39 protein-coding genes, 4 tRNA genes and 1 pseudogene (2 of these 44 cut by a window edge) are annotated in these 57,671 nt (G+C 48.4%); 11 read left to right on the forward strand and 33 right to left on the reverse strand.

The window, feature by feature from the left end:
• From nusG to ACXIT9_RS04465, 8 genes and pseudogenes are all read right to left on the reverse strand, one after another.
• Positions 1–280, reverse strand: the 5' portion of a protein-coding gene (gene nusG, locus ACXIT9_RS04430; protein WP_458055030.1) for a transcription termination/antitermination protein NusG. It extends 278 nt beyond the left edge of the window; only the first 280 of its 558 coding nucleotides appear in the window; its start codon is at positions 278–280; its stop codon lies beyond the left edge, outside the window.
• An 18-nt stretch (positions 281–298) separates the two neighbouring features.
• The gene (gene secE / locus ACXIT9_RS04435; RefSeq protein WP_009053164.1) at positions 299–487 is read right to left on the reverse strand and encodes a preprotein translocase subunit SecE; all 189 of its coding nucleotides are present in this window, start codon (positions 485–487) and stop codon (positions 299–301) included.
• Between the two features lie 14 nt (positions 488–501).
• Positions 502–572, reverse strand: a tRNA-Trp gene (locus tag ACXIT9_RS04440).
• 112 nt (positions 573–684) lie between these two features.
• Positions 685–1,872: pseudogene (gene tuf / locus ACXIT9_RS04445) on the reverse strand (elongation factor Tu).
• Positions 1,873–1,931: 59 nt separating this feature from the next.
• A tRNA-Thr gene (locus tag ACXIT9_RS04450) sits at positions 1,932–2,003 on the reverse strand.
• 32 nt (positions 2,004–2,035) lie between these two features.
• Positions 2,036–2,108 (reverse strand) — tRNA-Gly (locus tag ACXIT9_RS04455).
• Positions 2,109–2,173: 65 nt separating this feature from the next.
• Positions 2,174–2,256: transfer RNA gene (locus ACXIT9_RS04460), tRNA-Tyr, on the reverse strand.
• A gap of 173 nt (positions 2,257–2,429) precedes the next feature.
• The gene (locus tag ACXIT9_RS04465; protein ID WP_458055031.1) at positions 2,430–5,024 is read right to left on the reverse strand and encodes a M1 family metallopeptidase; all 2,595 of its coding nucleotides are present in this window, start codon (positions 5,022–5,024) and stop codon (positions 2,430–2,432) included.
• 46 nt (positions 5,025–5,070) lie between these two features.
• On the opposite strand from ACXIT9_RS04465, the gene ACXIT9_RS04470 reads away from it, so the two are divergent.
• The 3 genes from ACXIT9_RS04470 (at position 5,071) to frr (ending at position 6,945) form a co-directional block, all read left to right on the forward strand.
• On the forward strand, positions 5,071–5,565 hold the full coding sequence (locus ACXIT9_RS04470; protein WP_458055032.1) for an acetyl-CoA carboxylase biotin carboxyl carrier protein subunit: 495 nt from the start codon (positions 5,071–5,073) through the stop codon (positions 5,563–5,565).
• A gap of 97 nt (positions 5,566–5,662) precedes the next feature.
• A complete protein-coding gene (gene pyrH, locus ACXIT9_RS04475; RefSeq protein WP_458055033.1) occupies positions 5,663–6,376 on the forward strand; it encodes a UMP kinase in 714 nt (237 codons plus the stop codon).
• Between the two features lie 8 nt (positions 6,377–6,384).
• The gene (gene frr / locus ACXIT9_RS04480) at positions 6,385–6,945 is read left to right on the forward strand and encodes a ribosome recycling factor (RefSeq protein ID WP_458055034.1); all 561 of its coding nucleotides are present in this window, start codon (positions 6,385–6,387) and stop codon (positions 6,943–6,945) included.
• Between the two features lie 170 nt (positions 6,946–7,115).
• On the opposite strand, the gene rsmG is transcribed toward frr, so the two are convergent.
• The 8 genes from rsmG to ACXIT9_RS04520 form a co-directional block, all read right to left on the reverse strand.
• Positions 7,116–7,748 carry a 16S rRNA (guanine(527)-N(7))-methyltransferase RsmG gene (rsmG, locus tag ACXIT9_RS04485; RefSeq protein ID WP_458055035.1) on the reverse strand — a complete coding sequence of 211 codons (633 nt, stop codon included), beginning with the start codon at positions 7,746–7,748 and terminating at the stop codon, positions 7,116–7,118.
• A 112-nt stretch (positions 7,749–7,860) separates the two neighbouring features.
• Complete coding sequence (locus ACXIT9_RS04490) at positions 7,861–9,303, reverse strand: vanadium-dependent haloperoxidase (RefSeq protein ID WP_458055036.1); 1,443 nt, start codon at positions 9,301–9,303, stop codon at positions 7,861–7,863.
• A 94-nt stretch (positions 9,304–9,397) separates the two neighbouring features.
• Positions 9,398–12,796: a VCBS repeat-containing protein gene (locus tag ACXIT9_RS04495; RefSeq protein WP_458055640.1), complete on the reverse strand. Its 3,399-nt coding sequence runs from the start codon at positions 12,794–12,796 to the stop codon at positions 9,398–9,400.
• The gene (locus ACXIT9_RS04500; protein WP_458055037.1) at positions 12,796–16,125 is read right to left on the reverse strand and encodes a CRTAC1 family protein; all 3,330 of its coding nucleotides are present in this window, start codon (positions 16,123–16,125) and stop codon (positions 12,796–12,798) included. Before ACXIT9_RS04500 ends, ACXIT9_RS04495 begins: the two co-directional genes overlap by 1 nt.
• Entirely contained in the window at positions 16,122–16,724 is a 603-nt protein-coding gene (locus ACXIT9_RS04505; RefSeq protein WP_458055038.1) for a hypothetical protein, read from the reverse strand. The genes ACXIT9_RS04500 and ACXIT9_RS04505 overlap by 4 nt, the downstream gene beginning before the upstream one ends.
• 4 nt (positions 16,725–16,728) lie before the next feature.
• Positions 16,729–20,022, reverse strand: a complete 3,294-nt coding sequence (locus ACXIT9_RS04510) for a VCBS repeat-containing protein (protein WP_458055039.1) — start codon at positions 20,020–20,022, stop codon at positions 16,729–16,731.
• A 91-nt stretch (positions 20,023–20,113) separates the two neighbouring features.
• Positions 20,114–21,610 (reverse strand): RagB/SusD family nutrient uptake outer membrane protein, encoded by a 1,497-nt coding sequence (locus tag ACXIT9_RS04515; protein WP_458055040.1) that lies wholly within the window; start codon positions 21,608–21,610, stop codon positions 20,114–20,116.
• 17 nt (positions 21,611–21,627) lie between these two features.
• Entirely contained in the window at positions 21,628–24,606 is a 2,979-nt protein-coding gene (locus ACXIT9_RS04520; RefSeq protein ID WP_458055041.1) for a SusC/RagA family TonB-linked outer membrane protein, read from the reverse strand.
• 493 nt (positions 24,607–25,099) lie between these two features.
• Between ACXIT9_RS04520 and ACXIT9_RS04525 the strand changes: the two genes are divergently transcribed.
• The 3 genes from ACXIT9_RS04525 (at position 25,100) to trxA (ending at position 32,726) form a co-directional block, all read left to right on the forward strand.
• Complete coding sequence (locus ACXIT9_RS04525; protein ID WP_458055042.1) at positions 25,100–27,784, forward strand: DUF5686 and carboxypeptidase regulatory-like domain-containing protein; 2,685 nt, start codon at positions 25,100–25,102, stop codon at positions 27,782–27,784.
• 206 nt (positions 27,785–27,990) lie between these two features.
• Positions 27,991–32,280 carry a DNA polymerase III subunit alpha gene (gene dnaE / locus ACXIT9_RS04530; protein WP_458055043.1) on the forward strand — a complete coding sequence of 1,430 codons (4,290 nt, stop codon included), beginning with the start codon at positions 27,991–27,993 and terminating at the stop codon, positions 32,278–32,280.
• A gap of 125 nt (positions 32,281–32,405) precedes the next feature.
• Positions 32,406–32,726: a thioredoxin gene (gene trxA / locus ACXIT9_RS04535; RefSeq protein ID WP_458055044.1), complete on the forward strand. Its 321-nt coding sequence runs from the start codon at positions 32,406–32,408 to the stop codon at positions 32,724–32,726.
• Positions 32,727–32,827: 101 nt separating this feature from the next.
• Here the strand turns inward: trxA and ACXIT9_RS04540 are convergent, their stop codons facing one another.
• The 8 genes from ACXIT9_RS04540 to cmk form a co-directional block, all read right to left on the reverse strand.
• Complete coding sequence (locus ACXIT9_RS04540) at positions 32,828–33,391, reverse strand: DUF502 domain-containing protein (protein WP_458055045.1); 564 nt, start codon at positions 33,389–33,391, stop codon at positions 32,828–32,830.
• 115 nt (positions 33,392–33,506) lie between these two features.
• On the reverse strand, positions 33,507–34,118 hold the full coding sequence (gene nqrE, locus ACXIT9_RS04545) for an NADH:ubiquinone reductase (Na(+)-transporting) subunit E (protein ID WP_458055046.1): 612 nt from the start codon (positions 34,116–34,118) through the stop codon (positions 33,507–33,509).
• Between the two features lie 14 nt (positions 34,119–34,132).
• Positions 34,133–34,816: an NADH:ubiquinone reductase (Na(+)-transporting) subunit D gene (locus ACXIT9_RS04550; RefSeq protein ID WP_040669706.1), complete on the reverse strand. Its 684-nt coding sequence runs from the start codon at positions 34,814–34,816 to the stop codon at positions 34,133–34,135.
• Positions 34,817–34,844: 28 nt separating this feature from the next.
• Entirely contained in the window at positions 34,845–35,618 is a 774-nt protein-coding gene (gene nqrC, locus ACXIT9_RS04555) for an NADH:ubiquinone reductase (Na(+)-transporting) subunit C (protein ID WP_458055047.1), read from the reverse strand.
• Complete coding sequence (locus ACXIT9_RS04560; RefSeq protein ID WP_458055048.1) at positions 35,605–36,819, reverse strand: NADH:ubiquinone reductase (Na(+)-transporting) subunit B; 1,215 nt, start codon at positions 36,817–36,819, stop codon at positions 35,605–35,607. Before ACXIT9_RS04560 ends, nqrC begins: the two co-directional genes overlap by 14 nt.
• Positions 36,820–36,823: 4 nt before the next feature.
• The gene (locus tag ACXIT9_RS04565; protein WP_458055049.1) at positions 36,824–38,188 is read right to left on the reverse strand and encodes a Na(+)-translocating NADH-quinone reductase subunit A; all 1,365 of its coding nucleotides are present in this window, start codon (positions 38,186–38,188) and stop codon (positions 36,824–36,826) included.
• A 140-nt stretch (positions 38,189–38,328) separates the two neighbouring features.
• On the reverse strand, positions 38,329–39,225 hold the full coding sequence (locus tag ACXIT9_RS04570; protein ID WP_458055050.1) for a 4-hydroxy-3-methylbut-2-enyl diphosphate reductase: 897 nt from the start codon (positions 39,223–39,225) through the stop codon (positions 38,329–38,331).
• A 2-nt stretch (positions 39,226–39,227) separates the two neighbouring features.
• Complete coding sequence (cmk, locus tag ACXIT9_RS04575) at positions 39,228–39,917, reverse strand: (d)CMP kinase (protein WP_458055051.1); 690 nt, start codon at positions 39,915–39,917, stop codon at positions 39,228–39,230.
• Between the two features lie 152 nt (positions 39,918–40,069).
• Between cmk and ade the strand changes: the two genes are divergently transcribed.
• Positions 40,070–41,704, forward strand: coding sequence for an adenine deaminase (ade, locus tag ACXIT9_RS04580; RefSeq protein WP_458055052.1), 1,635 nt, complete (start codon positions 40,070–40,072; stop codon positions 41,702–41,704).
• Positions 41,705–41,942: 238 nt separating this feature from the next.
• Positions 41,943–43,085, forward strand: a complete 1,143-nt coding sequence (locus ACXIT9_RS04585; RefSeq protein WP_458055053.1) for an acyl-CoA dehydrogenase family protein — start codon at positions 41,943–41,945, stop codon at positions 43,083–43,085.
• Between the two features lie 152 nt (positions 43,086–43,237).
• Here the strand turns inward: ACXIT9_RS04585 and ACXIT9_RS04590 are convergent, their stop codons facing one another.
• Genes ACXIT9_RS04590 through ACXIT9_RS04600 form a run of 3 tightly spaced genes read right to left on the reverse strand, consistent with a single transcriptional unit; the run spans position 43,238 to position 47,088 of the window.
• On the reverse strand, positions 43,238–43,984 hold the full coding sequence (locus ACXIT9_RS04590) for an MIP/aquaporin family protein (protein WP_458055054.1): 747 nt from the start codon (positions 43,982–43,984) through the stop codon (positions 43,238–43,240).
• Complete coding sequence (glpK, locus tag ACXIT9_RS04595; RefSeq protein WP_458055055.1) at positions 43,984–45,474, reverse strand: glycerol kinase GlpK; 1,491 nt, start codon at positions 45,472–45,474, stop codon at positions 43,984–43,986. Before glpK ends, ACXIT9_RS04590 begins: the two co-directional genes overlap by 1 nt.
• Before the next feature lie 42 nt (positions 45,475–45,516).
• Positions 45,517–47,088, reverse strand: a complete 1,572-nt coding sequence (locus tag ACXIT9_RS04600; RefSeq protein ID WP_458055056.1) for a glycerol-3-phosphate dehydrogenase/oxidase — start codon at positions 47,086–47,088, stop codon at positions 45,517–45,519.
• A 170-nt stretch (positions 47,089–47,258) separates the two neighbouring features.
• On the opposite strand from ACXIT9_RS04600, the gene ACXIT9_RS04605 reads away from it, so the two are divergent.
• On the forward strand, positions 47,259–48,023 hold the full coding sequence (locus tag ACXIT9_RS04605) for a DeoR/GlpR family DNA-binding transcription regulator (RefSeq protein WP_458055057.1): 765 nt from the start codon (positions 47,259–47,261) through the stop codon (positions 48,021–48,023).
• Positions 48,024–48,217: 194 nt separating this feature from the next.
• Here the strand turns inward: ACXIT9_RS04605 and ACXIT9_RS04610 are convergent, their stop codons facing one another.
• The 4 genes from ACXIT9_RS04610 to ACXIT9_RS04625 form a co-directional block, all read right to left on the reverse strand.
• Complete coding sequence (locus ACXIT9_RS04610; protein WP_458055058.1) at positions 48,218–48,748, reverse strand: SixA phosphatase family protein; 531 nt, start codon at positions 48,746–48,748, stop codon at positions 48,218–48,220.
• A 13-nt stretch (positions 48,749–48,761) separates the two neighbouring features.
• Positions 48,762–49,496 carry an RluA family pseudouridine synthase gene (locus ACXIT9_RS04615; protein WP_458055059.1) on the reverse strand — a complete coding sequence of 245 codons (735 nt, stop codon included), beginning with the start codon at positions 49,494–49,496 and terminating at the stop codon, positions 48,762–48,764.
• 38 nt (positions 49,497–49,534) lie between these two features.
• Positions 49,535–51,118: a peptide chain release factor 3 gene (locus ACXIT9_RS04620; RefSeq protein WP_458055060.1), complete on the reverse strand. Its 1,584-nt coding sequence runs from the start codon at positions 51,116–51,118 to the stop codon at positions 49,535–49,537.
• Between the two features lie 72 nt (positions 51,119–51,190).
• The gene (locus tag ACXIT9_RS04625; RefSeq protein ID WP_458055061.1) at positions 51,191–52,420 is read right to left on the reverse strand and encodes a sensor histidine kinase; all 1,230 of its coding nucleotides are present in this window, start codon (positions 52,418–52,420) and stop codon (positions 51,191–51,193) included.
• Positions 52,421–52,563: 143 nt separating this feature from the next.
• Between ACXIT9_RS04625 and ACXIT9_RS04630 the strand changes: the two genes are divergently transcribed.
• Together ACXIT9_RS04630 and katG are read left to right on the forward strand one after the other, a co-directional pair.
• The gene (locus ACXIT9_RS04630) at positions 52,564–53,034 is read left to right on the forward strand and encodes a Dps family protein (RefSeq protein ID WP_458055062.1); all 471 of its coding nucleotides are present in this window, start codon (positions 52,564–52,566) and stop codon (positions 53,032–53,034) included.
• A 111-nt stretch (positions 53,035–53,145) separates the two neighbouring features.
• Positions 53,146–55,323, forward strand: coding sequence for a catalase/peroxidase HPI (gene katG / locus ACXIT9_RS04635; protein ID WP_458055063.1), 2,178 nt, complete (start codon positions 53,146–53,148; stop codon positions 55,321–55,323).
• 186 nt (positions 55,324–55,509) lie between these two features.
• On the opposite strand, the gene ACXIT9_RS04640 is transcribed toward katG, so the two are convergent.
• Positions 55,510–56,826 carry an ABC transporter permease gene (locus ACXIT9_RS04640; protein ID WP_458055064.1) on the reverse strand — a complete coding sequence of 439 codons (1,317 nt, stop codon included), beginning with the start codon at positions 56,824–56,826 and terminating at the stop codon, positions 55,510–55,512.
• Positions 56,816–57,671, reverse strand: the 3' portion of a protein-coding gene (locus tag ACXIT9_RS04645) for an ABC transporter ATP-binding protein (protein WP_458055065.1). 44 nt of this gene lie beyond the right edge of the window; 856 of the gene's 900 nt are visible here — the last part of the coding sequence; its start codon lies beyond the right edge, outside the window; its stop codon occupies positions 56,816–56,818. The genes ACXIT9_RS04640 and ACXIT9_RS04645 overlap by 11 nt, the downstream gene beginning before the upstream one ends.

The raw sequence follows: 57,671 nt of genomic DNA on the forward strand, positions 1-57,671 counted from the left end.
TCGACCCTAAGAATCCGATAACTCCCGGTATGCTTGTAATTACGTGATTTGCCTCACCGTGACTGAGATCCGCATGAACTAAAACATAGCCCGGAAAAAAGTTTCTCTCCCGAACTCGTTTTTTATCGTTTCGCATCTCATAAACCTTCTCAGTAGGTACCAAAACCTCGGGAATAAAGTCCTCTAGCTTCTGGCGAGCAATTTCATTATCTAAGTAAGACTTAGCTTTCTTCTCTTGCCCGGCTACCACCCTGAGCACGTACCACTTATGTTCAGCCATCCGTAATGTTATCTCTGATTAAAATAAATCGTAAAACCACGACATCACATTCTCGAAGCCTAAATCCATCACACCGATGAGCAGGGCAAAAATCAAAGACGCTACCAGTACCAATACCGCACTGTTCTGAAGAAATGCATAATCAGGCCAAGTGACCTTATTCTTCATCTCGTCTATGGATTCGATTACAAAACTTTTGATATTCATGATACGAAATTTTGCACGGGCAGAGAGATTCGAACTCCCATCAACGGTTTTGGAGACCGCTATTCTACCATTGAACTATGCCCGTGGATAAATTTTATTTCTATGGGACTGCAAAAGTACACCGAAAAGAAATAAGAAACAAATGCGATCCTAAAAAGTTTTAGGATCGCATCGTTATTTTATAAATAGACCAGATATTAGTCTAAGATCTCAGTTACCTGACCAGCACCTACAGTTCTACCACCCTCACGGATAGCGAAACGCAGACCCTTCTCAAGAGCAACAGCATTAATTAGGGTCACCTCAATCGTGATGTTATCACCAGGCATAACCATTTCAACACCCTCAGGAAGCTTAATCTCACCCGTAACATCAGTTGTTCTTAAGTAGAACTGCGGACGGTATCTGTTGAAGAATGGCGTGTGACGACCACCTTCTTCTTTCTAAAGAACGTACACCTCAGCATTGAAGTGTGCATGTGGCTTCACAGAACCTGGCTTACAGATAATCATACCACGCTTGATCTGAGACTTCTCAATACCTCTAAGAAGTAGACCTACGTTATCACCAGCCTCACCTCTGTCAAGGATCTTACGGAACATCTCCACACCAGTTACTGTAGACTTTAAGCCTTCAGCACCCATACCGATAATATCTACTGGCTCACCAGAGTTAATTACACCTCTTTCAATTCTACCCGTAGCTACAGTACCACGACCTGTGATCGAGAATACATCTTCTACCGGCATCAAGAAATCTTTATCGATTAGACGCTCAGGAAGTGGAATGTGGTTATCTACCGCATCCATTAATTCCATAATTTTCTCTTCCCACTTGTCATCACCGTTCAAGCCACCAAGTGCCGAACCAGCAATTACAGGAATGTTATCTCCGTCGAACTCATAGAAAGAAAGAAGTTCTCTAACTTCCATCTCTACTAGCTCTAAAAGCTCAGGATCATCCACCATGTCCACCTTGTTCAAGAAAACCACTAGCGCAGGTACACCTACCTGACGCGCTAAAAGGATGTGCTCTCTTGTTTGAGGCATAGGACCATCTGTAGCCGCTACCACAAGAATAGCGCCGTCCATCTGGGCAGCACCCGTAACCATGTTCTTCACATAATCCGCGTGACCAGGACAGTCTACGTGCGCGTAGTGTCTTGCTTCAGTTTGGTACTCTACGTGAGACGTGTTAATCGTGATACCTCTTTCTTTTTCTTCTGGAGCATTGTCGATAGAAGAGAAATCTCTTAATTCAGAAAGACCCTTCTTAGCCAATACTGTAGTAATGGCAGCAGTCAAAGTAGTCTTACCATGGTCTACGTGACCAATCGTACCAATGTTTACGTGTGGTTTGGAACGGTCAAAGGTTGCTTTTGCCATGCGTGAAAATCCCCTGTTTTAGTTAATGATAGTTTTTTTTTGTTTACTTACAATGTTAGAGCCAACGACGGGATTTGAACCCGTGACCCCTTCCTTACCAAGGAAGTACTCTACCCCTGAGCTACGTCGGCTAATCACATTACCCTTTGCTATAAAAGCAATGAGCGGGAGACGAGGCTCGAACCCGCGACCTGCAGCTTGGAAGGCTGCCGCTCTACCAACTGAGCTACTCCCGCTTTTGCGACCCTAAGGCCGATACTCAAATGCTTTGCAATATTAATAAAAATATTCGAATTCTACGTGGGGGAAACAGGATTCGAACCTGTGAAGACATAAGTCAACGGATTTACAGTCCGTCCCAGTTGGCCGCTTTGGTATTCCCCCTATTGTCTTGACTAAAACGCGTTTGTTTTATTGATGTCTTAACGGATGGCAAAATTAGAGGCTTTTTCGAAAGTATCAAAATATTGCACAAAAAAAATTGTGAAATCTCTAAAGTACTTTGACTATCAAGAGCTTAAATTTTAGCCCCTCCCCTGCCACCTTTCGCCACAACCCTAAGCATCCTCAAACATCCCTAAAAAGAAAGCCATGTACTGACGCGCCACCGGATCTTCCTCCGACTCGAAAATCTTCTTTAAGGCCCCCATCACCTCTTCATCGTCTACGAATCCAAATAAACTCTGAAAGGCCGTTAAACGAATATAATTTGCCTGATGGGTCCCCGCTAAGGCCAGTAAACGCTCCTTTGCCGACGCCTGCTCCTGCTCAGTCCCTAGCCCTTTAGCGAAATACTCCCCCACATAGCCGATGATGTAATACAAGTTTTGACCCGAAAAGCGGGAAAGGTGCGCTAAAAACCAAGCGCCCTGATCCTCAGCTGATGTCTCGATGTAATAGCCCGCCACCGCCGTGACCATTCGGATGTTCGTTTCTTCACGATAACGCTGCGCCAAAGTCGATCTATCCGCTGTTTCATCTTCTAACAAGGCCGTTAAGGCCGCCGCCGCTACATAATAGCTCTCCTCATCTAACCAGTCCTCTAGCTCCAAGCGGTAAGCTTCTAATTGGGCTCTGCCCAAAAGCTCTATCGCCGCAGCTCGCACCGTATTTCGCTCATCTCCTGCTGCCAGTTCCGCTACACGCTGAGAAAGCGCTGGAGCTAAAGCTAACAGATCCGGCTCCTGGTACAGCGCCCCCAAAGCTTTCTCCCGAATTCCCCAAAAAGGGTCTTCTAAAGCCTCTACCATCACGCGCAGCCGAAGTCCTTCCTCTCCTCGCTGCATGAGGGTATCGAAAGCAGCATGCCGCGCTACACCATAATGGCTCTGTCGAAACTGGGTCTCATAATGCGCTAGCGGCAGCATAGCACTTTTTTCCGCTAATAAGACGTGGCGCTCATCCACATAAATAGCCTCCACACCCGGGCCATTCTCTAAGGCTACCTGAAAAAAGCCCTCCTGAAGCTCTACTTGCCGGCTCTCGCGTACACCCTCTCGGTACCAGCTCACCTCTAAAGGAAGTCGATAAAGCGGGGTACTCCCCAAGTCTTGGACCTGTTCCACCTGTAATAAAACGTTATCGGGATCCGAATCATCTAAGGTTATCCGCAGCTCCGGATGGCCGCTGGCAAAAAACCATTGATCGAAAAACCAACTCAAATCCCGGCCCGTCACCTCACGAAAAGCCAGACGCAGCTGATCCGCTTCCACCGCTCCATAAGCATGCGCCTTTAAATAATGCTGTAGGGAAGCGAAAAATGCCTCATCCCCAAGGTAATCGCGCAGCATGTGCAAAATCCGCCCACCTTTCGCATAGGAATGGCTATCGAACATGTCCTCAGGATCCGCATAGTGATAGCGAATCAGATCCTTTTGGCCCCCGGCCGCCTCGTCCAAATACTGCTCCATCTCTGCAATGTGATGCAGGTCCGCATCATCCTGGCCCTCTTTATACGCGTACCAGAGGTATTCCGAATAGTTCGCAAAGGCCTCATTTAAGGTCAAATTCGCCCAAGAAGCCGTTGTGACATAATTGCCAAACCACTGATGAAAAAGCTCATGGGCGATAATACCGTCCCACTCACTGTCGATGGCCTCCCGCGCGGTCAGGTTCAGCGCCTCCATAAATACCGAAATCGTCGTATTTTCCATAGCGCCAGACACGAAATCGCGCACCACCACCTGATCATAGCGCTCCCAAGGAAAGGGATGATCGAGAAGATCAGAAAAAAACTGGATCATCTCCGGAGTGCGGCCAAACACGATAGGGGCGCCTTCGGCAAAGGCCGGCTCCACGTAATAGTTCACCTGCTTGCCCTGCCATTCATCCTGAATTTCCACGAAGTCGCCGATCACCACCGCTGCCAGGTAAGGCGCATGAGGCTGCTCCATCCGCCAGCGGTCCACTTGAAGGCCATCCTCGGATTTTTGCTCCACGAGACGGCCGTTACTCAGACTACGCATGCCCATAGGGTAGCGCAGCGTGAAGTCTTGGGTTGTTTTCTGCACGGGGCTGTCGAAAGTAGGGAACCACTTGCTGTTATGCTCGGTCTCTCCCTGCGTCCAGGCTTGGCGCGGCTTATCCGGGTCCTCTCCGCGGGGATTTATAAAATAAAAGCCTTTGGTATCGGTGATGGCCCGGCTTCCGCCACCCGCATTTCGGTTCGGATTAGCCGTGTAGCGCACATGCAGCTGCAGGGTGTCGGTACGGGTGTAGGCCTGCGGCAAAGAGAGGTGCAGGCGCCGCTCGTCATAGCGATATGGGAGAGGGAGCAGGCTATCCCCGCGAAGTAAATTGACAGCATGCAGGTCGAAGTCTTTCGCATCCAGTGTGACCTCCGTCTGTGGAAAAAAATAGGGCCGCAGCGTTAGTACAGCATCGCCATGCACCTGCTCTTGCTCGAAGTCGATCCGTAAATCCAGCTGGGTATGCAGGAGCGCCATTTCCAGCGTCTGGATGCCCCTGTAATTTTGAAGTCGATCTTCGGCATCACGCAGCCGCTCCCTGCGTGTCTGCTGCGCTGCCAGGTCCCTTTGCGCTAGCGCTAAAACCTCCTGATCAGTCACTGGACGCGCTGCTTTTTCGCCAGACTTACAGGCGGCGAAGGAAAGAAAAACCAACAAATATGTAAAGCGAGTATAGATTTTCATGAAGTCGAAAAGAATCATTAGTATATTTAACGCAAAAAACAACCAAATGTACACAGTAAAATTAGATAAGACTAGCCACCAGACTGAAATTACCGCCGAGGGCCTACAGGTAGATGGCACTCTCCTGCAGTGGGACATCACCAAATCCGGTGAGCACCACTACCATGTGCTTTGGAACGGTAAATCCTTTACATTCGAGCTTTTAAACCTAGATATAGAAGCGAAAACCCTACGCCTGAAACTTAATGGCGAGGTGGCGGAAGTATCTGTAAAGGATAAATTTGACCTCCTGCTCGAGAAGCTGGGCATGGGTGCCGGCGCTGACGCGCAAATGAAAGAAATTAAGGCCCCGATGCCGGGATTGATTTTTGATATCAAGGTACAGGCGGGAGATGAAGTGCAAAAGGGCGATCCGGTACTCATCTTGGAGGCCATGAAAATGGAAAATGTGTTGAAGTCCCCCGGATCGGGTAAGGTGAAGGCTGTTTTAATTAAAAAAGGCCAAAGCGTAGAGAAAAATCAGGTGCTGCTCCAATTTTAAGAAAAAAAAGCCCCGTTTCTGCCAGGTAAAATCTATATTTGCCCAATTTATAGATTTTAAATTCTGATCGAAAAACACTTTCAAGGAGATCCTAATCATGAAGTACAAGCGGATATTACTCAAATTAAGCGGAGAATCATTAATGGGCGATAAAAACTACGGGATAGACCCTGTACGCCTACAGCAGTATGCTGAGGAGATTAAAAAGGTACGGGATCTGGGAGTAGAGATCGCGATCGTTATCGGCGGGGGTAATATTTTTCGCGGAGTGCAGGCCGAAAATACGGGTATCGACCGGGTGCAGGGTGATTACATGGGGATGCTGGCTACGCTTATAAATGCCATGGCCCTGCAGAGTGCTTTAGAGCAAAACGGGATGTTTACGCGCCTCATGTCAGGGATAAAAGTGGAAAGTGTCTGCGAGCCCTTTATCCGTCGGCGCGCCATACGTCACCTAGAGAAAAAACGCATCGTGATCTTCGGTGCAGGTATCGGTAACCCTTACTTCACCACAGACTCGACCGCTAGCTTAAGGGCGGTGGAAATCGAAGCAGACGTGGTGCTGAAGGGCACAAGAGTAGATGGTGTCTACACCGCGGATCCGGAAAAAGACAAGACCGCCACCCGCTATGCGACCTTGTCCTTTACCGAAGCCTACGAAAAAAATCTTAACATAATGGATATGACAGCGTTTACGCTTTGTCATGAAAATAATCTACCGATCATCGTCTTCGACATGAATAAGTCCGGTAACTTGGAAGCCCTAGTGAACGGCGAGGAAGTAGGTACTTTAATTACGTCTAATATTTAAGCGATTTTATGGAAGAGATACAACTGCATCTGGATGAAGCCAAGGAAATGATGCAAAAAGCGGTGGAACACACCAAGTCAGAGCTTGTAAAAATCCGTGCCGGGAAGGCCATGCCCAACCTATTAGATGGGGTGATGGTCATGTACTATGGTGCTCCTACTCCGCTGCAGCAAGTTGCCTCCGTGACAACACCCGAAGCGCGTACACTCTCGATCAAGCCCTGGGAGCGAAACATCATTCCGGATATAGAGCGTGCCATTATTAATTCTGACTTGGGGCTCGCGCCCCAAAACAACGGTGAGGTAATCCTGCTAACGCTGCCCCCTCTGACGGAAGAGCGCAGAAAAACGCTCGTGAAGCAGTGTAAGGCGGAGGGCGAAAATGGAAAGGTTAGTATTCGTTCTGTGCGTAAGGACACGAATGAAGCGCTGAAAAAACTCCAGAAAGATGGTGCCTCTGAAGACGAGGTGAAGCGTGCTGAAGATAAGGTCCAAAAGTTAACAGATCAGTTTAGCGCTAAAATCGATGAGCTCATCCAGAAGAAAGAAGAAGAGATCATGACAGTTTAAGTGAGCATTTCCCTTTCTCCATAAAAAAGCTACTCCGAGCCGCTAAGGCCTTCGAGTAGCTTTTTTAGTTCTACCTCCCTGTGGGAAGCTCTCTCAAGTGTTTTTCGCTGGGCTTAGTCAAAAAAAGCGACAAGGCCCCTCTTACGCCAGACAGGCACGTGAAAGGCTACCTAGCGACGGCCCTCCCAGGGGACGTAAACCACTTTTTTAGTCTCAAAAAACTCTTCCTGGAAATAATCTTCTAAATGGTAGGTGATGTAAGAGACCATCACCTCTTCCATTTCCTCATCGACTTCTCCACCTTTCAGGTAAAAAACACCATTGATAAAGTCATGCTTGTCCTCTTTTTTGAATTTTCCTTTTAGCCAGGGATGGAAATTAGCATAACGTGTCACCGCACGGCTGATTACGAAATCATAGCGTCGGACCAGCTGCTCGGCACGTACTTGCTCGGCCTCCACATTCGTCAGCCCCAGCTGTTTAGCGACATCTTTTACTACTTTGATTTTCTTTCCGATTGAATCTACGAGGTGAAAGTGAACCTCTGGAAAAAGAATTGCCAGCGGAATTCCAGGGAACCCGCCACCCGTGCCTACATCGAGGATTTTAGTACCTGGAAGGAAGGGCATCACCTTCGCGATCCCCAGAGAATGAAGCACATGTTTCACGTAGAAATGCTCCATATCCTTTCGGCTGATGACATTAATTTTACTGTTCCAGTCCGCATAAAGCGGACCTAACTGCTCGAACTGGGCGTACTGCTGCTCGCTTAAATCCGGAAAATATTTTTTGATGAGTTCCATAAGTCTGGCTTGGCGCAAAAGAAATAAGAGCACAAAAATACCATTTTCTTTTCACACTAGCAGCCGATCCGAAATTAGGCACTTGAAAAGCTGGCGAGAAATACGCTACCCGCTAATCTTTAGCCGGCTCCTCTACTGCCACCGTTGGCAACTCTTGGTCGGCAGGCCGCTTGCCTTCAGCTGCAAGCACTAGGCCTGTACCTTGCTTTTGCCAGTGCACCTTCCCTAAAAAATGTTCTGCAAGTGCTTTCCCTTTGTCAGCGCCATAGGTAATCGCTGGCATGTAGTGAATACCTCCATAGAGTCTGCTGATCGCCGCCTCATCAGCAGCCTGCCGGAAGGAGTCAAAATTTCGAATCGGCAGGCCGTAAGCCACTTCTGTGGAGTCCACAAAAGCGAAAGGCTCGCCGAAAATCGCTGTTAGCGTCTCTGCTGCGGCATTCGATATCACGCTATGCCCACTGGTGTACTCCGGAAAAGGAGGGGTCTGCAAGAGGGGTAGCCACTCCTCATCAATGTAGCGATTGATATAGGTTTCTGGCCTTATGAGGGCAGAACGGTACTTTTCATCCCAGCAGGCGATGAAGCCATCGAAAAGTGCCACGCCCGTAAGCGCCAAGGCTTCCGCATAGCCTAGCCAGTCCGCTCCAGCCGTTTTAGCAGCGATGGCAGCGATCCCCATCCAGTGTCCTCCTGGGGTGATTTTCTTTTCTGCGAACATCACATGACCCCGAACATTCATCTTATATGGGTTACAATCCCAGAAAAAAGCGATATCACGCTGCTCCGGGCTAAGGTTTTGTGTGATCGTAAAGACCTCCTCCGCATCCCGATAAAATGCCGAACCAGGCTCGGTAGAAAAGGCGGGTGGCGGTGGCACGGGAAATTGATGCGCATGCTCCATAACGAGGGGGCGAATCGTATTCCAGTGCGGCTCGATGCCCTCCATGTAGGCCGGTGGCGTAGGTTGCCAAGTGCCTGGGTCATCACTGATGGCATACTTTTCGAAAGAGCGGCTCTCGTGGTAATTGTCTTTTTTGGCGAAAGCCAAAATATGCGCTGCTACTTCTGACCCGAGTGCCTCGGATGCAGCTATTTCTTTTTTCGTCATTCCCGCATCACGCACATGCTGGAGTAGCTGCGCGTAGTGGTTATCCATCATCTCCTCCGAAAAAATAAGCGCCTTAGCGACTGTGTAATAGGCATGGGCTGCCGCCAAAGGATAGGAAAAGGTCTTATCTTCTGACACTGATACCTGCAGAGCAGGAAAATCATTCAACTGGCCTCCTAAGCTTGCGTAGCGCTCAGGGTCTGCTAGCACGGCTACCTCATACGCAGCCAGGGCCGGATAAACATAAATACGACTCGCTACAGGCGGAGAGAAAATATCATGAATGATCACCTCTGTCAGTTTAAGCTGTGCGGCAACTAAAAACTCTCCCTGCTCTAGATGTGGAATGGGGTTCTGCTCCTTTTGCTCTGTACAGGAGATGCTACCGATAATTCCAAGCAGGAGCACCGAAAACCAAAGCTCGAACCCCCTATTTTTATGCATGCAAAACTTCATATACTACTAGACTTCTATGCGCTGACAGTGGAAACATCCATTCAGCAGTAATTTTCAACCCTAAATCTACTAGATAAACCGATTAAAACAAAACTTCAGTTCCCTCGAGTCGAAGGAATAGCGGTTTATCGTCATTTCGTACGAGCAGCACATGCGGCCGTCCTCCGATCTTTATTCCCACAGCCTGCCGAAAACTACCCCAGTAGCGGGAAGCCTCGAGGCCAAGTGGCTCTTTACGCCAGCCCCCATTTTTCCAGCTCCACAGACTCAGTGCTTGTGCATCTGCACGGCCCAGGTCTACGCGAAACGGGTAAAAATTACCCAAAGCCAGCACATAGGACACTCCATCCACCTGAAAAGGAAAGAAATCTTGGATCGGGCTAAACTGGGCCTCTACTGGGAGAGCCTCGAAAGCCATCGCATCCTGCCCCAGTCGCAGCATCCCGGAGCGAAGCTCCCGAATCGGCAGTTCTTCCACACGCGCCAGCTGTTCCGGAGTGAAAATCGCATCTGGCCACTTCGACTGCGCATAGGCCGCATAACTTGGGTGCTGCCGCTTTAGCGCGGGCATGACCGTAATCAACTCATCACGAGAGGAAAAGGGAAGTAAGGCCTCGCCCTTATAGTGCATCAGAAAAGCCTCTCGCTTGCCATTTTGGTCCAAATCCCCCGTGTAGAGGTAGGCGGGGCGTTCCGACGAAGCTTTTAACTTGGCATTCAGCCCCAAGTTGCCCAAAAGCAGATGCCGCGTTCCTTCCACTTCCTGTACCCGCATGCCGGTGTATAGGCCAGGTGCGGCGAGCTCCTTCCAGCGGACAAACTGCCCGTTTTCACTTTGGCGGTAGGCGGTAATGGCCATATACTCCCCAGCCAGCAGCAGTTCCGGCTTGCCATCTCCGTCAAGGTCCTCCCAAAGTGCCTTTTGCAGCATGCCAGGCCTGAATTCGGGGCCAAAATACTGGGCAGTGGCATCCCGAAACGTGCCATTTCCTTGGTTAATAAGTAAAAATGCTGGGGGAGCCTGCCCGAAATTCCCTGTCTCCACGGCCACGCCGATAAATAAATCGGGTAAGCTATCTCCATTCACATCCGACACTGCCACTGTAGCCGTATTCTCTGCGATCGGAGGGAGTGCCTGCGGCAAAAAGGTAAAGCGTCCGCTGCCATCATTCAGAAACACCCGGTCAAAATTAAACACCGCTGTTTTGCCATGCTCATTTCCGCCGCTACCCACGTAGAGATCGGGCGCCCCATTTCCAGTAAAATCATGAAAGACGGCGACCACATCTTCCGCTTCTGCCATCTGTTCGAAAACAGGAATAGTTTGTGCTATAAACCCTCCATCCGGCTGCTGCAAAAATAATTTTGCGGCCTGCCCGCGCGCCCCTCCGAGGAAAATATCTTCCAGGCCATCTCCATTCACATCGGCTACAGCCACGGCCGGCCCCTCTTGACTGTAGCGTCTCGGAATCAGATATTCACGTCTAAAATCATTAAAATCATTTTCTTCATGCTTCCAGTCCAATGCCACCTGCCCCAGTCGAATGAGTGGAGAAGGCTCCAGCAGAAAGCGATTCGGAAATGCCTCCACACTGCCCGTGCCTTTTTCTAAAACCAAAAGACTATCTAGAGCAGGAATGGGAAAACGCTCCGACTCGGCAGCATTCCAGCGCACATAAAGCCCCTTTATTTCTTGGGGTGCCCCTATACCGAAATGCAGGCGCGTGGAAGCACCCGACTGAAAGCCACGACTGGTGCTCTGATAAGCATGACGCCAGCTTCCGTCCGCTAAAGCCAGTAACACTTCCGCCCCCACAGCAAAGGGGTTTAGGCCCTCCCCCTTCAGCTGCAGCTGCACGAAATGCCCCGGCTCTGCCTGCTGTCGGCTACGATTTTCGTATAAAAAGGCGCTTTGGTTCACATTATTTATGACCAGATCCAAGTCCCCATCATTATCGAGATCGGCATACATGGCGCCACTCGAATAGCTCTCCTCTCCTAGGCCCCACTCTTCCTGCCGCTGGTCGAAGGCCAGGTCTGCACGCTGTGCAAAAAGAACGTTGGACAACTTATCCTTCGGCAGCAGGGCCATCTGCCGGGCTTGAAAATCAGCAGCCTCTTCTGCCCGGACCTGCCCTTGGCTGTACTGGATAAAATCCAGATCATTTGGACGCATGTAAATACCGTTACTGACGAAAATATCCACACGGCCATCATTATCGAAGTCGGCTAACAACGGAGACCAGCTCCAGTCTGTCGCATGGGTTTCCGTTAACAAGGCGATTTCGCGAAAACGACCATCGGGATGGTTGAGCTGTAGGTGATTCCGTACATACTGAGCACCGTAGCCCATACGTTCTTTGATTTCGAAGACCTCTTGCTTATCCTCTACTACTGAACGCATCCAGATTTCCGGATCTGCCGGCAGCATATCCGTACTAAAAATATCCGGAAGACCGTCTTGGTTCAGATCCGCGATGTCATTTCCCATGCTGTAGCGGGATGTTTGCGACAATTTATCCACTCGCGCTTCCCTAAAGGTACCGTCCTGATTATTGATATACAGATAGTCATCCTCCGTAAAATCATTCGATACATAGAGATCTGGCCAGCCGTCCCCATTTACATCAGCTACGGCCACCCCTAGGCCAAAACCCAAGCTGCTCGAAAAAATACCAGACTCTGCCGTAACGTCTTCGAATAGTGGCTGCCCCGTTTCTGCATGCAAGTTCCGATAAAGGCGATCGCCTCCTAAAGGATCTAAAGACTCGAACTTGGTATCAGCGTGAGCGAAAACCTCTGGCTTTTTTATCGAATGATTCAGCAGATACACATCCAAGTCTCCATCTTGATCATAGTCGAAGAAAACAGCATGCGTGCCGAACCCTACAAAATCCAGCCCATACGCCTCCGCCTCCTCTGTAAAGGTCAGATCGCCCTGATTGATGAAAAGCCTGTTGCGCCCTTTTAGACCTTTGTAGTCACCCACCTCACAAACGTATAAATCCAAGAGGCCGTCACCGTTAATATCCACGAAGGTGGCTCCAGTCGACCAGCTATCCGCCAGCCCCACCCCTGCACTGGCGGTGATGTCCTCGAAGTGCATCCCTCCACGATTTAAAAAGAGCTTATTTTCACCCTGGTTCGCCATCAGATAAATGTCATCCAAGCCATCCCCATTCACGTCTCCGATGGCTACACCGCCACCGTTATAATAGTAGAGGTATTCTAAAATATTTAAACTGTCCGAAGGTGTCAGCTTATTTTCGAAGTCTAATCCCGACCGAGCGGGGTCCAGAAGCTGAAAGCGCAGCCCTTCGGTTTCCTGAGCAGATTTTTGGGCGCAGCCCCAAAGCAAAGCACCCACGCTAATCAGTGTCCAAAATCCTCCACCACAGGCCAAGATCTTTTGAGCAAAAGATCGTATCGATGGATATCCTATCCCGAACTTTTTTTTCTGTGGAGGTCCACTAAAAACCATCACGGCTCCCCCCTTTCTACCTTGCTTACCTGCTCCCACACCTGTGTAGGCGCCTGATTCCGAAGCACGAGCAGCTGGCGCTTGTCTCCGGGTAGCCAGTGCAGATGACGCACATCCCCTTCAAGCTGTAAACCATGCACGCGATTCGGCACGAAATCAAAGCCTCCATCTCCTTTCCCGAGGAAAAGCTCGCCAAAACTAGCGTCATACTTGCCCATTTCAGGCTTTACGCCGTACAGATTTCCTCCTAGCAGCAGGTCCGGAATGCCGTCCGCATTAAAATCAGCGATCAGCACGCTGAATATGCGGCTTTTCTGTGCCTCCCGCGGCAAAGGCTGCACACGAAAAATTCCGTCCTCTCCTTGGAGCAGCACGATAGAAGCGAAACTTTGTACCTCCTTATACAGGGATTTCTCCAGCAGTGCCGGCTCGAAAATATCCTCTAGGTACTGATTGTTATAGGCACTGTATTTCAGGTAGCGCTTTTTCAGGTAAGGAAGTTGGCGCTCCAGCTCATGTTTCAGCGTGATGGGCATATGTCTGTCCACTTCCTTATAGGTAAATACCTGTTCCACGCTGCCATTTTGATCGAAATCGTTCACAACCATCACCAGGGGCCGCTCCGTGCTAGGCTTGAGGCGGGAATTAAGACCTTGGCCCCCAAGCACGATATCCATGCGTCCATTCCCTGTCAGATCTGCCTGACTAGCTGTATAATACCATCCGCTCCAGTCTGCAAATGGCTGCCGTTCGTCGAGCTTAAGCTTGCCTTCCTGAATGAGGTAGAGCTGTGGGGCCATCCACTCTCCAGCTAGAAGGACGGCTTGCTGTCCATTTACCTCTGTCAGCACCCCTGTTGTGACGAGGCCCAGCTGTTCGAAGCCCGGCGCTCGCGCGGCAGTTTCATCGCGAAACTTGCCCTTGCCATCGTTAATTAAGACTTTAGTAGCCGCAGGTACCCCGTAGGCAAAAGGCACGAGCCGTCCTCCCACGATGAGGTCTAAATGTCCATTTCCTGTAAGGTCTACCGGTAGCACTACACTACTACTTGTCCGCAGGTTTGGCAGCGCACCTTGCGCACGTAAAAAATTCCCAGCTCCATCTGATAGGTAGAGGCGATCCAAATAGCTGGGATCCCCGAAACCGCTATCGTTACCCCCGCTGGACACATATAAATCAGGGTATCCATCGCCATTGGCATCGAAAAACACGGCATAAGCATCTTCTGATCCGGCATCTTCGAGGAAATCCGGCACCACCACAGGCTTGCTCTCTCCACTGGCCTCTATACGGTACAGTGTCCCGGCAAAGCCTTTGGCACCGCCCACATAATAGAGCGATACTTCCCCAAGTTCCGTCTGCGCGAAAGCAGGCCCCTCTGTAGAGCGCTTATGGTACAGCAGGCGTTCCCGATCGAAATCTACCAGTCTATTTTCCTCATGGGTATGGGTGAAACTGGGCCTCTCGGCCAAAGCGAACGCTGGCGCATGCGCCGCAGGGAAAAAACCGGTGGGAACAGCTTCTTCTGCCTCCTCTTGTTCTAGGGTTAGCAACTGATTCGCCCTAACCTGCTCTTTTACCGTAAAGGTCCCATCCGGCCAGCGGACCGTCAGGCGCTGTATGAGGCTATCTGGACCTAAGCCGATCGTAAGCTTCGGGTCCACGGAAGATTGGAAGCCCCGGTTAGGCATCTGCTCCAGGTATTTTTGGCCAGAGGCCGTCAGCACCTGAATCTGTGCACCGACGGCAGCTGTGTTCATGCCTTTGCCTTTCAGCTGCACCTGAAGAAAGTGGTGCTCAGGGTGGAGCTGAGGGGTTTGGTTTTGATAGATAGCCAGGGCGCCATTCACCTGATTGACCACCAGATCCAGGTAGCCATCATTATTCAGGTCGCCGTATGCAGCACCATTCGCATGGTTAGGTGTAGCTAAGCCCCAGCTGGCGGCGACGTTTTCGAAAAAGAGGTCACCTTTATTTTGGAAGGCATAATTAGAAATGGGATTGACAGGAATGGGGTCGATGAGCGCCTTGTAGTCCACGGCTTCTTTGCTGATAATCTGGCGCTTCGTCTCGTCGTTATCGATAAAGTTTAGGTAGTCCAAGTCAGTGATATCCTGATAAATACCATTAGCCACGAAGACGTCCTTTAGGCCGTCGCTATCAAAATCCGCGATCAGGGCGGCCCAGCTCCAGTCAGTGGCCTCCATGCCCGTCATTCGGCCGATTTCAGAAAAGGTCCCATCACCATTATTTAAGTGCAGCATGTTGCGATTAAACTGATAATGGTAATCATGGGTCTTATTAAACTGAAACTTATCCCAGTTTTCGAAGGTGGTCACCTGTTTTAGGCGCGTTTGTGGTTCGGGTAGCATATCGGTCACGAAGATGTCCGGAAAGCCGTCGTTATTTATGTCTGCGATATCTGCTCCCATGGAGGCGGCGCTAATGCTGCGCATGTAGGTTTCTAGCTCCTCGCTGAAGGTTCCGTCGCCTTGATTGATGTAGAGGTAGTCTTTTTCAAAAAAATCATTGGAAATAAAGATGTCCATCAAGCCGTCGCGATTCACATCTCCGATGGTAATTCCGAGTCCGAAGCCGATGACAGAGCCAAAAATACCTGCTTCTTCGCTGACGTCTACGAAGCGGCCATCATCATTTCTGTAGAGCTTATCCCCGCCTACAGGGTCGCGGCGTACGCGCTCATTTTGCATCTTATTAAAACTTCCGATGGCCTGGTAGCTATTATTCAGCAGGTAAACGTCTAGGTCTCCATCTCCATCGAAATCGAAGAATACGGCATGTGTGGAGAAGCCTTCATCGGCGAGGCCGAATGCTTCTGCTTGCTCAGTAAAGGTACCATCGCCGTTATTAATGAAAAGCTCATTTTTCTTATTGTCGCCCGCTACATCACCGGAGTTACACACATAGATATCGAGCAAGCCATCACCGTTTACGTCCGCCATGGCGACGCCTGTAGCCCAGGCGGCATTTCCTGCTACGCCGGCAGCCTCCGTTACATCTTCAAAGCGAAAGTCTCCTCGGTTTAGGTACAGTTTATTCGCTCCTTGGTTGGCGGTGACATAAATATCGAGTAGACCGTCACCGTTCACGTCACCTAATGCTACCCCACCCCCATTATAATAATTACGATAAGTGAAAATATTAAAGCGCGGGTCAAACCCGAGGTCATTTCGAAAATCCACGCCCGTTTCTTTAGGAGAAAGAGAGCGGAAAAGTGTTTCGCTGGAGGCCGTCTCAGGCTTCGATCCACATGCAAACCATGCTGCGCAGCAGGCTATGCTTACTAAACAAGCTGTAATTCCTCTCATGAGCTGATATCCTTTATGTCCTTCACGCGTAAGTCGAGGATATCCACCCGGACCGCACTTAAATCTTTTATGTAGACGCGAATAAGCCGATTTCCATCGATTTTTACCATCGCGAAAGCTCCTGATTTATCTTCCACGCGAAAAAATCCCTCACCATACCAGCTACTTAAAAGACCGACGACGTCATCCACTAATTTCTCCGATGTCGTGGCAGGATTCGTCGGAAACCAATTTCGGTACTGAAACTCTAGAGGCATGTAAAATAGCTTATCCCCTTCAAAACGAGGGTAAAAAAACATATTGGCCTCATTTCCTGACGGCAAATCAGGCTGGTAGCGCACCATAAGTTCATGCGCTCCATTCATTAGGATGCCTTGTTTATTCAGCTCCCAGCAGGTAGAAAAAAAGTCTTTTCGAGACATACCAAACTCCAAACCTAGAAATAGCTCCTCGTAAATTTGGCCAGAGGCCAACTCTCGCTTTTTGGTCTTTTCATAGGTGGAATCTAAGCTACAGGCCACTAAAAAACTACTAATCCATAGGATCAACAGAAGTCCTGCAAAAGGGTGCAACTCCTCCGCTGCCATATCAAGACGCATACATTTACTCCACTTTTTCATATACTAAACCGCTCTCATTATTACGAATGATTACTATTTTATTCCCATTTCGGCTTCGAATGGATTGGATATCCCGAATTTCTCCGTTTACAAATAGCCCTGACTCCTCGGCTGATAATACCCTTGGTGCTGTTGGATTCTGGTGGCTGAACACCCAGCCGAAACTCCCCATCGCTGTCCCCAGTTCAGGCTTGATCCGCGACTGATTTCCCCCTAACCAAAGCTCCTGGCTATCAGGCACGACGTGGATGGCGTAGATGGGAGCCGCCTGCAAGATATCCGGCAGCTTATGTCGTGTAAACTTACCTGCTCCATCATTCAGAAACAAGTGATGCTCCAGAGTTTCCACCTGCAGAACGAGACTTCTTGCTAAAACCTCTGCAGGAAATAAATCCTCCATTCGCTTGTCCTGATACGCTTCATAGGTAAGTAGCTGCTTACGCAGTGCGGGCAGCTGGCGCAAAAGAGGTCCTTTTAGTACGAGTGGGTAAGCGTCTTCCCCTTCGTATAGGGTAATGAGCTGCTCTATACTGCCGTTTTGGTCGAAATCATTTACATGCATACACATGGGCTTTTCGGGACTAGCTTGTAATCGGCTATTGAGACCATGATTTCCAAAGAAAAGATCCGGATAGCCATTCCCTGTATAGTCAAGCACCTGTACCGTATTCCAAAGTCCCGAAGTTTTCGCAAAACCCGCTGCTTCGCTAATATCCTTAAAACGTTCATTTTGCCATTTAAACACACGAATCGGCATCCATTCACCTACTAAAATTACCTCCTCTGCCCCATCACCGTCGATGTCTACGACGAGCGCATCACGCGTCATCCCCACATCCTTCCAAGCAGCTGTTTTTTCTCCTGTCAGGAGCGAAAACCCTCCCTTTCCATCATTTTCCAAGAGCTGCACATCGAGTGGTACTCCATAAGCGAAAGGAATAGATCTCCCACCGACCAATAAATCAGGGAAACCATCTCCATTATAATCTAGTGTCCGCACAAAAGAGGTGCTTATCGACCTTGAGGGCAGCGCATTTTCTATCCGTATAAATTGACCAGAACCATCGTTTCGATAGAGCCTGTCTTGGTAGAGCATACTACCTACACCATGTTCGATACTCCCGGACGCAAGGTACAAATCGAGCACACCATCACCATTAGTGTCCACGAAAAGGGCTTGTACGTCTTCAGCTTCCGGAACAGAAAGGTCCTGAGAATGCCGAAAGGAGCCATCCTCCTGTTGTAACCAAATAGAACTTGCCTGTCCTTTAGCGCCGGGCAAGCACAGGTCGTCCAACCCATCTCCGTTTAGATCGCCTACTGCGATGCGAGGCCCTTCATTCGAAATCATATGAAAGCGAAGCCTATCCCGATCAAAATCTACAAAATTACTTTCCTCATGCTTCCAGGCCAGCGTAGTCGATGACGGTCGGTAAAGCCCCTCATCCACGAGGGTGTATAAATCGGTCCACTTTGAATCAGAATCTTGGGGTGAAACCTGTACAAGTTGATTCCCCGCCACATTGACCATCCGTGTACGTTTTCCGTTTGGCCAGTAAATCAGAACGGAATCCAGCTTGGTAATGGGACCTAGACCAAAGTGCATGCGTGGGTCTACTGAAGACATGTAGCCTTTTACCGGATTATGCTCTGACATGAACTGTTGGTCACCTGCATAAAGCATCACCTTGGTTCCAAAGCGCGTTCCAAGATCCAGCTGTAAATAGTTATTTTCGGGGTAAATTACTTCACTTTTGTTTTTATACAGGAAGGCCTCTCCATTCAGGTTATTGATAATAAGGTCTAGGTCCCCGTCATTATCCAAGTCCGCATACACGGCACCTGTAGAGAAGGTAAGCTGCTCCAGTCCAGCCGTAGGTGCGATGTTTTCAAAGCGAAAGTCACCTTGATTTTTAAAAAGAAAATTAGGCTGTGGCACAGAGGGAAACTGATCGATTAGTTTTGTTAGTAGTACAGAGTCCTTACGATAGGTTGCGATCAAATTTTGATTATTAACATAATAATCTACATAATCGAAATCAGTTAAATCTTTTACAATGCCATTGGCCACAAATACATCACGGAGCCCATCGTTATCGGCATCAAATATAAGTGCACCCCAGCTCCAGTCCGTGGCATGGAGTCCCGTCTGACGCGACACATCGATGAAATGGACTCTATCGGATCCCGGCTGTCGGCCTAAATTGCGCTGCAAGGTGTTACGTGTAAATTGATGAAAATAACCTGCCTTCACATTCGCCTGATACTTATCCCAGTCTTCAAAAGGGGTTTTGGTTTTTACCCTATCTAAAGTGGCGGGAAGCATTTCGGTAACGAAGATATCTGGCCAGCCGTTATTGTCTAAATCCGCGATATCAGCTCCCATGGAACCCATGCTAATTTCCTGCATCATCTCTTCGAGCGCCTCAGTAAAGGTACCATCCCCATTATTGAGGTAGAGGTAATCCTTTTCGAAAAAATCATTGGAGACATATAGGTCAGGCCACCCGTCTTGATTGACATCTGAAACGGTTACTCCTAGACCGTAACCGATCGCACTTCCATAGATCCCGGCTTCCTCACTTACATCTACGAAATGGTCTCCATCGTTTCGATACAGTTTGTTTCCACCGAGTGGATCACGAATTTCTCGCTGACCTGTTCTAAGGTCGTTAATCCCCACAGAACGGGCAGAGTTATTAAGCAGATACATGTCCAAGTCTCCATCTCGATCAAAATCGAAAAAAACAGCATGCTGAGAAAGGCCCTCATCCGCGATACCATAGGCTTCCGCCATTTCAGTAAATGTAAGGTCTCCATTATTAATATAGAGCGCATTATGCCTTTCCTCTCCACCGAGAGGCCCTGACTTGCAGATATAGATGTCTAAAAGACCGTCCCCATTTATATCGACCATGCTGACGCCAGTAGACCAAATGCCGGATACAGCGAGACCTGCCTGATCCGTAATATCTTCGAACTGAAAGTTGCCTTTGTTTAAGTAAAGCTTATTGTCTGCCTGGTTCCCAGCAAAGAAAATATCCAGAAGGCCATCGTTGTTGATATCACCGACAGCCACCCCTGCTCCATTATAAAAATTCCGGAAGGTATAGGGGTTAAATTTTTCATCATACACCAATTCATTTTTAAAAGTAACGCCTGACCGTGATGCTGGAATCAGCTCAAATAGCGTCGGCTCCTGTTCATTGGAAGACCCACAAGACTGAAAAAAAAGGGAACCAACGAGTAAACTAAGAAAGGGATATCGTATAGGCATGCTGCGTGGTCTCTTTTGGGATAAACTGGCTTTAATGTAAAAGAAGTGCGCCTGAGCGCACTTCTTAAAGTTTATAACAGGTTAAATAGGTTTAGTAACCTGGATTTTGTCTCAAGTTTGGATTACCCTGTAACTGATTTAAAGGAATCGGGAAACGATTTCTGGTTACTGGTGAAGTAGGTTTTTCCCACCAGGTACCATTAAATCGACCGAAACGAATCAGATCAGAACGTCTCCAACCTTCAGCAAACATCTCACGGCCTCTCTCTGCCAATAGATCATCAAGTGTCAAGGTAGTGAAATCTTCTACTCCGGCACGCTGACGCACTTGATTCACAAAACCTAGCGCTCCGCTCACGTCGCCTTGACGTAAACGAACCTCAGCTTTCATTAGAATGACATCTGCGTAGCGAAAGATTGGGAAATCATTATTCAAATCAGGCTGCGCTCCTAAAGGAATCTCAAACTTATTAATACGAGCCCCTGCCTGACGGAAAGCATTTGGCTGCAACTCATTGATTTGAGGCGTAAAATTGATTTCAGGACCATCAGGATCACCATCCCAACCAGACTCATCACGTAAAGGTGTAACACCATCCAGCTCAAACTGAGGACCGGCTAAAAGATTATTCTTTCTGAAATCGTTATCACTATAGCTGTTGTAGAATTCTTCTAATGCGGCATAACCATTCCAAGGTTGATCGACTAAGTTAAACGTTCTTTGAGAATCGTAATGGAAAGTCATGTGGTGAATATTAAAACCACCCGCATTATTCGCATCATAAGGAAGTGTGAACATATTCTCTACTGATCCTGCATTATTAGCTGAGAAGTTAGCAAAGTAGTTCGGAGAGAGTGTATAAGGACCTTCATTAATAATGATGTCTAACATTTCCTCAGCTTCTGCCCAGCGTGGCTCACCAATATAAGCTTCAGCATTAATGTAGAGTTTTGCTAGGATCATATGCGCAGTCCAATAGTTCAAGTTAATGCGCACGTTATCTTTCGTCAACATATCTACATTATCTTTCACACTCGCCTCGATGAAATCAAATAATTCTCTATCCGTGGCAGCTGGCGGAGCTGGATCTGTAGTGGTTTCGATAACAAGTGGCACATTACCGAAGCTATCTAACAGCCATAAATAACCTAAAGAGCGCAGTACTCTAAGTTCTGCAACGAGCTCTTCCACATCAGGGTACTGCTGAATTAACAGGTTGGACTCAGCAATCACACGATATGGAAAATCCCAAATACCGTTAATATCTACATCGTCTACTGCCCATGTATGTCTATGGGCACGCACCCATACACCTCCATCGTTCCAGTCACCCCCTTTTACAGGGATGGCTATCTCGTCAGAGCTAATTTCCTGATAACTGTAAAAGCCTCCATGACCTCCAAAGCTACCACCACCCATCAGTCGTGCATAAGCAGACTGCTTTAACACTTCTACTAATTCATCGGGAGGGTTGTTCGCTAAATCTTCTGCGGTGACACCCGTCAATACCTCCTGCTCGAGCTCACATGACACCAAAGTTAGCGCCATGAGCCCTCCTACACCTATTGATTTAATTGTTCGTAACATATGTAAACTAGTTTATGTTATTTAAAGGTTATTGTTAATCCTGCTGTCCAGATACGTGGTACGAAATACGTATCTCTTCTTTCAATTCCTGGGGCTAACTGGTCACCACCGTCTGTCCATCTTACTTCAGGATCTACACCTGTGAAAGTAGATAACGTAAACAGGTTCTGAACACCCGCGTATACTCTGAAAGAAGAAATATTTTCAGAAGTAGTCGGAATCGTATACCCAAGCTGCATGTTATCCAGACGAATGAAATCACCTCGCTCAAAGTAGAAATCAGATGCCTGACTTGGTGCATTACGGATAACGGGATCCGTAGGCGTATTTCTGGTAATAACAGAGTTCCAAGTTGCATTACCATCTCCTTCATAGAAGAGTCGGAAAGAGTTCAGCATCATATGTCCCCAAGAACCGCGTAATAGGAAATTGAAATCCCAATTGCCGTAATTAAATTGGTTCGTAAACCCAAAGTCTCCTGTAGGAAGGGCATTACCGATTCTCTCGAAATCATCTGGCTCTTCAGAAGACAACACGGTAGTACCGTCCTCTAAAATACCAAGTAACCTCGGTGCCCAAATATCTCCTACGCGCTCACCTTCGATATTTCGAATTACTTGGGAGTTATTTACCCCAGGAGAACCGGGTACACCCCTTCTAATTTCTGGAAGTCGAATGCTACCCACACCGATATTCTGAATTCTAGCGCGTTGGTAGACCGTGAACATAGCCGTCGGCGTCCATGTGATTCCTCTTCCAAGATTAATGCGATCTGTCGTCATTAAAAACTCTAGCCCCGCAGAACGTAGCTCACCAATATTGGCCCATACGGCAGGAGAGGTGAAGAAGTTTCCTGGATCGAATGGATTCGGGTTACCTACACCCACAGGCGTCTCAAATAATAAGTCAGAGATATTTCTTCTGTAGACATCGATGCTACCGGAAACTTTACCGTTCATGATCGCATAATCTAACCCAAGTGTAATTTCCGTAGTCGTCTCCCACTGTAGCTGAGGGTTAGGGTTAGTTACCTGCTGCGGAGCCACAAAAGCCGTGTTTAAATCCTGTGGATCTAACTGAATACGATTTCCGTTACCGAATACACCAAGTGCCAAGGTCGGAGACGGTGGCAACTGACCTACCACACCAAAGGAACCTCTTAACTTGAACTGGTTAAAAACACCCATATCGAATACCTGCGTTAAGTCAGCTCCTGCAGAGAATGCCGGGAAGATCCCTGTCTGATTCTCACGACCGAAACCCGAGAATGTTTCCGCTCTCACCGTTGCAGAAAAGAAATAGGTATTTCTGTAGTTGAAGTTCGCTCTACCAAATACTGAGTTGAGGACAGAACGATTCGCAAAGGAATACAAGTTCGTGTTTTCACCAAATCGAATACCTGCTGCACCTAGGTTGTTCCAAGACTGATCAAATAAGAACTGTCTTACTTGCGCACCAAAACCTCTTTCGTTAAAAATTTGAGACTCTGCACCTACTAAGACTGCCATCTCTAAACCATCGGCGATCTCATCTTCATACCGAATGTTACCCGTAATAACCGTGTTGACACGATCGAAGGTATTTTGCTCAGCGATACCTCTATTAGCACGACCTCCACCTGGAGCACCGTCAAATCGAGAAGTAGCTTGCCCATTTAACGTATTTAAGACATCCTGCGAAAACTGTCCCGAAATGATGAGCTTGTCGGTTAAATCAAACTCTGCACGATAGGAGTATAAAGCGTTTCTAACTTTTGTCTGATTTTGTCTTAAGTTAATAAGCGAAACAGGGTTGTTGTTATCAAAGCCCGTTGGCTGAAAAAATCCACCATTACGAATGCCTTCCGGGGAGTTATCAAAAATCGGCATGGTCGGATTTAGAATAGTAGCCATAAGCATGGCCTCACCCGGTACGTCGTTTGCTTCCGTATCTGTAAACGCTATGTTTACGTTCATACGTAATCTATTATTTAATGCCCCGTGATTTAAATTTAAACGCGTATTCAATGTCTCTCTCCCCGAATTCTTAACGATCCCTGCATTATTTCTATAATTAACGGATGCTAAGTACGTAGTGTTTCCAAAACCACCTGATAAAGACACATTTGTGGTACCATTTACAGGAGTTTGTAAAATTTCGTCTCTCCAGTTAGTTTCACTGCCGAAGTCAGCTTCTGGAATTCTTCTCGCTCTAAACTCCTCAGGAGATAAAACAGGAATAAGATTTGTTGCTTGATCTACAGAACCGAACGTGTTAATGGTTACATTAGAAAAGCCTTTTTTAGAAGACCCCTGCTTTGTCGTAATCAAAATAACACCAGCAGCACCTCGCGTACCATAAATAGCTGCCGCGGATGCATCTTTTAATACATCGATCGTTTCGATGTCATTCGGGTCTACCGCATCGATGGAGGCACCGATTACACCATCCAAAACGATTAAGGGCTGAGAGTTCGCTCCAAAAGAGGAAATACCTCTTAAACGAACAGTCGGCTGGGCATTAGGAGAACCTCCTGGTGTAGAGATATTCAAACCCGCTACTTTACCCGTTAATAGACTTTGGGGATTCGGGAAGTTACCTCTGTTGAAGTCCTCCACACCTACGCTGGCTACAGAGGAAGTGATCTCTTTTTTATCTTGAGTTCCATAACCGACTACTACCGCCTCTGATAAGGAGGTGATATCTTCTTCCATCGTAACATTAAAAGTGCTCTGATTCCCAATAGCGAATTCCTGACTCGTAAAACCTACGAAAGAGAAGACTAAAGTCCTATCTCCCGGCTCTACAGTTATCCGAAACTTACCATCTAAGTCCGTAGTGGTACCGCGCGTGGTACCTTTCACGACCACCGTTACTCCCGGCAGTGGGTCGTTAAAATCGGCATCCAGGACTGTCCCAGTTACCTCACGACCCTGAGCAAAAGCCACTTGCACGCCTAGCATCAGCATAAAGGCGACGAGTGTCAGTGCTTTCAGCTTTCGTAAATAATTTCTCATAGGGTTTGTTGTTTGTTTTTAGAACGACGTTGTGTTTACTTAATTCCGAATCTAAAATGGACGTTTAATTTTAATTTTGCAAAATTTAACAAAACAGAACCTTTCTAAAGCGTTCATGCACTGCTAACAGAATATTGATATTTTTCATCAAACCTTAAATAACAAGGTATTTTATTACGTTTACCACAACCGAAATCGATTGAACTTTACGAAATGTTAAAATTTTTAATTTTTTTTAAAAAACTGAAAATCAGCTTTCCCGTTTTTCACTGCCGAAAAACGAATATTTGGAAAGATTCGGTTCACCCAACTATTCTTTTGATTAAAGCACTTTCGTCCCCCCCCGAAATAAGACAGCAAATTCTCTTTTAGATCTCATGGATAGCACTTCTTTCTTCGCCTCGTTAAACGCTACATTATTTTTTCCGCTACTACGGGCATATATTTTCATTAATCAACTATCTTGCAAGGAATATTTGAATAATCTACTCGCATGAAAGCCGTACAACCGAATATCCTTCTTTTCGCCTTACTCTTCCTTTTTTTTGCGCCCTGCGCAATGGCCCAGCAGCCTAAGTCCGGACTAAAAGGGTACGTTAAAGCCGGAGCCGACACTCCCCTCCCCTTTGCTTCTATCTACATCCGAAATACCGGCCAGGGATTTACCACTAACCAACTCGGATATTTCGAAATCCCGCTTCCTGAGGGTGTGTATGATGTAGTGGTTCAATTTATGGGCTATGGAACCCAGGTCCAAACACTTACTGTAACAGCTCAGCAATGGATAGAAAAAGATATTTTACTCGAAGAGCAAACCTTCGCGCTCCAAGAAGTGGAAGTAAAGTCCGGAAAAGAAGATCCTGCGCTAACCATCATGCGGAAAGCTATCGCCAAAGCAGACTTTCACCGCCTCCAAATCAAGCGCTACACAAAATATGTCTACCTAAAAGGGACAGGTGTGCTCGAAAATGCGCCCTTCTTTATTAAAAAACAGCTCAAAGAAGAGGGGCTAAACCTGAACGAGGCCTACACCTTAGAATCGGTATCCAGAATTACCTTCACCCAGCCGAATAAATACGACGAAGAAGTACTTAGCATCCGCACCTCTGGAGATGATTTTGGCGCCAGCCCAGCTCCTTACTTAAATACTAGCTTCTATGAGCAGGAGGTTGCAGGCGGCATCTCCCCCCTCGCGCGTCAGGCCTTTGCCTATTACCGCTTTACGCTGCTCGGCTCCTTTTTCGAAGGAAATCGCCTCATCCATAAAATCAAAATTACGCCGCGCTCGCGGGGAGAGGGCGTATTCGAAGGTACTATTCATATCATCGATGAGCTATGGGCGATCCATAGTATCGATGTCTTCGTCTCGCAGCTAGGCTTTAAAATCGAACAGAAAGAGCTCTTTATAGAAGTCCAAGAGGATATCTGGCTGCCCGGACAGCTAGAACTGCGCTTTTCGGGTAAAATTCTGGGCTTCGGTGGCTCCTTTACCTACCTCTCTTCTTCTGACCGCTACACCTTAGAGCTGGACGAAACCCTGGCCATACAGCCGAAGCTTATCGATGAAAAAATCACCTCCCTAGACAAGGCCAGCCGCCAAAAATCGACTTTGGAAAGGTTAGAAGAAGGTGAAGAGGTGAGTCGTAAGGAACTACGTCGGCTCATGCAAGATTTCGAAAAAGAGGCTATCAAGGAGGCCGAAGTGGAACAGATCACAGAGGTCAAGAGCTATAAAGTGGATAGCCTGGCACGAAAGCGGAACCTGAGCTACTGGGACAGCATCCGGCCTGTAGCCTTGACAGAAGCAGAATTAAAAGGCTACACACGAGACGATAGTTTAGCTCAAATCCAAAAAGAAGAATTGACCGGAAAGCGCGAGCCCAAAGATAGTACCGCACAAAACACCAAATCCAAGTGGCGCTTCCGGCCGGGGATTTTGCTTAGCGGCACACAAAAGAACCTCGGCGGCGGACAGCGCCTGATCGTGGAGGACGCCTGGGGCAAAATAAATTTCAACACAGTGGAGGGCGTGACTGTGGGAAGCGGTATGCGCTATGAGAAAACACGTCGTTTCGCAGATACCGTGGATACGCGGCTGCGCCGAAAAGAATTCGTTGCAGCAGGTTACCTACGCTACGGCTTCTCCTCGGAGCTATTTCTCCCGCGATTTGCGCTCAGCTGGACACGTGACTACAGGGACAGAAGCAGTCTCGTGTACGGACTGGGAGGTGGAAGTCGCATGCAGCAGTTTAATTCGGAGGGTGTAATCGGCAATGGGCCAATTTTAGAGCAGGTAAACTCCTTGTATACGCTGCTGTTACGCCAAAACCTCATGAAAATTTATGCAGAGGATTATCTGGAAGCGCAGGTAGAGCGAAAATTTAGCGATGCCCTTTCTCTAAACGCGCATCTGCTCTACAGCCAAAGGCGCTTTCTAGAAAACTCGAATAACTTTAGCCTATACAATAGGCCAGAGCGGGTTTTCACCTCTAACTTCCCGGAAAACGTCGAAACAAGGAATGCAGAAGAAGCCGTAGATCATGAAGCGCTAATCGCTGCTGTGGATCTCACCTACCGCTTCGGAATTCGCTACAGCATTTCGAATGGGCGCAAGTCATTAGAAAAGCAGGTGGGGCCTACCCTCAAACTGCACTATTCACGTGCCTTCGGAGAACTGTTTGACTCCCCCACTGCGGCGCAGTTTGATTTTATTAGCGGACGTATCGAGCACGAAAAACGCTTTGGCATTTCTGGTCGCCTACATGTGGCGGCGGAGGTGGGGAAATTCCTCACGAACGAACAGGTTTATCTCATGGATTTTGCCCACTTCGGAGGAAACCGCACCCTGTTCGCTAGTCTCGGTGTGGTCGATAATTTCCGTTTCATGGATTATTATCTCTATAGCACGCGGGATCAATATGCGAAAATTCTCACCAATTATCAGTTCCGGAAATTTGCACTTACTCAGCTTCCTTATCTGCGCACGAGCGGACTGCGGGAAAATCTTTTTGTCAACTTTCTCGTCACTCCTACCGCTCCTCGTTACACTGAAATCGGTTATGCAGTAGATAATATTTTCCGAATTTTTAGGGTGGAAGCAGGCATGGCATTCGAGAACGATACGATGCTGCGGTCGGGCTTGCGTTTTGGCGTAGCCAGCATCTTCCGCTTCCAATAAAAAAGCAGGCAGGTCTTGGAAAAATCATTTTTTTTCAAGACCTTAGATGCTGTAAGGTTTAATAAATAATAGATGAACGATCGGTAGTCGTTACTCTTTCGGAGGCTTCTTTGAAGCCTTTTATTTTTTCTCTCTCTATTACTTTCCCCTTACTTCTAGCTCATTTTTTTAGTATCTTCATGCCCCTAAAAAGAGAAAATTAGTATATGTATATCATATTTGACACCGAGACCACCGGTTTACCTAGAGATTATAATGCCCCTATCAGTGATTTGGATAACTGGCCCCGGCTGGTTCAGCTTGCTTGGCAGTTACATGACGCTAGGGGAAAGCTTTTGGCGCAGGGAAATCATATCGTCAAGCCTGAAGGTTTTACCATTCCTTATAATGCAGAGAAGGTACATGGCATTTCCACGGAGCGCGCGACTCGGGAGGGTAAACCCTTACAACGTGTATTAGAAGATTTTCATCAGGATTTAGAAAAGGCCCAGTTCAGTGTCGGGCATAATATAGAATTTGATATTCATGTCGTCGGTGCTGAGTTTTTAAGACAGGGCTTGCTCATGCCCTTTGAGGCGAAAGCCTCCCTGGACACGAAAGATATTTCTACTGATTTTTGTGCCATACCAGGAGGTAAAGGGGGCCGGTTTAAGTGGCCTACTCTTACGGAACTCCATCAGAAGCTATTCGGCGAGGGCTTCGGCGATGCACACGATGCGGCCTACGATGTGGATGCCACGGCGCGCTGTTTCTTCGGCCTGATCCAGCAGGGTGTGCAGGCACCTGCAGAGGGCTTACAGCCCAAAGATGTCCAGTATGAGGCGCCAGATTTAGGGGAAGCCAACTTTGCACAAGCGAAGGACCGGCAGCAGCAAGCTGCTCAAGACGTGCTTCGTGCGGCGGGTCGAGCAGATATTACAGACTTGAGTGATGTACCCTTCAGTCATCTTCACGTGCATACCCAATATTCCATTTTACAGTCTACCAGTGAAATTCCAGCCTTAATACGCCAAGCGAAAAGTCAAGGAATGCCTGCTATCGCCATGACGGATCACGGAAATATGATGGGTGCTTTTTACTTCGTCAAGGAGGCTTTGGCTCAGGATATCAAGCCTATTTTAGGTTGCGAGTTCAACTTGGCGCGAGACCGAAAAAATAAAAGCAGCAAGGACGACGGCTACCAGACTGTTTTACTGGCTAAAAATAAAGCCGGATATCATAATTTAGCTAAGCTGGCGAGCTACGCTAACATAGAAGGCTTCTATTACGTCCCCAGAATCGATCGGGAAGTGCTCTTACAGTATAAGGGAGACCTTATCGCGACCACGGGTGGACTATGGGGAGAAGTGCCGTTTTTAATCCTAAATGTGGGCGAAACCCAGGCGGAAGAAGCCTTTTTATGGTGGAAGACCCATTTCGGGGAGGACTTTTACGTGGAGCTTAACCGGCATGGCATCCCCGAAGAGGAAAAGGTGAACGAAGTACTTTTGCGCTTCGCGCAAAAATATAATGTTCGCTACTTCGCAGCAAACAATACCTATTACAATCAAAAAGCGGATGCCAAAGCCCATGACATTTTGCTCTGTGTAAAGGATGGTGAGCTGGTAGAAAAGCCGAAAAAGTACATCGGACGTCGCGGCAGGGAATACCGCTATGGCTTCCCGAATGATGAGTTTTATCTCAAGACACCTGAGGAGATGAAAAAGCTGTTTGCCGATCTTCCAGAGGCGATCCATTGTACACAAGAAATCGTGGAAAAGGTAGAGTCCTACAAGCTAGCGCGCGAGGTGCTCTTGCCGAAATTCGCGATACCTGAAGAATTTAAACATCCTGAGGATGAATTAGATGGAGGAAAAAGGGGAGAAAATGCCTACTTGCGCCACCTCACCTATGTAGGCGCAGAAAAGCGATATGAGACGATCACGGACGAGATTCGAGAGCGCTTGGATTTCGAGTTGGCCACGATCGAGAGAACCGGGTATCCAGGATACTTTTTGATCGTACAGGACTTCACGACTGCAGCGCGCGAAATGGGTGTCTCAGTGGGACCTGGCCGGGGATCGGCAGCGGGTTCTGCTGTGGCCTACTGCATCGGAATTACGAATGTAGACCCGATCGCATACGACTTGCTCTTCGAGCGTTTCCTGAATCCAGATCGGGTTTCCTTACCCGATATCGATATTGATTTCGATGATGAAGGCAGGCAGCGGGTCATCGACTACGTTATCAATAAATATGGGTCGAATCAGGTGGCTCAAATCATCACTTACGGCACCATGGCCGCTAAATCGGCTATTCGCGATACGGCACGTGTTCTAAACCTTCCGCTTAGCGATGCAGATCGTCTCGCCAAACTCGTGCCTGATATTAAGCTAAAGGCCCTTTTCAGTTTAGCCAAAGAGCGTCCGAAGCTCATGGAGAAGTTAAAAAATAACAACGAAAACATACAGAAGGCCGATGAGCTGCTGCGCCTGGCTTCCCAAAACGATCCACTTTCGAAAACCATCAATCAAGCAGCCGTTTTGGAAGGCTCTGTTCGAAATACAGGCATACATGCTTGTGGAGTCATTATCACACCTGATGACATTACGAATTTCGTTCCGGTAGCCCTAGCCAAAGACTCTGATATGGTCTGCACGCAGTTCGATAATGCTGTCGTAGAGAATGCAGGTTTGCTAAAAATGGACTTTCTAGGCCTAAAGACGCTCACCTTAATTAAAGATGCGGTAAAAATCGTGAAAGAACGACACGGTATCGTGTTGGATCCGGATCACTTTCCCATCGACGATGAAAAGACCTACGCACTATTCCAGCGCGGAGAGACAGTCGGGATCTTCCAATACGAATCTGCCGGCATGCAGAAGTACATGCGAGAGTTAAAGCCAACGGTCTTCGCTGATTTAATTGCCATGAATGCACTGTACCGACCAGGACCACTCGAATACATTCCAAGCTTTATCGACAGAAAGCATGGAAGGGAGGCCATCAGTTACGATCTCGATGACATGAAAGAGTATCTGGAGGAAACCTACGGTATTACGGTCTATCAGGAACAGGTGATGCTGCTTTCCCAAAAGCTCGCTGACTTCACGAAAGGGGAGGCTGATGTGCTCCGTAAGGCCATGGGGAAAAAGCAAAAGGATGTCTTGGATAAGATGAAACCAAAATTTATTTCTCAGGCATCCGCTAAAGGCCATGATGCGAAAAAGCTCGAAAAGATATGGAAAGACTGGGAAGCCTTTGCGTCCTACGCATTTAATAAGTCCCACTCCACCTGTTATGCATGGATCGCCTACCAGACGGCATATTTGAAGGCACACTATCCGGCAGAATACATGGCCTCGGTGCTTTCCAATAACATGAATGACATCGCCACGGTAACCTTTTTTATGGAAGAATGTAAGCGAATGGGCATTCAGGTGCTGGGACCGGATGTAAATGAATCGAAAAATGGCTTTACAGTAAATAAAGAAGGACAGATTCGCTTTGGCCTGGCGGCAATAAAAGGCGCCGGAAATGCCGCAGTGGATCATATCATCGAAAACCGCGAGGCGAAAGGACCCTATACGAGTATTTTTGAGTTTTGTAAACGGGTAAATGGTAAAGCCTTGAACAAAAAAACCTTAGAGGCCCTAGCTCAGGCGGGTGCTTTCGACTGCTTTAAGGAGCACCATCGCCGGCAGTACCTCGAAGCACCAGAAGGGGATGTTACCCTTTTGGAAAAGGCAACCAAATACGCCCAGCGCATTCAACAGGAAGAAATGAGCGCACAGGTAAGTCTATTCGGGGGAGCAGGTACAGATATTCCGTTACCCACGCTAGTACCTATGGAGCCCTTTAGTCAGCTACAGCAGCTAAACCTTGAAAAAGAGGTAGTCGGTCTTTATATTTCAGGGCATCCATTAGACCAATTTCGGGTAGAAATCGATGCTTACACCAACACCACCTTACCTGAATTAACAGATACAGACCGTTTACTGGCAAAGTCGGAAATTAAGGTTGCCGGCCAGGTAAGTGCCTTTGCGCACCGCACCACCAAAACTGGTAAACCCTTTGGGACGCTCACCATGGAGGATTATGCGGGAAGCCATACCTTTTTTATATTCGGAGAGGACTATGTGCGCTTTAAAGAGTTCTTTATGACGGGCTGGTTCCTTTACATTTCGGGTTCTATGCATCCAAATAAATGGAAAGAAAATGAGTTCGAGTTTAAAATAAACAGTATAGGGCTTCTAAATGACCTGCGTGATCGCGTGGTAAAGGGCATACGCATCCACATAGATTTGGATGACCTAACGTATACTGTCATGGATCAGCTGGAGCGGATAGGGAAGCAGTATAAGGGGGATGCTCGCTTATACGTGACGGTGATAGATAAAAAGGAGAATATTAGACTAGAGCTTTTAGCCACACAGTATCGTGTGGAGCCTTCGAATGCTCTCATGCGGGAGTTAGCCCAATTCCCGGAACTGAGTTATACACTTGTAAGCGAATAGGACCGATAAAACATCCACCCTTGCTTTCTGCTGGGTATATGTATACACGAAATGAACTTATTCCTGTATATTTGAATTAAAACATATATTCTCCATTACATTAAGAATTACAACTGACATAGAAAATGGCAAAAGCAATTGAGATCACAGATGCTAATTTTGAAGAAATCATCGCATCTGACAAACCCGTACTAGTAGATTTTTGGGCTGAATGGTGTGGTCCATGTAAGATGATTGGCCCGGTAGTGGAAGAGCTTGCCGGTGATTACGATGGCAAAGCAGTTATCGGTAAGGTAGATGTGGACACCAACCCAAGTGTGGCGGCAAAGTTCGGAATTCGAAGCATTCCTACGCTTCTTTTCTTTAAAGGCGGAGAGATCGTAGACAAGCAGGTGGGTGCAGTTCCTAAAGGGGTGTTAGCTCAAAAATTAGATGCCCAGCTCTAAGGATATCCTTGGAACCAAAGCAAAATGGGAGCTTGTAAGCATACAGGCTCCCATTTATTTTTTTACCCAGAAATCCCGGTGAAGAAGTATGGATGTTACATTTACTCCCATTTTTCAAGATTAGAAACGCCTCCCGAAACGATAAACTTCATCACGTCCGCACTTTTAACGTGGCGTAAGATACGCACATTCTCGCGAGGAACTAAGTACAAATTGCCGCTAAAGTTATAGCTGTGTGGAAAATAAATAGCTACTAGATCCTCTTCATCGAGTACGCTAAGATCGTTTTGGGTAATAAAGCCAAGGCGGGACATACCCTCAGAAAGCTTGACGATAACGGGAGTATTAAACTTCTTCTTATCGCCGACGAAGGCAGACATAAGATCTTTTATACTGGTATACAGGATATTGACAAGGGGAATGCGATACACCCATCGTTCAAACATCTCAAAGAGCGGACGTGTCAGGAAAAGTCCAGCCAAATAACCGATAAACGTAATGCTGATCAGCATGAGTAAGATCCCAATTCCTGGAATAGGGGAAGGGATGATACTATCCAAAAAATTTAATAGCATGACGATCACATAGAAGGTCAGTGCGATCGGAACCACAAATAAGAGCCCTCTAAAGAAAAAGGTGATGAGGCGTTTATTTCCAAAAGACATGGGAAGTAAAGAGAAAAGGTGAATAAGAGAACAATCCGCTAAAGTTTACACGTATGAAAAAAGCCCCAGGTTTCCCTGAGGCTTTCGTAAAGGTACTGCATACCTGAGCCGCTTTTTAAAGGTCGATGCCCATAAAAGACATGAAAGCGATACCCATAAGACCCGTTATAAGCATGGTGATGCCTAAGCCTTTTAGGCCGTTCGGTACATTAGAATACTTTAACTTTTCGCGAATAGCCGCTAGCGCTACAATCGCTAGAAAGAAACCTACGCCAGAGCCGAAGCCATAGACACCTGCCTCGGCTAGTGTATAGTCCCGCGTGGCCATAAATAAAGATCCACCTAGGATCGCGCAGTTTACCGCGATAAGAGGAAGGAAAATCCCTAAGGCACCGTATAAGGCAGGAGCAAATTTCTCCACGATCATTTCCACTAGCTGAACCATCGCAGCAATGATAGCGATGAACATAATAAAGCGAAGGAAAGATAAGTCGATCTCAGCGAATGACTCGCCCAACCATATTAAAGCACCCTCTTTAAGGATAAACTCATTCAAAAGCCAGTTAGCTGGTGCCGTTACTGTCAATACAAAGATAACGGCAGCCCCTAAACCAAGCGCTGTACTTACTTTCTTAGAAACCGCTAGGAAAGAACACATCCCTAAGAAGTAAGCGAAAACCATGTTGTCGATAAAAATCGACTTAATTGCTAAATTAAATAAATCCATTTTTACGCTTCCTTTTAGTGTTCTACATAACCTGTTTTGGTACGCTGTACCCAGATGATAAGCCCTAGGATAATGAAAGCTCCTACAGGAGACACCATTAAACCGTTGGTAGCCAAGCTAAAATCATCTCCGAAAAGACCTGAAATTTGATCGAAAACGGGAACACCGAAAACAGATCCAGATCCCCAAAGTTCGCGGAAGAAGGCCACAGCTAAGATAATCCAAGCATAGCCTAAGGCACTTCCGAAACCATCGAGTACAGAGTCGTAGGGCTTGTTCCCTAAGGCATAGGCCTCTAAGCGCCCCATAACTATACAGTTGGTGATGATTAGACCTACGAATACGGATAACTCCTTATACATGTCATAGGCGAAAGCCTTTAACACTTCGTTTACCAGTGTCACTAGGGAAGCGATAACTGCCAGCTGAACGATGATTCGTACACGGCTAGGAATCGTGTTCCGGAGTAGTGAAATGGTTAAGTTCGCAAAGACCATTACAAAGATTACAGACAAAGCCATAACGAACGTCGGCTGAAGCTGTGTGGTAACCGCTAAAGCAGAACAAATCCCCAATACCTGTATCGTGATTGGATTATCATCTACGAGCGGATCGCTTAATAATTTTTTTCTTCTTTTTGACAGGAGTGCCTCAGCAGGCTTTTTTACTTCTGTCACTTGTGCAGTTTCTGTACTCATTCTTATCGTGATATAGAGACGTGGAACATCAATTTAATACAGCCATACCGCCAGATTCACCACTTCGGCGCTTTTGAATGTAAGCGCTATAGTGGGACATATAGGCCTTTAGCATGTTATTCACACCGACGGCAGTAATAGTAGCACCTGAAAGGCCATCTACTTTATGTGCGTCATCGCTGTAATCTCTGCCCTCACCCTTCTGCATGTTGACCGACTGTAATTCACCCGCTTCATCGAAGATGCGTTTTCCTTGGAACCGTGCCTGGACGGAGCCGTCTGTGATTCTAGCACCTAGCCCTGGCGTTTCAGAAGCATGAGCGAAAGTAACCCCTTTAATGGTAGTTAGATCTGTCTCTAGGGCGACATAACCCCAAATCGCATCCCAAAGACCCGCGCCGTACACTGGGATGATGAAAGACTCTACGTCCTCACCATTCTCTGCCAAGAACATAAAGACAGGATAAAGGCGATCTTCTGGCTTACGCTTGTAATTTCTACCGATATCTACATTTTCAGGGATGATGGCGATACCATCCTCATCTTTTTCTACCTCTTCGCCCTTGATATTGACTACTTTCGATGAAATGCGCTTGTCATAGTACGCAAACACTTCCTCACCGCTCATCTTAGATAGCTCGGATGCTTCAAGTACAGCGCCCAAAATTTGTTTTTTCGTATCCAGCTCCACCGCTTTTTTCTGAATAGGCCCTAAAACCTGCGATGTTCCGGATAATAAGAGTCCCAGTACCACCGTAAGGATAACTGAGAACGTTACGATATAGACATTAGACTGTTGCACGTTGTAACCTCCTTGTTTTATTCGCTTTAACTACATAATGATCGATTAACGGTGCAAAGACGTTCATAAACAGAACTGCAAGCATGATTCCTTCCGGATAAGCCGGGTTAGAAACACGGATGATTACTGTCAACACCCCAATCATAATTCCATAAATCCATTTTCCTATTTCAGTCTGGGCAGCAGATACTGGATCTGTAGCCATAAAGACTACACCGAAAGCTAAACCTCCCATCACCCAGTGGTACTCAGCAGGCATAGCCATGTACTCGTTCACAGCAAGTAAGTTCATAAGGGCACCCATGATATAGGCTCCAGCAAACCCCCCCACGATAATTTTCCAGCTAGCCACTCCTGTGCCTACTAATATCGCAGCACCTACGAGAGCCATCAAGGTAGACGTTTCACCGATAGAACCCGGGATCCAGCCTACAAATAGATTTCCAAACTCAAACAAGCCAGCACCAATCGCTGTATTATGTGCAGCAAGTGCACTGGTTACTGCTTCACCTTCTACACCAGCTGTGTAAGCTACTGCTAGTGCGGTAGCACCAGAAAAACCGTCCACTACTGCCTGATCGCCAAGATAGGTCCAAACAGTATCACCGGAAATTTGAGCCGGGTATGCGAAATAGAGGAAAGCACGCGCCGTCATGGCCACGTTTAGGATATTCATACCTGTTCCACCGAAAACCTCTTTCGCGATTACTACCGCAAAAATGGTCGCTAGTGCCACTTGCCATAAAGGAATAGTAGCTGGAACTACTAATGGAATCAACATACCGGTTACGAGAAATCCCTCGTTAATCGGGTGTTTACGGATTACAGCGAAAACTGCCTCTACCAGTCCCCCTGCCGCGTAAGCCACGATAACGATGGGAAGAACCAATTGTAATCCGATAAGCATTTTACCACCGAAATCTTCCCAAAGACCCGCCGTTTGGCCTGTGGCCAAGAAATGCTGGTGCCCGGTATTGTAAATACCAAATAACAAACATGGGATCATCGCGATCACCACGGTAATCATCATACGCTTTAAGTCGATCGCATCCTTAACCTGAGCACCCTTTATACCGGCCGTATGGTTCGGTGTAAAGAGGAAGGTCTCTCCTGCCTCGAAAGCATAGTAGAATTTTTCAAGCTTACCGCCCTTTTCGAACATGGGCTTCTGCTTATCTAATAATTCTCGTAGAAACTTCATATCGTTAACTGTATTGTATTAAATCTATTCCTTTTCTCAAAATCTCCTGTACCGGATGCTTCGATACGTCCACAAACTCACATAGGGCTAGATCTTCCTCCACTAATTCGTAGATGCCGAGCTCCTCCATCTCATCAAAATCCTCCGCCATGATCGCCTTCATCAGGTACACAGGAAGAATATCCATAGGCGTCACACTCTCGAAAACGCCTGTCTGCACAAATGCCCGCTCTTCACCATTGGTGTTGGTATTTAAACGATACTCTTTGCTTCCATTTAAGAATGAAAGTAAACCAAGCGCACGGTGGAAGCTTAACTTTTTCGATGTAGGCTTTAACCACCCTAAAAACTCGTACTCGTTTCCTTCAGGAAGTACCGTGAGCTGATTATGATAAAAACCTAGGTAGCCATCCTGCTGGATGCGCTCTCCTGTTAAGACATTTCCAGATACTACACGTACATTATCAAAATTCAAGTTGCCAGTAACTAATTTATCGACACAAGTTCCGGAAATCACTTTGACATAACCCGTTTGCTTAAGTTCAGAGCCCGTTAATGCGATTAGTTTCGTCGCATCATACTTGCCTGTTAAAAGCATTTTACCGATCTGCGCCACACCACTTGGTGATACCGTCCACACGATATCGCCCTTGTTAATCGGGTCGATATGATGGATTTGTACACCGACATTACCCGCAGGGTGCGGACCGGAGAACTTATTGATCTGCACATCCTCTAAGTTCGCATAGACACTCGGAATTTCTTTCGCACTATCTATACCTAAATGCACCTTACCTGTAGTGAATTTCTTTAAAGCAGCGAGACCCGCTTTGAAGTTTTCTTCTTCACCTTTAAGTACCACGCCGTAATCAGGCGCTAAGGGATGTGTGTCAAAACCCGAAATAAAGATATTTTTCGGAGTGTCAGCAGGATTCGCGACTACGCCGAATGGACGCTGTATGATGTGTGGCCACATTCCGGATCCAGCGACATGCTTTTTCAGCGCTTCCGCATCTGTAGAACGTATAGAGGATAATGTAAACGTCGGCAGCTCTTCATAAACAATCTGGCTGTCAACCAAAATCTTTATTTCGAGCAACTTACGTTTCTCCCCACGCTTAATTTCTACCACCTCACCTGAAACCGGTGCCGCATACTTTACTTCATCCATCGCCTTGTCAAAGAAGATGATGCTCCCCGCTTTCACGGTATCACCCTCTTTCACCGTAACCTTTGGCCGCTGAATCCCCTGAAAGTCAGTAGGCTTAAGGGCAAAAGTTTTGGCTGTCTGGAATTCGACTTCCTTCGCTTCTGCCTTTCCGGCCAGCTTAATGTCGAAACCCTTTTTTAGCTTAACTATTTTTGACATATTTATTTAGAATGTATGATCCCTTGAAAATCGCCTCAAATCTAATAAAATACAGTTGTTAATTGAAGCGTTTTAAGCTAATATTTAGGTTTTACCGTGCGCATCGTCACCCGTAAACACGAAATGTTTCACCTGTTTTTTTATCCTAGTATTAAATTTTGCTCTAAAGCTTGAATATGCTCGCTCACCTGCTCCATGAGCCACATGGGGGTGGAGGTAGCTCCACAAATCCCTACCTTGTCTTCAGACGAAAACCAGTTCGGTTGAATTTCTTGTTCATTCTCCACGAAATAACTCCTTTCGTTTACCGATTTACACACCTGGTATAGAGCCTTGCCGTTCGAGCTCTTTCTTCCTGCCACGAAAATGAGTACATCATTCTCTTCGGCAAAGCGCGCTAACTGTGGCTCCCTATTGGAAACCTGACGACAAATACTATCATTTGCATTAAAATCTAAGGCAGAAAACTCTCCCTTCACCGCACGAATGCGTGTCTCGATTTTTTCCTTTAATGCGTAAAAACCTTTTGTGCTTTTCGTCGTCTGACTAAACAAAGTGACTGGCCGTGTAAAATCTATCCGGTCCAGATCCTTATCCTCCATCACCACGATCGCCTTCTCAAGCGTCTGACCCGTCAGGCCTACAACTTCTGCATGCCCTTTTTTACCATAAATAACGATCTGACCCTCCTCCTGCTGCATCTTATCGAAAGCCGTCTTCACCCGATGCTGTAATTTGAGCACCACCGGACAGGAAGCATCGATCAGCTCGATGTTATTCGCAATGGCTAATTTATAAGTCTCTGGGGGCTCCCCATGTGCTCGAATGAGCACCTTACAATCTCTAAGCTCCTGTAAGTCTTCTCGCTCGATGACCACTAGTCCTTTATCCCGAAGGCGCTGGACCTCCATATCATTATGCACGATATCGCCCAGACAGTAAAGTTTGTCCGAAACTTCCATTTCGTCCTCCGCCATCTTGATGGCAAACTCCACCCCGAAACAATATCCAGAATTCTTATCTATTGTGATTTGCATATTCACTTGGTTTGATGGTTCATGGCACGCCGTGCCAAAGTCAGGATCTGCTCTACCTGCTCTTCGAAGCGCAGACTGCTCGTATCTATAACGTGCGCATCCTTCGCCTGGTAGAGTGGGCTTTCCTCACGCGAACTGTCGATCGCATCGCGAGAGGCTAAATTATCCATGATCTCAGAAAGAGAAACTTCATCCCCGGCTGCTGCCAGTTCTGTCTGCCTACGGGCAGCCCTTACTTCTAAGTTCGCTGACATGTATATCTTTAACTCAGCGTCTGGAAAGACGACCGTACCAATATCTCGGCCATCCATCACCACTCCTTTCTCGGCTCCTAGCGCCTGCTGCTGAGCCACAAGTGCCCTACGTACCGCCTTAAGTTTACTTACCTTACTAACATAATTCGATACCCGCATAGTTCGAATTTCCTGCTCCACATGTCGACCATTCAGATACGTGTCTTGTGCGGAACCATTGGCCCCCGGCCGAAACCGAATCTCCATATCCGCTAAAGCCTCTGCTACTGCATCCTCCGAAGTAAGCTCAGTGTCCCTGTCTAAAAAATGAAGCGTCGCCGCCCGATACATGGCTCCAGAGTCGATATACACATACCCCAAGGCCTTCGCCACCGCCTTTGCAGTAGAACTTTTCCCACAACCTGAAAGGCCGTCTATGGCAATAACTATCTTATTCATTAAACTCAAAAGTCTCTTTGCGCTTTTACTTCAAATGCAAATATAGTAAGTTTATCGCATAAATTATGCCTCTAAGAGCGGGACTTCCTCCTCACACACGCATTTAGAAAATTTCTTAAAAATTGACATTCAAACCTTTAAATCCATACGGCATGAACGAGTTCCGCCTAAAAGGTCAGTTAGTAGATCTGCATCACGAAAGCATCTATACCGCTGAAATCGAAGTTAAAAACGGACGCATCTGCCGCATCCAAAAACTCCAGCACGATAGTAGCCTACCCTACATCCTTCCGGGGTTTATCGATGCGCATGTCCATATCGAATCCTCCATGCTCATTCCAAGTGAGTTCGCGCGCATGGCCGTCTGCCACGGAAGCGTCGCGACCATTTCGGACCCCCACGAAATCGCGAATGTATGTGGCATGGAAGGCATCCGCTTCATGATTGAGAATGGAAAAAAAACACCCTTTAAATTCTTTTTTGGCGCCCCCTCCTGCGTACCTGCCACTCCCTTCGAGACAGCAGGAGCTACAATTTCTGTGAGCGATATCCAAAAGCTGATGGAAGACCCGGATATCTACTACCTGGCCGAAATGATGAACTGGCCAGGCACACTAGCGCGTGACCCTGAGGTGATGGCCAAGATCGCACTGGCACAGCACCATAATAAACCTGTAGATGGGCACGCTCCAGGCCTTCGAGGAGCACAAGCTGAACACTATGCCGCCGCCGGAATCAGCACGGATCATGAGTGCTTCACCTATGAAGAGGCACGCGATAAGGCTGAAATCGGCATGAAAATCGCCATTCGGGAAGGCAGCGCGGCCAAAAACTTTGATGCGCTGATCGACCTGATCGATACGCACCCCGATCAGGTTATGTTTTGCTCCGACGATAAACATCCAGACTACCTGGCCATCAGTCATATCGATGAACTGGTCCGCCGGGCTATCGCCAAAGGAAAAGCCCTCTTTCCTGTGCTGCGTGCCGCCTGTTTAAACCCCATCCTCCAGTATAAATTGCCAGTAGGCAGCCTCCGCCTGCAAGATCCAGCAGACTTTATCGTGGTAGAAGACCTGAAAAACTTCCGCCACCTGGCCACCTACATCCAAGGGGAAAAAGTAGCTGAAAAAGGCCGCACCCTACTTCCTTCCTACCCCGAAACACCAATTAATAAGTTCTCCATCGGTGCGAAAAAGGTGGAAGACTTCCACCTTCCGGCAGCAGGCACTCGGGTACGGGTGATCACTGCCCTCGATGGGCAGCTTATCACCCCCGAAAGTAGTGGTGCTATTATCGTGAAAGATGGCCTGGCACATGCCAATGTCCCTGCCGATCTTTTGAAGATAGCCGTCATCAACCGCTACGCCGAAGCACCAGTAGCCATGGCCTTTGTGAAAAACTTTGGCCTGAAAACAGGAGCCATCGCCTCCACCGTGGCCCATGACTCCCATAACATCATCGCCGTAGGTGTAGACGATTCCAGCCTTTGCGCAGCTGTGAACTTGCTCATTCAAGAAAAGGGAGGAATTTCGGCCGTGGATGGAGAAGAAAAACAAGTCCTCGGCCTGCCTGTGGCCGGCTTGATGACCAGCGCAGATGGCTACAGCGTGGCGAAGGCCTATACCCAAATCGACGCGCAAGCCAAGCGAATGGGAGCACAGCTGCAAGCCCCTTTTATGACCCTGAGCTTTATGGCTCTTTTAGTTATCCCAGATCTGAAACTCAGCGACAAAGGGCTCTTCGACGGCCAGGCCTTTACCTTCAAAGACCTCTTCTTATCCTAAAATTCAACCGAAAATAAAAGAAAAAGGAAAAGCGGGAAACCAATTTTCCTTTTTCTTTTTCACACTTTCATTCGCGAATCTTTTTACTTTTTTCAGGGACGAACAACAACCAAGAGTCAATAAGCCGAAAGACCACATTCCCCAGCAAAAAATTATTATTAATCGAATTTCCAAACTTCATGTATTATTTGTATGTTTATAGGGTATAATAAAAGAATAAACCCAAATATAATTTTATATGTCGATTTACGAGCTCAACGAAAATCAAGTCATGATTTCCCAAATGATCCGAGATTTCGGAGCTAAGGAAATCACTCCCTTTCGAAATAAATGGGACGATGAGCAGCACTTTCCTCTCGAATTATTTAAAAAACTAGGTGAACTCGGCCTAATGGGCGTTTTGGTGCCGGAAACATACGGAGGCGCTGGCTTCGGCTACTTCGAATATGTCACTGCCATCGAAGAGCTTACCAAATTAGACCCTTCGGTGGGACTCTCCATGGCCGCCCACAACTCGCTCTGCACCGGCCATATCCTGCAATTCGGAAATGAGGAACAAAAACAAAAATACTTACCGAAACTTGCCACGGGTGAATTTTTAGGCGCTTGGGGCCTCACGGAGCCTAACACAGGATCCGATGCTGGAAATATGCGCACAGTGGCCGTAGAAGATGGCGATTATTATGTATTGAACGGCGCGAAAAATTTCATCACGCACGGTATCTCTGGGGATGTGGCAGTGGTGATCGCCCGTACGGGCAAAGTGGGCGACTCCCACGGCATGACGGCATTCATCATCGAAAGAGGCACTCCCGGCTTCCGCGGCGGCCGCAAAGAAGACAAGTTGGGCATGCGCGCTTCCGAAACAGCAGAGCTGATCTTCGAAGACTGTCGCGTACACAAAAGCCAAATTCTAGGCGAAATCGGCGAAGGCTTCATCCAATCCATGAAAATTCTAGACGGGGGACGTATTTCCATCGCTGCACTGTCCCTCGGCATCGCTCAGGGTGCCCTCGAAGCTTCCGTGCAGTATGCGAAGGAAAGACAGCAGTTTAATCAGCCCATCAGTAAGTTCCAAGCCATCAGTTTTAAACTGGCCGATATGAGCACCCAGATCGACGCTGCCCGACTGCTCACCTTTAAAGCCGCAGACATGAAAAACAAAGGCCAAAAAGTGACCTTGGCAGGCGCTCAAGCGAAATACTACGCCTCAGAAGTATGTGTAAGCGTTTCGAATGAGGCCGTTCAGATTTTCGGCGGCTATGGCTTTACGAAAGACTATCCCGTAGAAAAATTCTACCGCGACTCTAAGCTTTGTACCATTGGAGAAGGCACCTCTGAAATCCAGAAATTAGTGATCTCCAGAGAAATGCTTCGCTAACTACCTAGCGCTTCTCCTTTGGCCTTCGGCCAAAAAAAACCAAAAGGAAGCCCATACGTAAGGGGCTTCCTTTTTTATTTGGTGGCTAAGAATTGAACCACTTTACTCTTTGGTAGCAGCACGTGTCTTAAAGGAGTACTGCCCCTAAAACCTCAAACCATGCCCACCTGTGCCAAAAGCTGATACAAGCCTGCCGCCAGGGCCGCCCCGAGTAGTGGGCCTAAGATGGGCACCCAACTGTAACCCCAGTCGCTGGACCCTTTGCCCCGCAGGGGCAGTAGCTGATGCATCAAGCGAGGACCGAAATCACGTGCCGGATTAATGGCATAGCCCGTAGTACCACCTAATGACAGGCCGATCACCCAGACCAAAAAGGCCACCGGAAGTGCACCTAAGGCCCCTAAGCCTATCGGCGTCTGCACCTCATCCTGTAAAGCCGGCTCCTGTGCGTAAAGAATCACCAGGATCAATACGTTCGTACCGATAAGCTCAGAGAAAAAATTACTTGGCAAATTCCTGATAGCAGGAGCAGTTCCAAAAGGGGCAAACTTGAGCCCCGGATCCTCTGTGGCATCGAAGTGATCCTTATACAGCAGCCACACGATCCCTGACCCGAACATCGCGCCTAACACCTGCGCTAACACATAGGCTGGTAGATCCGTCCAAGGGAAATCCCCCGTCAGTGCTAAAGCCAAGGTCACTGCAGGATTTAAGTGTGCCCCACTATAAGGACCAGCCACCACTACTCCCACAAATACCCCTAAGGCCCAAGCTGTGGTGATTACCATCCAGCCCCCGCCATGGCCCTTCGTGCCTGGCAGAACGACATTAGCAACCACGCCCGCACCCATGGCTATTAATAGCGAAGTACCCACAAATTCTGCTACAAATGCTTCCATCAGTTCGTCCAGTTTTTCGCCCTTTCTACCGCCTTATGCCAGTAACGTAAGTTTTCCGCCACCTGCTCACCGTCTGCTTGCGGCTGAAAATCACGATCCGATTCCCAAAGCTGGCGAATCTCGTCCTCGTGCTTCCAAAACCCTACCGCCAAGCCTGCCAAAAATGCAGCACCGATGGCAGTGGTTTCGGTTATCTTCGGCCTGCGGAGGGTACAGCCTAAGATGTCAGCCTGAAATTGCATCAAAAAGTTATTGGCAGTAGCTCCGCCATCTACGCGCAACTCCTTCGTTTCCTCCCCGCTGTCCTGCTCCATGGCCTTCAGCACATCGTGCACCTGATAGGCGATCGCCTCAAGGGTAGCGCGGGCCATGTGCGCCTGCGTAGTACCACGAGTAAGGCCGAAAAAAGCCCCCCTCGCCTCTTGATCCCAGTGAGGCGCCCCCAAACCCGAGAGCGCAGGCACGAAATAAACCCCTTCATTATCGGAGAGGCTGCTGGCTAAATCCTCCGTTTCGCTGGCATGTTCCACCAGCTGAATGCCATCGCGCAGCCACTGCACGGCTGCGCCGCCGATGAAGACCGAGCCTTCCAGGGCATAGCTCACCTGGCCCCCTACCTTCCAGGCGATCGTAGTCAGTAGCTTGTTCGAAGAGTGCACAGGACTCGCTCCTGTGTGCATCACCAAAAAACAGCCCGTGCCATAGGTGGTCTTGGCCATCCCAGAACGCGTGCAGAGCTGGCCGAAAAGTGCCGCCTGCTGATCCCCCGCTACCCCGGCAATAGGAATTTTAGTCGACAAAATATCTCCTGAGGTCTCCGCCACCACTTCGGAGCTTTGCTTCACTTCCGGAAGCATGCTGGCGGGTATATTAAAAAGTGCCAGAAGCTCCTCATCCCACGTTAACGTATGAATGTTAAAAAGCATGGTGCGACTGGCATTACTGACGTCGGTGACATGACTGCGCCCCCCTGTCAGTTTCCAGATCAGCCACGTATCCACAGTGCCAAATGCCAGCCTTCCCGCCTCTGCAGCCGCACGCGCTCCCTCTACTTCTTCAAGAATCCAGCGTATTTTAGTGGCCGAAAAATAGGCATCTAAAATTAGGCCCGTCTTCTCCCGTATCTTTTCCGCATGCCCAGCCTCCTTCAGCTGATCACAAAAAGCCGCCGTACGCCGATCCTGCCAGACGATCGCTCGATGCAGCGGCTTTCCCGTCTCTCGATCCCAGACAATCGTCGTCTCCCGCTGATTGGTGATACCGATTGCCGCGATCTCCGCAGCCTTTAAACCCTCCTGCGTCAGCGCCTCGATCATTACCGCCGACTGCGTAGCCCAGATTTCCTGTGGGTCATGCTCGACCCAGCCTGCACGAGGAAAATACTGTTTAAAATCCTTTTGGGCCACAGAAACGATATGGCCCTCCTTATCGAAAACGATGGCACGGGAACTGGTCGTCCCCTGGTCTAATGCTAAAATATATGCACCCATGGTGTTATTTTGGTGTTTAGTGTTCTCTTCTTCTTTCCCGGTCTATTCCGACTTCAGCAGGTATTTTTCTGCCAGCTTAGTGAAATCTGCCAGCTCCTTTTCTAGCCAGTCCGCCGGGTACTGGTGATGCTGAGCGATAAGCTCGGCCACTTGCGGCGCCACCTTCAGGGCCAGTGCCGCATCTTGTATCAGCAGGCGACTTCTCCTGGCCAGCACATCCTCCACGCGCATGGCCATCTCCTCCCGGAGCATATACACCACCTCCCCTACAGTAAGAGGGTGATCCGGGTGAAGGCGTGCGCCAAAGTTCGGTTTTTCAGCTTCCACCGCTTCTACCTTTCTCAGCGCCGATCCATAACCTTTACGCGGGCCCGCTACTGGTGAATCCGTATACCCGAAGAAGCGAATGTCCGCCGAAGCGCTAGGCCTAAGGGTGCTGGTACCCGTAACCTGCTTAAAGTAAGCTACCGTGTCCTCTCCCATCTTTCGGAAAGTCGTCCACTTGCCCCCCGTGATCGACACTAGCCCACTGGAAGACAGGATCACCTTATGGGAGCGCGAAATTTCCTTGGTCTTCGTGCTGCCCTCTTGTGGCGCTGCCAGCGGCCGTAATCCGGCAAAGACGGCACGCACATCCTCTCTTTTGGGTGCTGGATTGAGGTAGGCCCCAGCCGTTTCTAGAACGAAATCCACCTCCTTCTCCAGCGCTTCCGGCTCCAATTTAGCCTTTTCCCGTATAGTATCCGTGGTTCCTACCACGATTTTATCCATCCAAGGTACTGCGAAGAGCACGCGTCCATCGGAAGTCTTCGGAATCATAAGCGCATCTTGCCCGCTTAAAAAATGTTTATCCAGCACTAGGTGGATCCCTTGGCTGGGTTGGATGCGCTTGGGAGCCGCCGGCTCATCCATGCGCAAAATTTTATCAGCGAAAACACCTGTGGCATTGACGATCATTTTGCCCTTCAGGGCAAAGGTGCCGCCGCCAATCGCGTCCTTCACCTGCACCCCACAGAGCTTGCCGTTCGCATCCTTTTCTAAGGCTTTCACCTGCATGTAATTCAACATACATCCCCCCATCTCCTCACAGGTTTGGGCGATGGCCAGCGCCAAACGCGCATCATCAAACTGCCCATCATGGTAGACCACCCCCCCTTGAAGCCCAGCAGCCTTCACTTGCGGCAGGCGCCGTAGGGTCTCCGCTCGGGAAATAAAACGTGACTTCCCCAGCCGCAGCTTACCGGCCATCCAATCGTATAATTTTAGACCTACACTATACTGTAGTCGGTCAAACCAAGTATAAATCGGGATAATAAACGGTTGGTTATAGGTCAGATGCGGCGCGTTCTGGAGAAGGCGACCGCGCTCCCGCAATGCCTCCAGTACGAGGCCCACATCCCCTTGCGCGAGGTAGCGCACCCCCCCATGCACCAACTTGGTACTTCTGCTGGAAGTGCCCTTCGCAAAATCAGCTTTTTCAAGTAAAATGACGGAAAGGCCGCGTGAAAGCGCATCCAGTGCCACCCCTAAACCGGAAGCTCCACCACCGATCACGATGAGATCCCACAGCTGCTTTTCATCGGCCACACGCTTCAAGTTTCTTTTTCTTTCCATTTTGTTCGTTTGTTTACCCAAATATACTCAAAAAGAAAGAAAAAGAAAGCAAACGAAAGCAAACGAAAGTGTTTTTCTTTCTTTTGGTTTCTTTTTCCTATATTTACATAAGAAATCGAACAGAAAAGAAAGCAAACGAACATTTGTCTAAGGACTTAAAATAACTTCAGATGACACAAGCAGAACGGCACAAGTACATTTTAGATAAGCTCCACGACGAGGGTTTCGTCAGTGTTACCGACTTAAGTCAGGCCCTAAACGTTACAGTAGTCACGGTGAGGAGAGATTTAGGGATTTTAGAAGAGAAAGGCTTGCTCTACCGGAGTCACGGTTCCGCCACACTTACGGCACCTTATGTGGCAGATCGCTCCGTTTCCGAAAAAAAGCTTGTGGCTGTGGCCGAAAAAATGAAAATAGCTGAGCTGGCGGCCGGGCTGGTGGAGCCCAAGGACTCCCTTATCATCGGCTCCGGAACTACTGTGGTGAATTTTGCTCAGGCTCTCCCCCGAAACAGAAAGCTGACCGTCCTCACCGCGGCGATGAATGTAACAGCAGCATTAATGGACGCGATAGATATCGAAATCGTCCAAATAGGAGGAGTCGTAAGAAGAAGTTCCAGCTCTGTGGTGGGACATTTTGCAGAGGACATGATCCGGCAGTTTGCTTGCGCTAAATTATTTTTAAGCGCAGACGGACTCGGATTCGAGCATGGCTTGACCACCTCTCATATGATGGAGGCCAACTTAAACCGGATCATGATGCGCCATGCCCAAAAAACTTACTTGTTGATAGATTCGAGCAAGTTTGGAAAGAAGAGTTTCGGCAAAATCTGTGACCTGGAAGCGATCGACGTACTGATCACCGACCCCGGCATCCCGGATGTATACAAGGAAAAGCTGGAAGAGCTCGGGGTGGAAGTAAAAATCGCCTATTAAACCCTCCACAGGCAGCATGTTCTATGTTAGTTTTTCACGGGCGTGGAGCGGGTAATATTTCCTAGAAACGCTCACAAAAAGACGATAAGGTATCGACTGCTTATAAAACACTTAGGAGCAGCATACTTGGGGAGAGCCAAAAAAATCACGCACGGATCGGGAGAGCCCAAAAATCCGTGCGTGGTCTTTACTTTTTAATTGTTTTTCTCGTAGTCCCGGTACACTTTGCGCATCGCCGCACTTTTCCCATCCTCCTTTAGCTCGATTTCAAAGATAAAATCATACTCCAAGTCGGTAAGCTCCTGAAAGGGCTCTTGTCCTTCCGAGAGAAAGTAATTAACGAGATGGTGGATCGTATTACTATGCCCCACGACGATGGCATTTCCCTCCCGCTGACGCAAGTTCTCCACCAGAGCATCGTGATCCTGTGCATCGTAGAGCTCTAGTGCTATTCCCTGAGCGTCGGCTAAAGGCTTCAGCGTGGCCAGGCAGCGGAGATAATTAGTGCTAAAAGCATGCTGAATCCTCTTATCCGCCATGAGTTGGTTTAGCTTCTCGGCACGTGCACTGCCCGCTACACTTAGCATGGGATCATCACCGCTCAAGAGTTTTTCCGCGTGGCGCACCACATAAATGGTTTTAGGTGACGGCTTAGGTCCACAGGCCTGAAAACAAACCACAACCAAGAGCATCCAAGCGAAAGCTATTCCTATCCGATTTCTCATTCTATTTTAGCATTTATCCTGAAAATGTATTGTCGATATGTTGATCCTTCGCCTTGATGGGCTCAAAGGCATAAAACTGCTCCCAAAACTCTTCCTCCGGCAGGGCAGCGCGGAGGTACAGCTTTTCTTTTTTGATCGGGTGCATAAATACCAGCTGAAAGGCATGGAGATGGATACTGCCATCCGGGTTCGGACGTACAAAACCATATTTTACATCTCCACGAATCGGGCAAGACATGGAGGCCAGCTGTACCCGAATCTGATGGGGTCTCCCCGACACAGGGCGCACTTCCAGCAACCAGTGCTCGTTCAGCTGCCCGAGTCGCTTATAGGAGAGCTCCGCCTTTTGGCTTCCCGGAACTTCTCGCTCATGTGCGCTTACCACATTACGCTGCTCATCCTTCACTAGGTAATGCGTCAGCTTACCCTTTTCCTCCTTTGGTTTCCGCTTGACCACAGCCCAGTAGACCTTATGGATTTCACGCTTGCGGAAAAGCTCCATCATACGTTCCAGCCCCTTGGAGGTGCGTGCGAAAACCACGAGCCCGCTAACGGGACGATCTAGGCGGTGCACGGGGTGCAAAAACACGTCACCCGGCTTGTTGTATTTTACTTTTATGTAGTCCTTACAGTAGTCGATAAGTGTTTTGTCACCTGTACGATCCCCCTGAACGAGTACCCCAGCGGCTTTGTTGACGACCAGTAGATGGTTGTCCTCATACACGACATTAAATGGTTTCCTTTTCATAGCTATTGGCCCTGGAAGGGCATCTGATAAGCGCTTCTTTATTCAAACTCAGAGGTAAAATGGAACTGAATATCCGGATAGTTATCCTGCACCATCTGCAACCAGGCGCGTGATTCCGCCATAAAAACGGGTTTGCCTTCCTTATCATAGGCGATATGCCGATTTTTACTGCGGATAAACTCGTCTAATAGTTTTTTATCCTTAGCATGCACCCAGCATGCTTTATACAGGTTCATAGGAGCGAACTCCACAGAGGCATTGTATTCGTTTTTCAGTCGAAACTGGATCACCTCGAACTGCAGCTGTCCCACCGTTCCGATGACCTTGCGCGCACCGATGTCGTAGGTAAAATATTGGGCCACGCCCTCCTCCATCAGCTGGCGCAAGCCTTTTTCCAGCTGCTTGGTTTTCATCGCATCTTTATTGATTACCTCCTTAAAGATCTCGGGCGAGAAAGCGGGAATACCTTTAAAGACCATGTCTTCCCCCTCTGTGAGGGTATCTCCGATTTTTAGGTTACCTGTATCGTAGAGGCCGACGATATCCCCTGGAAAGGCTTCGTCCACCAGCTCGCGATCTTGTGCCATGAACTGTGTCACGTTACTGAAGCGCAGCGGCTTGGGGCCTTTTACATGCGTGTAAGGCCTGTTCCGCTGAAATTTACCCGAACAGATGCGCAAGAAAGCGATCCGGTTTCGGTGATTGGGGTCCATATTCGCATGGATTTTAAAGACAAAGCCTGAGAACTTCTCCTCCTCGGGCAGGACCTCGCGCGCTTCTGTCTGTCTGCTTTTCGGGGCAGGGGCGATGCGGATAAACGTGTCGAGGAGCTCATTCACCCCAAAATTATTCACTGCAGAGCCGAAAAATACCGGGGCGACCTTTCCTTCTAAATAGCCTTGCACATCGAAATCGGGATAGACCCCTTCGATCAGCTCTACATCCTCGCGTAGCTGTGCAGCAGGGCCAGAGCCGATAAGCCCTTCGAGGCGCGGATCTTCCACATCGGCGAAGGTCTGACGATCATCACTTAGCTTGCGCTGAGAAGGCGTGAAGAGATTCAGCTGTTTTTCATAGAGGTTATACACCCCCTTAAAGGACTTGCCCATCCCGATCGGCCAGGAAAGCGGGCGCACCTGAATGTTTAGCTTCTCCTCCACCTCATCTAAAAGCTCATAAGGATCACGTCCTTCACGGTCTAGCTTATTGATAAAGCAGATCACCGGCGTATTTCGCATCCGGCAGACCTCCATGAGCTTTTCTGTTTGGATCTCCACCCCTTTCACGCAGTCGATGACCATGATCACCGAATCCACCGCCGTTAAGGTACGGTAGGTGTCCTCTGCGAAATCCTGGTGACCCGGCGTATCGAGCAAATTTATTTTTATATCTTTATAATGAAACCCCATCACAGAGGTAGCCACAGAGATTCCACGCTGCTTTTCGATCTCCATCCAGTCGGATTTCGTGGCGACATCGATCTTATTCGACTTAACCGCCCCTGCTGTCTGAATAGCCCCTCCAAAAAGGAGCAGTTTTTCCGTTAGCGTGGTTTTTCCTGCATCCGGGTGGGCGATGATCGCAAAGGTGCGTCTCTTCTGTATTTCTTTCGAGAAACTCATGTGTAAGCGTTAACTGAAATCGATATAAAACGCAAAGTTACGCTTTCTCACGGAATTATACCCATCTGCAGCCTAATGCTGTACGAAGTCCTCGGCTTTAAATTGGAAGGAAGGATCTTTTACCCCATTCAGGACGATGCGAAAGGTGGTCCCCATCCCAGGCTCTGACTGCTTGACGAAAATTTTCCCCTCATGATACCCTTCGATGATGCGCTTGGCTAATGTCAACCCAAGTCCCCAGCCCCGCTTCCGTGTCGTAAAGCCCGCTTGAAAAATTTTACCCGCCGTGCGCTTGTCCATGCCCTTTCCTGTGTCGCGAATGTCTACCAAAACATAGCGCTCTGACTCTCGGATGATGTTAATGTCAATTTTACCCTGCCCGCGCATGGCGTCGACAGCATTTTTACAAATATTTTCGATCACCCACTCGAAGAGCGCACGACTCATCATGGCCTCGATGTTTTCCGCATAGCCATTTAAGGTGATCGACACCTTCGTAGAGATGCGCGGCCGGAGGTAATTGATCGTATCGTCGATGACTGCATAGACATTCTCCGGTTTGATGACCGGTTTACTCCCGATACTGCTGAAACGCTCGGTCACCATACGTAGCTTGACGATATCCTTATCCATCTCTAAAATCACCTCCTTATTTTCATCATAAACAGGAGAATGCCTGAGGTAATCTATCCAAGCCATTAAAGAGGCGATCGGCGTGCCCAGCTGATGCGCGGTCTCCTTCGTGAGTCCTGCCCATACCCGATTTTGCTCGGCCAGCTTGGTCTGGTTAAAGACCACATAGACGAGCAGCCCAAACACTAGAATGACAGAAAGCTGCACATAAGGATAATAGCGTAAACTGTAAAGCAATTCTGAATTTCGGTAATACACATGTGCATCCTCGATGTAAATCGGTTCGTATTCGGCCTCCATCCGCTTTAACTCTTCCGCTAACTTGGTATCGATTTCTTCATCGGTGGCATTCCGTTTGAACTTGATATTTTTAAAGTCCGTAGGTGTGCCCGATCTGTCGACGACGATGACCGGAATAGAGTAATTCTGCTGAATAATCTCTTGCGTAACGAAATTCAGATTTTCAGAATAGATGTAAGCATACTCGAGCGCATTCGCGAAAAGTTCGATCTGTCGCTTCTCTCGCTCTCGCAGTTCCTCCACGAGCATATGCGTATAGAACAGCGAAGAAATGCCGATCACGAAAGAACTAACGATGACCAGCACCTTTATCCGACTGCGATTTCCGTATAAATCTAAGGTATTGATGCCCTTAAGGGAGAACTTCATTTTATCTATGATAATTTTTAATCGATAGACGCCGCCTATGAGATATCGAAACTAAGCATCTCGTAAAGTGTGGCATTCCCACTAATTAATGGTAAATTTGATTTCCAAAGTAAATAATTTCAATCTACTAAACAAACGCAACTATGAGCACGAATCAGATTGGCCTCCCGGCCAAAGACAGCAAAGCCCTCGCCGAGCAGTTAAATAAGCTTTTAGCCACCTATGAAATTTACTATCAGAACCTACGCAATTTTCACTGGAATGTGGCAGGTCCCAACTTTTTCGAGCTGCACGCGAAATTCGAAGAACTTTACACGGCAGCCACACTTGCGATCGACGAGACTGCAGAGCGGATATTGACCCTAGACCATCGGCCCTACTCCACGTTCGCAGAATTTATCACCCATGCAGCCATACAGGAGGCGGGAGAGGTAAAGGATGCTAAAGAAATGGTACGCATCGTTCGCGATAACATTACCGCGCTCCTACAGGTCGAGCGAGAGGTCTTAGAAGCCGCCGGAGAGCAAGCCGATGAAGGGACTGCCTCGCTGATGAGCGACTACATCACGGCGAAGGAAAAGGTAGTTTGGATGCTTTCGGCCTATTTGCGTTAAACAGCACGCCCTACAAAAGATAAGCTGAACAGAAAGGCTATTTAAAAGGGGGAGTATACCCCCTATTTTTGCGACAGTAATCACAGTTATAAACCCTAATCACATACAACTATGGAACAGAGAGCAACATCCGGGGGCAAGTGTCCCGTCATGCATGGTGCCAATACGGTACAAGAAAAAAACGTCATGGAGTGGTGGCCAAACGCTTTAAATTTAGACATCCTACATCAGCATGACCAAAAAACGAAACCGTATGGTCCTGACTTTTCCTATAAGGAAGCTTTTTTAAGTCTGGATCTAGAGGCGGTAAAGAATGACTTAAAGGCCCTGATGACGGATAGCCAAGACTGGTGGCCCGCTGACTGGGGCACTTACGGGGGCTTGATGATCCGAATGGCTTGGCATGCGGCGGGCACTTACCGTGTAGCGGATGGACGCGGCGGAGCGAATACGGGCAACCAGCGTTTTGCGCCGTTAAACAGCTGGCCAGACAATACCAATCTCGATAAGGCGCGCAGACTTTTATGGCCGATAAAAAAGAAGTACGGGAACGCCCTGTCTTGGGCCGATTTGTTCGTTTTAGCAGGAAATATGGCTTACGAATCGATGGGCTTTAAGACCTTTGGTTTTGCAGGAGGTCGCGAAGACATCTGGCATCCGGAAAAAGACATCAACTGGGGTTCGGAGCGTGAGTGGCTTGGAAAGTCGCGCTATGCAGACGCCAGCGCAGAGTCTTTAGCGAACCCACTTGCGGCCGTGCAGATGGGCTTAATTTATGTGAACCCGGAAGGTGTGGATGGCAATCCAGACCCGCTGAAAACAGCACATGATGTCCGCACGACTTTCGCGCGGATGGCGATGAATGATGAGGAAACCGTGGCCCTAACCGCAGGTGGTCACACAGTAGGAAAAACGCATGGAAATGGCTTAGAAGCACATTTAGGTCCGAATCCCGAGGGGGCAGATGTGGCGGAGCAAGGGTTCGGCTGGAAAAACCCGAAGGGCAAAGGGCATGGAGCGGATACGGTAACCAGTGGGCTGGAAGGCGCCTGGACCACGACGCCTGATCGCTGGAACCATACCTATTTCCACCTGCTGCTTAATCATGAGTGGGAGCTGACGAAGAGCCCTGCCGGCGCTTGGCAGTGGGAGCCTATCGCCATGAAAGAGGAAGATAAACCCCTAGATGCCCATGTCCCAGGTATCCGTAGAAATCCGATCATGACCGATGCAGATATGGCAATGAAAATGGACCCTGCCTACAAGAAAATTTCGCAGCGTTTTTACGAAGACCCGGCCTATTTTGAAGATGTCTTTGCCCGCGCCTGGTTTAAGTTGACCCACCGCGACCTGGGACCGAAAAGCCGCTATCTCGGTGCGGATGTACCTCAAGAGGACTTCATCTGGCAAGACCCTGTTCCTAAGGTGAGTTACACGCTCAGCGAGGCAGAGATAGCCGAATTAAAGGCCGGTCTGTTACAACTGGACATCGCTCCGTCGGATCTCATCAGCACCGCCTGGGACAGCGCCCGAACTTTCCGTAGTTCTGATTTCCGCGGAGGGGCGAATGGAGCACGCATTCGTCTCGAGCCACAGCGTAGCTGGGAAGGAAATGAACCTGAGCGCTTAGCGCGCGTGCTGACGGCTCTGAGTGAGTTCCGTTCGGACCTAGAAAAAGACATCAGCCTGGCCGATTTAATCGTGCTGGCAGGAACTGCAGCCGTGGAGCAGGCGGCCAAACGGGCTGGAGTGGCGATTACCGTTCCCTTTTCCCCGGGTAGAGGCGATGCCGACGAGGAGCAGACGGATGCCGAATCCTTTAGCTATTTGGAGCCTGTGCATGATGGATTCCGCAACTGGCTGAAGCCGGGCGTAGAAGCGAAGCCTGAGGAGCTCCTTGTGGACCGCGCACAGTTAATGGGGTTGACAGCTGCTGAGATGACGGCCCTGGTTGGCGGCATGCGGGTGCTGGGCACGAATTATGGTGCTAACACTAGGGGCGTGTTTACGGATCGAGTGGGCGTTTTGAGCCCAGACTTCTTCGTGCACCTCACCGATATGGCCTACAGCTGGAAGCCTACGGGTAAGGATAGCTATGCACTTGTAGACCGCAAAACCGGGAGGGAGGCCTTCTCCGCCAGCCGCGTAGACTTGGTCTTCGGCTCTAATTCGATCTTGCGTGCGTATGCGGAATACTATGCCCAAGATGATATGGCTGAGCGCTTTGTGCAGGACTTTTGCCGTGCTTGGGTGAAAGTCATGGATGCCGATCGTTATGATATAAAGTAATCGGTTAGGAAGCCATTGCGCTGCGGCGCAAAAGGAATGAAGTCCTTCCCTCTGGAACCTAGTAGTGGGCTCCAAAGAGGGAAGGGCTTTTTGTATGGCCGTGTAGCTGTGACCCTTTTGTGGGCTCTTCACGCCTGCTTTTCTAGGGGGGATAGGGCTAAGGCTGCTAGGAAGAGCCATGGTGATTTAATCTTCTCGCTTCAGCCAGGACCAGAGCACTTTAAAGTTGACTTTGGCCCCGTGGGCCAAAATTCCTATTTTATATATTTTCGCTGCCACCCATGTGCTTCCGATGAAACCGAGGATTAATAAGCTCATGGAGAGGAGGAGTTCCCAAAAGGGGATACCATAGGCGGCACGGCCCACCATGGCGATCGGGGAGGTCAGCGGAAAGACGCTGAGGTAAAAGCTGGTGCTGCTGTTCGGATCCTGAAGGACGAAGAGGAAGAGCCCCATGTAGGCCACGAGTAGCGGAATGGTGACTGGGAGAACGAATTGCTGGGCATCCGCGGGCGTATCTACCGCAGCGCCGATGGCAGCAAAGAGTGCCCCATAGAGCAGGTAGCCTCCTAGGAAATAGAAGAGGAAGATGCTCAAGATATAACCATAATCCACCTGCAAGAGCGGCATAAGCAGGCGAGCGGGACCCTCTGTGAGCGCCGGGTCGATGCTGTCCGCAGCTAAGCCCTGAGCTTCGAGGAGCTCCGCCTGAGGCATGCGGATTCCGAAAAAGGACCACAGGAGCGAACTTAGTAGGCTAATGAGTAACACCCAGATGCCGAATTGTGTCAAGCCCACAGCTGCGATGCCGATAATTTTCCCGAGCATCAGTTGGAAAGGTCTCATGGTCGCCACGAGCACCTCCATGATGCGACTGGATTTTTCTTCGATGACTCCCTGCATGATTTGATTGCTGTACAGGAAGATGAACAGATAGATCAAAATCCCGCTGATAAAGCCAATGCCATACTGGATGCGGGCATCTCCGGCGACCTCATCACCGCTGGAAGCCAGCGTGATGGTATCCAGACTGACGGGCGTTCGTACTGCCTGCAGGATGCTAGGGTCTATGCCGCTGTTTTGGAGCTTGGAGTCCTCGATGCGCCGCTTTAGGCTAGCTTCGATCATGCTCGTAAAGCTGAGCGGGGGACTGACTTCACTGTAAAAGCTGATGCCACGTGGCCGCTCCATATCCAATGGCGGTATGTGTAGCAGGCCGAAGCGCTCGCCCTTACGCACGAGTTCCTTCGCCTCTTCTAAGGAGATTTTACCGTAAGAAAAGGCATACTGCTCCATACTTTCCAAGAAAAAGAAGTCTTGTTCATCGACGACCTCGATGATTCTTAGGCTGCTGCGCTCCCCTTCGCTCATCGCCAGCCAAAGAATCCCACCCATGATGGCCGGAAATAGGAGTGGAGTAATCAATGTGGCGAGCAGAAAGGATTTTTTTCGGACGCGCGTGGAATACTCTCGCTGGATGAGAAGGGCTACTTTATGCATCATGCTGCTGGGAACTGGCTTGTTGGATGAAAATTTCTTCTATCGTCGGCACGTGGGGCTGGAAGGAGGTAACGAGACCTTTTTGGAGGTACTCCGCCAGCTGGGCATTCGCTTCACGTGCATCCCCTTGTATAAGCACTTGCTGCGGGGTGTTCGCCAGCTCTTCTGAGTGCTGCGACAGGTAGGGCAGATAGGACAGCGTATACGTTTTTTGGCTGAAGCGGGCTTTAATTTCAGGCACGGTGCCGTGCAAAACCAGTCGAGAGCGATGCAGCATCGCCAGTGCATCACAAAGGCTTTCTACCGACTCCATGCGATGTGTAGAGAGCATGATGGTGGTACCCTGTTTTTTTAGGCGAAGGATTTCCTGAAGGACGAGGTCAGCATTTACTGGGTCGAAGCCCGAGAAGGGTTCGTCTAAAATCAAAAGACGTGGTTCGTGCAGGACTGTGGCGATAAACTGAACTTTTTGGGCCATACCCTTCGATAGCTCCTCCACTTTTTTATCTGCCCAGCCCAAGAGGTTAAAGCGCTCCAGCCAGTCTTTGGTACGAATTTTCGCTTCCGCGCTACTTAAACCACGAAGTCGTGCGAAAAAAAGCAACTGTTCTTTGACCACCATTTTTTTATACAGCCCCCGCTCTTCCGGCAGGTAGCCGATTTTACGGATTTCTTTCGGGCTGAGGACTTGGCCCTCTAAAAGTACTCGGCCAGCGTCAGCGGTGATGATTTGATTAATGATGCGAATCAGGGTGGTTTTACCGGCGCCATTTGGGCCTAAAAGGCCAAAAACTGTTCCCTCCGGAACCTGAAAGCTCACATCCTGAAGGGCTTGATGTCCCTGGTAG

This window comes from Nitritalea sp., assembly GCF_054166705.1.

Coding starts and splice junctions, on each gene's coding strand:
- secE (WP_009053164.1), bottom strand. CDS start 487: ATGAATATCAAAAGTTTTGTAATCGAATCCATAGACGAGATGAAGAAT.
- ACXIT9_RS04465 (WP_458055031.1), bottom strand. CDS start 5,024: ATGAAAATCTATACTCGCTTTACATATTTGTTGGTTTTTCTTTCCTTC.
- ACXIT9_RS04470 (WP_458055032.1), top strand. CDS start 5,071: ATGTACACAGTAAAATTAGATAAGACTAGCCACCAGACTGAAATTACC.
- pyrH (WP_458055033.1), top strand. CDS start 5,663: ATGAAGTACAAGCGGATATTACTCAAATTAAGCGGAGAATCATTAATG.
- frr (WP_458055034.1), top strand. CDS start 6,385: ATGGAAGAGATACAACTGCATCTGGATGAAGCCAAGGAAATGATGCAA.
- rsmG (WP_458055035.1), bottom strand. CDS start 7,748: ATGGAACTCATCAAAAAATATTTTCCGGATTTAAGCGAGCAGCAGTAC.
- ACXIT9_RS04490 (WP_458055036.1), bottom strand. CDS start 9,303: ATGCATAAAAATAGGGGGTTCGAGCTTTGGTTTTCGGTGCTCCTGCTT.
- ACXIT9_RS04495 (WP_458055640.1), bottom strand. CDS start 12,796: ATGGTTTTTAGTGGACCTCCACAGAAAAAAAAGTTCGGGATAGGATAT.
- ACXIT9_RS04500 (WP_458055037.1), bottom strand. CDS start 16,125: ATGAGAGGAATTACAGCTTGTTTAGTAAGCATAGCCTGCTGCGCAGCA.
- ACXIT9_RS04505 (WP_458055038.1), bottom strand. CDS start 16,724: ATGCGTCTTGATATGGCAGCGGAGGAGTTGCACCCTTTTGCAGGACTT.
- ACXIT9_RS04510 (WP_458055039.1), bottom strand. CDS start 20,022: ATGCCTATACGATATCCCTTTCTTAGTTTACTCGTTGGTTCCCTTTTT.
- ACXIT9_RS04515 (WP_458055040.1), bottom strand. CDS start 21,610: ATGTTACGAACAATTAAATCAATAGGTGTAGGAGGGCTCATGGCGCTA.
- ACXIT9_RS04520 (WP_458055041.1), bottom strand. CDS start 24,606: ATGAGAAATTATTTACGAAAGCTGAAAGCACTGACACTCGTCGCCTTT.
- ACXIT9_RS04525 (WP_458055042.1), top strand. CDS start 25,100: ATGAAAGCCGTACAACCGAATATCCTTCTTTTCGCCTTACTCTTCCTT.
- dnaE (WP_458055043.1), top strand. CDS start 27,991: ATGTATATCATATTTGACACCGAGACCACCGGTTTACCTAGAGATTAT.
- trxA (WP_458055044.1), top strand. CDS start 32,406: ATGGCAAAAGCAATTGAGATCACAGATGCTAATTTTGAAGAAATCATC.
- ACXIT9_RS04540 (WP_458055045.1), bottom strand. CDS start 33,391: ATGTCTTTTGGAAATAAACGCCTCATCACCTTTTTCTTTAGAGGGCTC.
- nqrE (WP_458055046.1), bottom strand. CDS start 34,118: ATGGATTTATTTAATTTAGCAATTAAGTCGATTTTTATCGACAACATG.
- ACXIT9_RS04550 (WP_040669706.1), bottom strand. CDS start 34,816: ATGAGTACAGAAACTGCACAAGTGACAGAAGTAAAAAAGCCTGCTGAG.
- ACXIT9_RS04560 (WP_458055048.1), bottom strand. CDS start 36,819: ATGAAGTTTCTACGAGAATTATTAGATAAGCAGAAGCCCATGTTCGAA.
- ACXIT9_RS04565 (WP_458055049.1), bottom strand. CDS start 38,188: ATGTCAAAAATAGTTAAGCTAAAAAAGGGTTTCGACATTAAGCTGGCC.
- ACXIT9_RS04570 (WP_458055050.1), bottom strand. CDS start 39,225: ATGCAAATCACAATAGATAAGAATTCTGGATATTGTTTCGGGGTGGAG.
- cmk (WP_458055051.1), bottom strand. CDS start 39,917: ATGAATAAGATAGTTATTGCCATAGACGGCCTTTCAGGTTGTGGGAAA.
- ade (WP_458055052.1), top strand. CDS start 40,070: ATGAACGAGTTCCGCCTAAAAGGTCAGTTAGTAGATCTGCATCACGAA.
- ACXIT9_RS04585 (WP_458055053.1), top strand. CDS start 41,943: ATGTCGATTTACGAGCTCAACGAAAATCAAGTCATGATTTCCCAAATG.
- ACXIT9_RS04590 (WP_458055054.1), bottom strand. CDS start 43,984: ATGGAAGCATTTGTAGCAGAATTTGTGGGTACTTCGCTATTAATAGCC.
- glpK (WP_458055055.1), bottom strand. CDS start 45,474: ATGGGTGCATATATTTTAGCATTAGACCAGGGGACGACCAGTTCCCGT.
- ACXIT9_RS04600 (WP_458055056.1), bottom strand. CDS start 47,088: ATGGAAAGAAAAAGAAACTTGAAGCGTGTGGCCGATGAAAAGCAGCTG.
- ACXIT9_RS04605 (WP_458055057.1), top strand. CDS start 47,259: ATGACACAAGCAGAACGGCACAAGTACATTTTAGATAAGCTCCACGAC.
- ACXIT9_RS04610 (WP_458055058.1), bottom strand. CDS start 48,748: ATGAGAAATCGGATAGGAATAGCTTTCGCTTGGATGCTCTTGGTTGTG.
- ACXIT9_RS04615 (WP_458055059.1), bottom strand. CDS start 49,496: ATGAAAAGGAAACCATTTAATGTCGTGTATGAGGACAACCATCTACTG.
- ACXIT9_RS04620 (WP_458055060.1), bottom strand. CDS start 51,118: ATGAGTTTCTCGAAAGAAATACAGAAGAGACGCACCTTTGCGATCATC.
- ACXIT9_RS04625 (WP_458055061.1), bottom strand. CDS start 52,420: ATGAAGTTCTCCCTTAAGGGCATCAATACCTTAGATTTATACGGAAAT.
- ACXIT9_RS04630 (WP_458055062.1), top strand. CDS start 52,564: ATGAGCACGAATCAGATTGGCCTCCCGGCCAAAGACAGCAAAGCCCTC.
- katG (WP_458055063.1), top strand. CDS start 53,146: ATGGAACAGAGAGCAACATCCGGGGGCAAGTGTCCCGTCATGCATGGT.
- ACXIT9_RS04640 (WP_458055064.1), bottom strand. CDS start 56,826: ATGATGCATAAAGTAGCCCTTCTCATCCAGCGAGAGTATTCCACGCGC.